Below are 54456 nucleotides of genomic sequence, written 5' to 3'. Positions count from 1 at the left end.
GCGATGCAGGATACGTTCTACCTCGAGCCGCAGGCAAGAGCGGCCGGCGACGGGCATAGCCCGTCGTCCGACGGCGCGGGCCAAGCGGGGCCGGCCCCCTTCGTCCTGCGCACGCATACCTCGCCTGTGCAAATCCGCACCATGATGCAGCAGCAGCCCCCCCTGCGCATTATCGCGCCGGGTCGCGTCTACCGTTCGGACTGGGATGCGACGCACACGCCGATGTTCCACCAGATCGAGGGGCTGGTGATCGACCGCGGCATCACGCTCGGCCACCTCAAATGGACGCTGGAGACGTTCCTGCGCGCCTTCTTCGAGCGCGACGACGTCGTGCTTCGCCTGCGCCCGAGCTACTTTCCGTTCACCGAACCCTCTGCCGAGGTCGACGTCGGCTTCACGATCGAGAAGGGCAAGCGCGTGATCGGCGGCGATCCCAACGGTCCGGGCGGCGGCTGGATGGAGGTGCTGGGCTCGGGCATGGTCCATCCCAAGGTGATCGCGGCGTGCGGGCTCGATCCGGCCGAATGGCAGGGCTTCGCCTTCGGGTGCGGGATCGACCGGCTCGCGATGCTCAAATACGGCATCGACGATCTGCGCCCGGTGTTCGAGGGCGATATCCGCTGGTTGAAGCATTACGGCTTCGCCGCACTCGACGTGCCCACGCTGTCGGGCGGCGTCGGCACCGCCTGAACCAGCCTTTCCCTTTACCGACCCGCCTCGCGGGATCACGGAAGTTACCACGATGAAGTTCACGCTTTCCTGGCTCAAGGACCACCTCGACACCGACGCGTCGCTGTCGACCATCCTGACCACGCTGACCCGCGTCGGGCTCGAGGTCGAGGGGGTCGAGAATCCGGCCGAGCGGCTGTCGGGCTTCCGCGTCGCGCGCGTGCTGACCGCCGAGCGTCACCCGCAGGCGGACAAGCTGCAAGTGCTGTCGGTCGATGCCGGAGAAGGGCCGCTCCAGGTCGTCTGCGGCGCCCCCAACGCGCGTGCCGGCCTCGTCGGCGTATTCGGGCTGCCCGGCGCGACGGTGCCCGCGAACGGCATGGTGCTGCGCGTCGCCGCGATCCGCGGGGTCGAATCGAACGGCATGATGTGCTCGACGCGCGAGCTGGAGCTAGGCGAGGAACACGACGGGATCATCGAACTGCCCGCCGACGCCCCCGTCGGCACCGACTTCGCCACCTACGCGCAGCTCGACGATCCGGTGATCGACGTGTCGGTCACCCCCAATCGCCCCGATTGCATGGGCGTACGCGGGATCGCGCGCGACCTCGCTGCCGCCGGGCTCGGCACCATGAAGCCGCTCGACGTGGCTGCCGTCGCGGGTGAGGGCGCGGGGCCAGCGGTGCGGATCGAGGACGCGGCGGGCTGCCGCGCCTTCTATGCACAATCGGTGACCGGCGTCGCGAACGGTGAATCGCCCGAGTGGCTCCGCCGTCGCCTCTCCGCGATCGGGCAGAAGCCGATCAGCGCGCTGGTCGACGTCACCAATTACGTCATGATCGACCTCGGCCGTCCCTTGCACGTCTACGACCGCGCGAAGCTGTCGGGGGCATTGGTCGCGCGCGCGGCGCGCGACGGCGAGGAGGTGCTCGCGCTCAACGGCCGCACCTATTCCCTGCGCGCCGGCATGACGGTGATCGCCGACGACACCGCGGTCCACGACATCGGCGGCGTGATGGGGGGCGAGCATTCGGGCGTCACCGCCGACACCACCGACGTGCTGATCGAATGCGCCTATTTTGATCCCGACCAGATCGCGCGCACCGGACAGGCGCTGCAACTCAGCAGCGACGCGCGCACCCGGTTCGAGCGCGGGGTCGACCCCGCCTTCCTCAACGACGGGCTCGCGATCGCGACGCGCATGGTGGTCGAGCTCTGCGGCGGTCGCGCCAGCGAAGTCACCCGCGTCGGCGAGCCGCCGCTTCAGCCGCGCCGCTACGCCTATGATCCGGCGCGTGCCGAGACGCTCGGCGGCCTCGCGGTCGCGACCGACCGCCAGCGCGCGATCCTGACGTCGCTCGGCTTCACCGTGGACAACGACTGGCAGGTAACCGTTCCGACGTGGCGTCCGGACATCGACGGCAGCGCCGACCTCGTCGAGGAGGTGATCCGCATCGAAGGCATCGACAACGTGCCCTCGGTCGCCTTGCCCCGCCCCGCGGGCGTCGCGACGCCGACCGCGACACCCGCGCAGAAGCTGGAGCGCCGCGTCCGCCGCGCCGCCGCCGCGCGCGGGTTAGACGAGGCGGTGACGTGGAGCTTCGTCTCGGCACCCGCTGCGGCGGCGTTCGGCGGCGGGGCGTGGACGCTCGCCAACCCGATCAGCGAAGAACTGAAGGTCATGCGCCCGTCGCTGCTGCCCGGCCTTCTCTCGTCCGCCGAGCGCAACCTGAAGCGCGGCGCGGACGGCGTCCGGCTGTTCGAACTCGGTCGCCGTTACCTCGCGGGCGGCAAGGACGGCGCGGCGGACGAGCGCGTGACGCTCGGGCTCGTCCTCGCGGGCAACGCGCGCGGACGCGGCTGGCGCAGCGGCAAGGCGGCAACGTTCGATGCGTTCGATGCCAAGGCCGAGGCACTCGCGCTGCTCGCCGCCGCGGGCGCACCGGTCGACAATCTGCAGGTGCTGGGCGCGGACGGTGTCTGGTCGGGCGAGGCGTGGCATCCCGGCCAGTCGGGCACGCTCAGGCTCGGGCCGAAGACCGTGCTCGCAGCGTTCGGCATGCTTCATCCGCGCACGTTGAAGGCGTTCGACCTGTCCGGCCCAGTCGCCGCGGTCGAGCTGTATCTCGACGCGATCCCCGCCAAGCGTGGCGCGTCCGGCTTCATGCGCGCGGCCTACGCGCCGCCCGCGCTCCAGCAGGTCCGCCGCGACTTCGCATTCGTGGTGCCGGACGTCATCAGCGCCGACGCGCTGACCCGCGCGGTGAAGGGCGCGGACAAGGCCGCAATCGTCTCCGCGCGCGTGTTCGACGTGTTCACCGGTGCGGGCGTCGAGCCCGGCACCAAGTCGGTCGCGCTCGAGATCGTGCTCCAGCCGGGCGAGAAGAGCTTCACCGACGCGGACTTGAAGGCGATCAGCGACAAGGTCGTCGCCGCCGCGGCGAAGCAGGGCGCGACGCTTCGCGGATAAGCAAACGGGCGGGTGCCACCGCGCCCGCCCGTTCAAACTTTTGACCATGGTGGCCGGACGCAGCGACGCCCGGTCAGGTGGCGGTTACACCCGCATCGGCATCAGCACGTAGAGCGCGGGCGACTTGTCGTTCTCGCGGATCAGCGTCGGCGCGGCGGCGTCGGCCAGGTGGACCTCGACCATGTCGCTGTCGATCTGCCCCAGGATGTCGAGCAGGTAACGGCTATTAAACCCGATCTCGAACGGTGCCGAGGTATAGTCGCCCGGCACTTCCTCCGCCGCCGTACCGTTCTCGGGGCTGGTCACCGACAGCGTGATGCGGTCACGGTCGAGCCCCATCTTCACCGCGCGCGTCTTCTCGGTCGCGATCGTCGAAACGCGGTCGACGCCCTCCATGAAGCTCTTGGGATCGAGCTTCAGGATCTTGTCGTTCGCGGTCGGGATGACGCGGCTGTAATCGGGGAAGGTGCCGTCGATCAGCTTCGACGTCAGGATCGCGCTGCCCAGGTCGAAACGGATCTTGGTCGACGACAGCGACACGCCGACCGAGCCGTCGACCTCGTCGAGCAGCTTGCGCAGCTCGGCGATGCATTTGCGCGGCACGATCACGTCGGGCATCCCGTCCGACCCTTCCGGCTTCGCGACCGTCACGCGCGCCAGCCGATGGCCGTCGGTCGCGGCGGCCTTCAGCACGTCGTCCGACAGGTGCAGGAAGATGCCGTTCAGATAATAGCGCGTTTCCTCGGTCGAGATCGCGAAGCGCGTCTTGTCGATGATCTGCTTGAGCGTCTCGGCCGGCAGCTCGAAGCTCGTCGGCAGTTCACCCTCCGCGATCACCGGGAAATCGTCGCGCGGCAGCGTGCCCAAGCTGAAGCGCGCGCGTCCCGCAACGATCGCCATGCGCCCGTCCGCGGCCGACAGCGACACCTGCGCGCCTTCGGGCAGCTTGCGCGCGATGTCGAACAACGTGTGCGCCGACACGGTGATCGCGCCCGGCTGGTCGACCGCCGCCGCCACGCTCTCGTTGATCTGGAGGTCGAGGTCGGTCGCCATCAGCCGCAATGAGCCCTCGACCGCCTCGATCAGCACGTTGGACAGGATCGGGATGGTGTTGCGCCGTTCCACCACTGATTGCACGTGGCTGAGCCCCTTGAGGAGCGTTGCGCGTTCGATCGTCGCCTTCATCGAAATTCCCCCGGCCCGCAGGTCTTTACCAGGGGCGATATGGCCAATGTTTCCTAGCCAAAAGAAAACGGCCGGAGCAAGCGCCCCGGCCGTCTTTCTTGTGCGCTGACCCTGTGAAAAACGTTAAGAATTGGGGGAAAGCGTCGATCCTGCGCGAAACCGCGTCAGAAGCGGATGCCGACGCCGCCGAGCAACTGATGCCGGTCGAGGTCGATGTTGTAGCCGTCGACATCGCCGTAGTGAGAATAACGATATTCGCCCTTCACGTAGGTGGTCGGGTTGATGTTGTATTCCAGCCCGGCGCCGACGCGGAAACCGTCGAGGTTGGTGTGGTCGCGGAACTCGGTCGTGCCCGCGGTATAGCGCGATTCGATCCGCGCGTTGGTGTAGCCGCCCTTGGCGTAGATCATCGCGAGCGGCGAGATGACATAGCCGACGCGTCCGCCGAGATAGATGTCGCGGCCCGCATCGACCGAGAAGCGATCGCCCGCGGTGATGGCGTTGTAGCTGCGCGCGCGCGACGTCGAATCGGTCAGCTCCGCGTCCGCGCCCAGCACCACGCCGCCCGCCTGAACGTCGTACCCGATCGCGCCGCCGTAGAGAAAGCCGTCGCGCCCCTCGGAGCTGCCGTCACTGCCGTCCTGCAGATTGTCATAGCCGGCAAGCGCTTCGACCCGCGGACCCGTGAACGGTGCGGCACCCGTCTGCGCGGCGGCGGGAAGCGCGGCGATGCCGGCGGCGATGACAGTGGTGACGAGAACGAGCGTACGCATGGGCTACTCCATATCAGTCACACCCCGTTCGCCGGGGCGGGATGCGGGAAATAGTCAGCATCGCTGCCGGTTGCATGAACCTCACCTAAACAGCTTTTCGCGTTGCTTTCGCGCCACACCGGGTTGACACCGCGGTCATGGAAACTGGGTTTGATCAGCATGGGCAGGCGGGGCGGCGGCAGGGCCGCGACTTCGTCGCGCGTCACGGTGAGACGGTGTTCAACGCTGCGCGGCGGATGCAGGGCGACCACCCGCACACCCCGCTGACGCGCGCGGGTTTCGCGCAGGCGGACGAAATGGGGCGGGCGTTGCGCGACCTGCTCGGCGTGCGTCCAGCACTGACCTTGTGGGCGTCGCCGACCGGACGCGCGCTTCAGACGCTGGCGATCATCGCCGAGCATCTCGAACTCGACTGGCATCAGGCGCACACCGACGCGCGACTGGTCGAGATCGACATGGGAAGCTGGGGCGGGCGTTATTACGCCGACGTCGTCGCGGAGGTCGGCCCGGTGGTCGACGGCGAGGGACTGCTCCGCTGCGCCCCCGACGGCGAGACCTATCCCGCGATCGCGCGGCGGGTGGGCGGCTGGCTCGCCGATACGAACGATGATCCCGGCGACCGGCTGGTCGTGATGCACGGCATATCGAGCCGGGTCCTGCGCGGCGTCGCGACGGCGGCGCCCGTCGGGGCGTGCGGCGCTCCGGTGCTGCCGGGGCACCCGCAGGGCAGCGTGTCGCTGATCGAGCGCGGGGTCGAGACGCTGGTGCACCGCGGCACCGGCTACGCGCCCGCGTGACTGGCTGGTGAGCGGCACTGTGATCCTCCTCGCGCTCGCATTTCTGTCGGGCGCGCGCGATGCGGTCGGCGTGTGGCAGCGCTGGGGCGCGATCCGCGACGCCGGGCCGCCGCGGCGCTGCTTCGCGCTCGCGCGCCCCGTCACCGTGAGCGGCGGTACCGACATGCGCGGCGGCTTCGCGAGCGTCGCGGCGCGAACCGATGCCGCGCGGCGCCCCGCGGTGTTTGTCCGCTTCTCGGTGCTCCGCCAGCCCGGCACGCCGATCACGCTGACGATCGGCGAGCGGCGCTTCGGCCTGCGCGGCGACGCACGTGGCGCGCGCGCACCCGATGCCGCGACCGACCGCGCGATCGTCGCGGTGATGCGCGGCGGGCGCAGCATGAGCGTGTCGGGCGTCGCGACCGGCGGGCGCCCGTTCGCCGATACCTACGCGCTCGACGGCGCCGCCACCGCGATCGACGCGGCGAGTCTCGCCTGCGCGCGGTGACGCACGATCGGCGATCGGCGGCGCGTCCGCGGTGAACCGATCGGCCCGCGCCGCCACGAAGCAACCCGCAGCCGCGTTGTGCGTTTGATGCGTATGCGAAAACGGGGATGGCATCGCCATCGCCGCCATTGTTGTTACCTTTGTAAGTGCGTGACCCATGAACGAGCCGATGCGGGGAAAGCGCCCCGTCCACCACGATTTCCGTCTGCAGGAGCGCGACGACGCACTGATGGTCGCGAACGACGCGGCGCAGCCCGCGCCGTTCGTCGCGGCGCGCGATGCGCTACGCCAGGCCTGGGCACCCCCGCTCGACACCTTCGTGACCGGCGACCTGCCCGAACTGCTGACACGGCTGAACCTCGTTCGATCGGTAGCGGCCGACACGCACTCCTGACGCTCGCGCTCCTACGCCTCCGCGCGCAGCGGGCGTGACAGCAGCGCGTCGATCGTCGCGGCAACCGGCGCCCCGTCGAGCAGGCGGCACACCGCCTCGGTGATCGGCATGTCGACGCCCGCCTGACGCGCCGCCTCGCGCAGCACCGGGGCGGTGTGCGCGCCCTCCGCGACCGTCAGCCGGTTCTCGAGCAGCGTCGCCGCGGGATGCCCCTGACCGATCCCGCGTCCCAGCGAGAAGTTGCGCGAACTGGTCGACGAGCAGGTCAGCACCAGGTCGCCGAGCCCCGACAATCCCGCGAGCGTCTCCGCCCGCGCCCCGCGCGCGAGCCCGAAGCGCGTCATCTCGGCGAACCCGCGCGCGATCAGCGCAGCACGCGCATTCTGACCCAGACCCGCGCCGTCGACCACGCCGCACGCGATCGCGAGCACGTTCTTCACCGCGCCGCCGATCTCCGCGCCGATCACGTCGCACGACGCATAGGGCCGGAAGGTCGGCTGCGCGATCAGCGCGGCGAGCGTGGCGGCGAGCCCCGCATTCTCCGCCGCCAGCGTGACCGCGGTCGGCAGCCCCGCTGCCACCTCGTGCGCGAAGGTTGGACCAGACAGCACCGCGATCGGCGCGCGCGGCACCGCCTGCCGCGCGACCTCGTGCAGCGGCAGCAGCGTGCCGGCCTCGATCCCCTTCGAACACAGGATCAGTGGCGCGGCGTGATCGCGCAGATTGGCGAGAACCGCGCGCATATGCTGCGCGGGCGTCACCACCAGGATCGCGCGTGCGTCGGCGAGTGTCGCCCAGTCCCGCGTCGCGTGGATCGCAGGTGACAGCGTGATACCGGGCAGGAAGGCGGTGTTCTCGTGCACGCCGTTGATCGCCGCGACCACCTCGGCTTCGCGCGCCCACAGCCGGACCGCGTGGCCCGCATTCGCCGCGACTTGCGCGAGCGCGGTGCCCCACGCCCCGCCGCCGATGACGCCGATCACGCCTTCACCCCCGCACCGCGGACCGCCTCGGCATCGGGGTCGAGTGGCCAGCGCGCGCGCGCAGGCGCGTCGAGCGGATCGGTAAGCCCCGCGGCGAAACGCTCCGCCCCCGCCCAGGCGATCATCGCCGCATTGTCGGTGCACAGCCACAAGGGCGGCGCGACGAAGCGGAGATCGTGCTCGGCGGCGAGCGACTGGAGCGCGGCGCGGATCGCGGTATTGGCGGCAACCCCGCCGGCGACCACCAGCGCGGTGACCGGCCCCGCGCGGTTCAGCGCGCGGCGCGTGCGGTCGATGAGGCAGTCGACCACCGCCGCCTGGAACGACGCAGCGAGATCGGCGGGGGCATGATCGTTCGCCGCGCGCGCGACCGCGGCCTTCAGCCCCGCGAACGAGAAATGCGGCTCGCTCGATCGCAGCAGCGGACGCGGCAGCGGGACCGCGCGCGAATCGCCGTCACGCGCAGCGCGCTCGACCGCCGGGCCGCCGGGAAAGCCGAGCCCCAGGATCTTCGCGGTCTTGTCGAATGCCTCGCCCGCGGCATCGTCGATCGTCGTGGCGAGACGGCGGTAATGCGCGACGCCCTCGACCAGCAGCAACTGGCAATGCCCGCCCGAGACGAGCAGCAGCAGATACGGAAAATCGAGATCGGGATCGGACAATCGCGGGCTGAGCGCATGCCCTTCCAGGTGATTGACCGCGACCAGTGGCTTTCCTGCCGCGTGCGCCAGCGCCTTGCCGGTGACGAGCCCGACCATGACCCCGCCGATCAACCCCGGCCCCGCGGTCGCGGCGACCGCGTCGACCTGCGCCAGCGTCACCCCCGCGTCAGCGAGTGCCGCGGCCACCAGCGGTTCTAGCGCCTCGACATGCGCGCGCGCGGCGATCTCGGGCACCACCCCGCCATAGGGCGCGTGCGCCGCCTCCTGCCCGAGCAGGCGGTGCGCCAGCACCTGCCGGTCGCTGGTGACGAGAGCGGCGGCGGTTTCGTCGCAGGAGGATTCGAGGCCGAGGATAAGCATCGTGCGTGATGTAGGGGATCGCGCCGCGGGGGGAAATGGCCACGCCTTGCCGTGCCCGCGACGCTCGGCGATAGGCGGCGGATGGCTGACGGCTTTCGACAGGGTACGTTTCGACTGGGCACGCGCGGCTCACCGCTCGCCTTGGTGCAGGCGGGGATGGTGCGCAACGCGTTAATGGCGGCGCACGGCTGGGATGATGTCGAGATCGTCGTGATCCGCACGACCGGCGACCGCGTGCAGGATCGCGCGCTGGCCGAGATCGGCGGCAAGGCATTGTGGACCAAGGAGCTCGACCGCGCGCTGCTCGCGGGCGAGGTCGACGCCTGCGTGCATTCGATGAAGGACGTCGAAACGATCCGCCCGCGCGAGATCGCGATCGCGGCGATGCTCGAACGCGCCGACGTGCGTGACCGCTTGATCGGGGCGGCATCGATCGCGGCGTTGCGCGACCATGCGGTGGTGGGGACCAGCAGCCCGCGTCGCGCGGCGCAACTCGGGCGGCTGCGCCCCGATGTCACCACGGTGCTCTTCCGCGGCAACGTCGACACGCGGCTCGGCAAGCTGGCGGTCGGCGAGGTCGACGCGACGCTGCTCGCGGCCGCGGGGCTAGACCGGCTGGGGCGGCACGACACGGGGGTGGCGATCGAATTCGACGAGATGCTGCCCGCGCCCGCGCAGGGGGCGGTCGGGATCGAGACACTGGCCGACGGACCCGCGCGTCATCTGGTGGCAGCGATCGACCACGCCGATACGCACCGCGCGGTGCTGGTGGAACGCGCGTTGCTCGTGACGCTCGCCGCCGACTGCCACTCGCCCGTCGCGGCGCTGGCGCGGATCGAGGCAGGCGAGATCGTCCTTCGCGCGCAGTTGCTGACCGAGCGTGGCGACGAATCAGTCGAGGGTGAGCAGCGCGGCGGCGACGAGGTCGGCACCGCGCTCGCGCGCGATCTGCTCGCGCGCGCGCCCGCGGCGATCAGGCGGTTGTTCGCGGGATGAACGCGTCGAAACGCGCGCTGGTGCTCCGGCCGGAGCCGGGGAACGGCCGCACCGTCGCCGCGCTGCGCGCGCTCGGGGTCGACGCGCTCGGTATCCCGTTGTTCGAGATCCGCCCGCTCACCTGGGCCGTGCCCACCACCGAGCACGTCGACGCGCTGCTGCTGACCAGCGCCAACGCTGTGCAGGCGGCGGGCGAGGGGCTCGCGGCCCTCGCGCACCTTCCGGTCGTGGCGGTGGGCGCGGCGACCGCGCGCGTCGCGCAAGCCGCAGGCCTGCATGTCGCGGTGACCGGTCAAAGCGACGCCGCGGCGGCGGTCGCGGCGGCGTCCGCCTTCCCCCGCCTGCTTCATCTCGCGGGACGCGAGCACGTCGCGCTGCCCGGCGTCGAGCGCGTGATCGTCTACGCGAGCGAACCCGTATCGGTCGCGCCTGACAGCCTCGCCGCTGCCGTCGACGGCGTGGTGCTGCTCCATTCGGTGCGCGCGGCGGGGCAATTCGCAGCGCTCGCACGTGATCTGCCGCGCGCGCGGATCATGCTCGCCGCGATCAGCGCGAACGTCGCGGCGGTGGCGGGCGAGGGATGGCGTCGGGTCGCGATCGCGCGCACGCCAAGCGACGCGTGCCTCGTCGAGCGCGCGGCGGCACTGCTCGCGATTGACCCGGCGGGCACGCCCGAGGATAACGTGCGCCATGAGTGACGACCATCCGTTCGGCGACGGCGCGCGGCGTTCGCGCAGGGGCCCGGCGGTATTGATCGCGGCGCTGGTGCTCGCGATCGGATTGGGCCTGATGATCTTCGCGATGCGCAACGAGCCCGGCTGGCTCAGGCGCGGCGAGACGCAGGCGACCACGCCAGCGCGTGCGCCCGTACAACAGGCGCCGCAGACGACCACCGACGTCCAGGCGCTCTCCGCGCGTGAAACGGCACTCGCCGCGCAGCTCGCCAGTCTTGAAGCGCGCGCGGCGACGCTCGGCAGCAGCGCCGCCGACGCGGAAGGGCGGGCGGGCCGCGCCGAGGCGATCCTGATCGCGTTCGCCGCCCGCCGCGCGATCGATCGTGGACTGGGTCTGGGCTATCTCGAGGAGCAGTTGCGCGCACGCTTTCCCGGTGCCTCGCGGGAGGCAGCCGCGGTGATCCGCGCGTCGCGCAACCCGGTCACGCTCGAGAGCCTGCGTCAGGGGCTTGACACTGCCGCGCCGGTGCTGCTCGCGCGCGAGAGCACATGGTGGGGCGGGCTCGGTGCCGAATTGCGCAATCTGGTCGTGATCCACGAGGCGGGCACGCCGTCGCCGCTCCCCGCCGACCGGCTGACGCGCGTGCGGCGGCTGATCGATGCCGGGCGGGTCGAGGAAGCGCTGGCGGAGGCGAAGCGTCTGCCCGGCGCGGGCGGTGCGGCCGACTGGACCCAGGCCGCGCAGCGCTACGTCGACGCACACCGTGCGCTCGACCAGCTCGAAACGGTCGCAATCGTCGGGCCGGTGACGCAACCCGCCGCCGCGCCCGCTATAGCACCCGGGCAGATCATCCAGGCACCTGCGCAACCACCCTCGCTCGCGCCGCAGCCGGTACCGACCGCCGACGTGGGCAACTACCTCTAGCCGGGTAATCCGCCGAGCCGCTCGATCAACGCCATCGCGGCGTGCGGCGCGCGTACCTTGGCGCCGTTGATCATGAACACGAATGTCTCGCGCGGGCGCACCGGGGCGGGATCGGCGGCGCACAGCAGCACCGTGGGCGTGTCGCCCGCCGCTAGCGCGCGCGCCCGCTCGGCCCAATCATCGAGCACCGCGGGCGCGTAGCCCGTCGGCTCCTCCTCGCGCGCATCCTCCAGCCGGACGTAGGCGAGGTCGCCCGATACGTCGCCGATCGCGGGGTAATCGGCCGAATCGGCGTTGACGATCGCGACCCCCGCGGCGCGGCACAGGTCGACGAACACGGGCGTCAGGAAGCTTTCATGGCGAACATGCACCACATGCCGCAATCGCACCCCCGCATGCTCGTGCGGCAGGAGCGAAAGAAAGGCGGCGAAATCGTCGGCGTCGAAGTGACGGGTCGAGGCGAACTGCCACAGGATCGGGCCGAGCTTGTCGCCCAGTTCGACGATCCCCTGTCCCACGAAGCGCGCGATCGATTCGCCGGCTTCCGCCAATACCTTGCGCGTCACGCAGTAGCGTGATGCCTTCAAGGCGAAGACGAAACCGTCGGGCGAGGCATCGCGCCATGCCGCGAAGGTCGCAGGCTTGAACGACGAATACAAGGTGCCGTTGACTTCGATTGCGGAGACGTGCCGGCTGGCAAATTCCAGCTCGCGCTTGATCGGCCATTTGGGCGGGTAGAACGCGCCGCGCCATGGCTCAAAGGTCCAGCCGCCGATGCCGACTCGAATGGGGTTGGTCATGGCGAGCAGATATAGAGCGTATCCCCGCCGGCGTCGCCCGCAGGGAGGCGGCAAGGCGCATACGCCCTGCCGCCGGGTCGATCAGAGCTGATTCTTGACCTGCTGCTCGACGCGCGCGTCGTCGTTGTCGTCGGCCTTGTCCGCCGCGTCCTCGCCCATTTCACGGACGTTGTCCGCCTTCTGCTCGAGCATGTCCGACACCTGCTCGTTCGAGGTCGCATCCGCCTGAGTCTCGAGCGCGTCGGCGCGGTTCTCGGTCATCGCCTCGATGTTGTCGGCGGCCTTGTCGTCGGCATTGCCGCCACACGCGCCGAGCATCAGCAGGCCGGCCATGCCGGCGGCCTTCAAAACGGTCTTCATTGTTGAACCCCTCTTTGTTCGTTGCGGTTGATCAATGATCCGGCACGGCTGACGGTTCCAAATCACGTGTCGCGCGTTGCACCGGACATGTCCGACCATCCCCCTGCCACCGCGAACGGCTGGCTCGCGATCGCCTCCGATCAACTTTCCGCCGCGATCAATCCGCACGGCGCGGAATTGTCGTCGATCCGTGACGCGGTCGGGCGCGAGCTGATGACCGACGCCGATCCGCGCTGGTGGACGGGGCGCGCGCCGATCCTCTTCCCTGTCGTCGGCAAGCCCGCAGGCGAGGTGATCCGCGTCGACGGGCGGGAATATCCGATGAAGCAGCACGGTTTCGCGCGTCGTCGCGACTTCGACGTCGTCGCGCACGAACCGTCACGCCTCGTCCTTTCGCTGCGCGACGACGAAGAAACGCGTGCATCCTATCCGTTCGCGTTCCAACTCGAAGCGGCGTTCACGATCACGGCGGCGACGCTCGAGATCGCGATCACGCTGCGCAATCCCGCCGACGTCGTCCTGCCCGCCAGCTTCGGGTTCCACCCCGCCTTCGCGTGGCCGCTGCCCTATGGCCAGCCGCGCGAGGATCATCGCACCACCTTCGATGCCGCCGAGCCCGAGCCGCTGCGTGTCCTCGACGGCGACGGACAGATTACCGCGGAACAGCGCGCGTCGCCGCTCGACGGACAGACGCTTCACCTCACCGATGACCTGTTCGCGCGCGATGCGCTGATCTGGGACCGGGTTCGCAGCCAGTCGGTCGGCTACGGCGCGGCGGCGGGACCATCGCTGGAGATCGCCTTCCCCGATACGCCGATGCTCGGCATCTGGACAAAGCCGGGCGCGCCGTTCGTCTGCATCGAGCCGTGGCATGGCATCGCCGATCCGGTCGGCTACGCGGGCGAGTTCCGTGACAAGCCCGGCGTCTTCACGGTCGCACCCGCGGACGAGAACCGCATCACCATGTCGGTGACGGTGCGGCCATGATCACCCGCGGCGGATACGACAACGGCCGGCCGCTCGGGCGAGCGGCCGGCCGTTGCAGCGATCACCGTAGGGCAATCAGCCGTCGTAATCGGCGCCGAGGTTCTGGTTGCGCGGCGGCGCGGCGGCGGTGAGGCGCAGCGCCTCCGCCGATGCGGCCAGGCTGCCGACCTCGTCCGCCTCGTCCTCGTCGTCGATGCGGACGCGCTGCAGGCCCTGCACCGCCGATTCGTTCAGGTCGCGCGGACGCACCGTCTGCTCGGCGATCTCGCGCAGCGCCACGACCGGATTCTTGTCGCGATCGCGATCAAGCGTAAGTTCCGCGCCGCCGGAAATCTGGCGCGCGCGCTGCGCCGCCATCAGCACGAGGTCGAAACGGTTCGGGATCTTGTCGACGCAATCCTCGACGGTCACGCGCGCCATGGGCGGCTTCCTTGCAAAAAAACGGAGACGGGAGGCTGCCGGTGTATGACGCGCACGTCGTGAAGTCAACGAATGCAAGCCCGGGCGGGGGCGCGATTGCTGCGGATGCTGCCCGCGCGGCCGAGCCGATCGTGGTCGACGGCCACCGCCTGACGCTGCTGACCGAGGGCCCCGACCGCCGCCGTGCCCTGCTCACCCTCATCGAGGGCGCGCGCGAATCGCTGCGATTGATCTTCTACATCTACGCCGACGACGCGTCGGGGCGACGGATCAACGAGGCGCTGATTGCCGCCGCCGAGCGCGGGGTCACCGTCGCGCTGATCGTCGACGGGTTCGGCAGCGACGATGCCGACGCGCACTTCTTCGATCCGCTGCGCGCCGCGGGCATTTCGGTGTGCCGGTTCCTGCCGCGCTTCGGGCGTCGTTACCTGTTGCGCAATCACCAGAAGCTCGCGCTCGCCGATGCGAATACCGAAACCGCGCGCATCCTGACCGGCGGGTTCAACGTCGAGGACGATTATTTCGGGACCGAGCACGAACAGGCGTGGCGCGATCTGGGCCTCTTGGTGGAGGGGGAAGCCGCGTCGCGGATGGCGGGCTATTTCGACGCGCTCGAGGCGTGGGTGCGCGAGCCGAAGGGCAAGCTGCGCCACCTCAACCGCGCGCTGTCACGGTGGAGCGAAACGCAAGGCCGGCTTCGCTGGTTGATCGGCGGGCCGACGCGGCGGCTGTCCCCCTGGGCGCGCGCGATCCGCCGCGACATGCGCCGTGCGCAGCGGATCGACCTGATCGCGGCCTATTTCACCCCCAGCCCGACGATCCTGCGCCGCCTCGACCGGGCCGGGCGGATCGGGCAGGCGGTGCGGGTCGTAACCGCGAGCAAATCCGACAATGACGCGACGATCGCGGCGGCGCGCTTCACCTATCGCGGGCTGTTAAAAAAAGGCGTGCGGGTATTCGAATATCAACCGACCAAGCTTCATACCAAGCTCTACGTCGTCGACGATGCGGTCTATATCGGCAGCGCCAACTTCGACATGCGCAGCCTGTTCATCAACCTGGAACTCATGCTCCGGATCGATGACGCCGCCTTTGCGGCGCGCGTGCGCGGCTACGTCGACGGCGAGATCGCGCACTCGCACCAGATAACGCGCGAGGCTTACGCAACGGCGACCGGCTGGTGGCAGCGTACCAAGCAATTCGCCGCTTACCTGATCGTCGGAGTGCTCGATCCCACCGTGTCGCGCGGGCTGAACTTCGGCAGCGAAGAGCTCTGATACCCCCGCGCTGCCGCCCAGTCGTGCGCGAGATCAGTCCTTGTGCGCCCAGTACAGCTGCGCGGGCGGCACGTTCCACCATTCCATGTCATGGTCGATGCGCGTGAAGTGCGCGGCGATGAAGTCGCGGACCTTGGGGCTGAACTGATAGACCAGGAACGCGCCGTCCTTGCGCAGCGCCCGGTGCGTCGCCGCGGCGATCGCGGGGCCGACGCCGTCGGGCAGGGTCGAGAACGGCAGGCCCGACAGGATATAGTCGGCCGACTGGTGACCGTGCTCGGCGATGATCCGCTCGACGTCGGCGGCCGACCCCTCGACCGCGACAAAGCGCGAATCGGTGATCGTATGGTCGAGATAGCGGATGAAATCGGGGTTGGTGTCGATCGCGATCAGCATCGCGTCGGGTGCCATCCGCTCGAGGATCGGGCGGCAGAAGGTGCCGACGCCGGGGCCGTATTCGACGAACAGCTTGCAATTCGCCCAGTCGACAGGCGCGAGCATCTTGCGGATCAGCCGGTCCGACGACGGGATGATCGATCCGACCATGACCGGGTGCTTCAGGAACCCTTGGAAGAACATCTGCAGCGGTCCGGGGACACCGGCGGGCCGGGCGCGACGCATCGCGTTGGTCGAACTGGGCATGAGGAAAAGCACTGCTCCCGTTATGTCCGCGCTGCTTGCTCCACGCAGCCCGGTTGGACGAACGCTTGGTCAAGCGCGTCGGTTGCCATAGCGGGGTTGCGCCGCGGCCCCAAGCGCCTAATCGCGTGGGAATGCCGGACGACACAACAGCGGCTGGGAGCAGGAGAGGGCAGGTCGCGGTGATCTTCGCGGCCTGGCGCACGCGCGTCGACGAAGCGGGCTACACGTCCGCCGCCGCGGCGATGGACGCGCTCGCTGCGACACAGCCCGGCTACCGCGGCATCGACGCTGCACGAGGGAGCGACGGGTTCGGCATCACCGTCAGTTATTGGGCGGATGAGGCGAGCGCGATCGCGTGGCGCATGAACCCCGAACATACCGCAGTGCGCGAGGCCGGGCGCGGGCGCTGGTACGATGGCTACGACCTCCACGTCGCGCACGTATCGCGCAGTTACAGCTGGCGCAGGACGGGGGAGGGACGGGCATGAAACGCGGGTTCGATCGGAGCTTCGCGCTCATGTTCCTCGTCATGCTGACGATCGCGGCGGGAAACACCGCGCTGCAATCGGTCCTGCCCGCGCTTGGGCGGTCGCTGGGCGTCAAGGACAGCGCGGTCGCCGCCGCCTTCTCGGTGTCGGCGCTGCTGTGGGTCGTCGCCGCGCCCTTCTGGGCCCGGCGATCGGACCGTCACGGGCGGCGATTGATGATCCTCTTCGGCATGGGCGGCTTCTGCGTCAGCCTGACATTGTGCGGCGTCTTCCTGGCCGCCGGGATCAACGGCTGGATCGGTGGCACCACCGCGTTCATCCTCTTCATCCTCGGGCGGCTGATCTACGGCACGTTCGGCTCGGCCGCGCCGCCTGCGGTGCAGGCGCTGGTCGCGGGCAACACGACGCGCGAGGAGCGGACGCGTGCGCTGACCCTGCTCGCCTCCGCCTTCGGGCTGGGGACGATCCTCGGGCCGGCGCTCGCGCCTTATCTGATCCTCGGGCACGCCGGTGCGGTCGAGGTCGGGCTCGCGGGCCCCGCGTTCGTCTTCGCAGTGTTCGGGCTGGCCGTCCTCGTGACGGTGCGCCGCGTGCTTCCCGACGACCGCGGCATCGCACCCGGCGTCCACGGCGCCGCCAACGCCTACCCCTCGATCGGCGGGCAGGCGTCGGGCGCGAGCGTCACCGCGGCGACGGCCGAGGGACGCACGGAGGTGCGCTATACCGACCCGCGGATCAGGGCGTGGATGATCGCGGGGCTCGTGATGGGCCATGCGCAGGCGATGACGGGGCAGGCGATCGGATTCCTCGTGATCGATCGGTTGAACGTCGCCCCCGCCGCCGCGCTTGAGCCAACCGGGATCGTCCTGATGATGGGCGCGGGCGCAGCGTTGCTCGCGCAATGGGGGCTGATCCCGACGCTCAATCTGAAACCCCGCGCGCTGGTGCTCGTGGGATTGGTGCTCGCCGCGGCGGGGACCGCGCTGACGGGGCTCGCCACCTCGCTCTACGGCATTGCGACCGCCTACGCGCTGGCTAGCCTAGGCTTCGGTTTTACGCGCCCAGGCTTTACCGCCGGGTCGAGCCTCGCGGTCGGCCCCGCGGCGCAGGGTTCGGTCGCGGGCAAGGTGACGAGCGTCAATGGCGCGAGCTTCGTGCTCGGCCCCTCGATCGGCGTCGGACTGTACGAGGTGCAGCATTCGCTGCCGTATCTGACCGCGGGCGCGGCATGCGTAATCCTGCTGGCCTACGCGTGGCGCGCGCTGCGCACGCCGGACAATGACGCGCAGGTGTGGAGCGACCCCGAGGTGTAAGGGCGCCGCCGCGGAGCGGGGGCGCCCATGCAACGGGTCAGTCGCCGCCCTTCGGCCCGCGCGGGGTCAATTGTCCGGGCGAGATGAAGCCGATCGGCTGGATCGCGTTCGCTTCCTGCTTCAGTTTCGCGGCCATCTGTTCGTACTCGCGCTCGACCTCGGGGGTTACGCTTGCCCGTGAATCCTCCAGCGCGCGTTCGAAATTGGCCTGGCTCACCTCGGCATTGTCGATCCGCTCGCGCAGCGCGATCAGACCGGCGCGGCGCACCACGTCCTCCAGATCGGCACCCGTGAACCGCTCGGTCCGCGCGGCGATGTCGTCCAAATCGACGTCGCCCGCCAGCGGCATCTTCTGCGTCTGGATGCCGAGGATACGGCGACGCCCCTCACGGCTCGGCAACCCGACGTAGATCAGTTCGTCGAATCGGCCCGGACGCAGCAGCGCCGGGTCGACCAGGTTCGGCCGGTTGGTCGCGCCGATGACGACGACCGATTGCAGCTCCTCCAGCCCGTCCATCTCGGCAAGGATCGTGTTGACCACGCGCTCGGTCACCTGCGGCTCGCCCATCCCGCCGCCGCGCGCGGGGACGAGGCTGTCGAGTTCGTCGATGAAGATCACTGTCGGCGCGACCTGACGCGCGCGCTGGAACAGGCGGGTGATCTGCTGCTCGCTCTCGCCGTACCATTTTGACAGCAGGTCGCTCGACTTGGTGGCGATGAAGTTCGCCTCCGCCTCACGTGCGACCGCCTTGGCAAGCAGGGTCTTGCCGGTGCCGGGCGGGCCGTAGAGCAGGAAACCCTTCGCCGGGCGGATGCCGAGCCGGCGGAACGCGTCGGGGTTCTTGAGCGGCAGCTCGACGCCTTCCTTCAACCGCATCTGCGCGTCGTCCAGTCCGCCGACGTCGCTCCACTTGGTCGTCGGCGCCTGCACCATCACCTCGCGCATCGCGCTCGGCTGGACGCGTTTCAGCGCGCCGATGAAGTCCTCGCGCGTCACCGCCAACGTGTCGAGCACCTCGGGCGGGATCGTGCGCTCCTCGAGGTTCAGCTGCGGCATGATGCGACGCACCGCCTCGATCGCCGCCTCGCGCGTCAATGCCGCCAGATCGGCGCCAACGAAGCCGAAGGTCGTGCGCGCGAGCTCGGCGAGATCGACGTGATCGCCCAGCGGCATACCGCGCGTGTGGATGCCCAGGATCTCGCGCCGCCCGCGCTCGTCGGGCACGCCGACCACGATCTCGCGGTCGAAGCGGCCGGGACGACGCAGCGCCTCGTCGATCGCCTCGGGCCGGTTGGTGGCGGCGATGACGACGAGGTTCGCGCGCGCCTCCAGCCCGTCCATCAGCGTGAGCAGCTGCGCGACGACGCGCTTCTCCGCCTCACCCGATACCTGCCCGCGCTTGGGCGCGATCGAATCGATCTCGTCGATGAAGACGATCGAGGGTGCGTTCTTCGCGGCTTCCTCGAACACCTGACGCAGCCGACCCTCCGATTCACCGTAAGCCGAGCCCATGATCTCGGGGCCGTTGATCAGAAAGAATTGCGCGTCCGATTCGTTTGCCACTGCGCGCGCGAGGCGGGTCTTGCCGGTGCCGGGCGGGCCGTAGAGCAGCAATCCTTTGGGCGGATCGACGCCGAGCCGCTGGAACAGTTCGGGATAGCGCAACGGCAGCTCGACCATCTCGCGCAACTGGTCGATCGTCGCGGCCATGCCGCCGATGTCGTCGTAGGTGACGTCGGCGCGCCGCGCCGCCTCGGGCTCCTCATATTCGGGGCGCAGTTCGATCTCGGTATTCTCGTCGACGTGGACAATGCCCTTGGGGCTGGCCGAGACGACGAGCAGGCGGATTTCCTGCAAGGCGTAGGCGGGGGCGTTGACGAACTGCGCCATCCCCGGCGGCATGTTCTGCACGCGTTGATGCCCCGCGGTCGCGACCACGTCGCCCTGCGCGAACGGGCGGCCGATGAAGGTGCGCTTCAGTGCGTTGGACGACCCCTGAAGGCGCAAATTCTGCTGCGCGGGCGCGAACACGACGCGCGTCGCGGGTTTCGATTCGGCCTTGCGGACTTCGACGAAGTCGCCCGAGCCGACGCCCGCATTGGCGCGCTGCAATCCGTCGATGCGGATCAGCGCGAGCCCCTCGTCCTCGTTGTACGGGCCGACCGCGCGCGCGGGCGTGACCTTCTTGCCCGAAATCTCGATCACGTCGCCGTCGGTAATGCCGAGCGCGGCCATCACCGCGCGCGGCAGATGCGCGATGCCGCGGCCGGAATCCTCGGGCCGCGCGTTCGCGACCTGCAATTTGGTAGATTGTTCGGCGTCGGCCATTGATCCCTCACTCGCTCGAAGGCGTCGAGCGCAGGAGATAGGCGGCGGGTTCCCGATTGCGAGCGCAGGATGCGCACCGACTGATCCGGGGCAGACGAAAAAAAGGGCCGATCAGAAGACCGGCCCATATGAAGTTTTTAGGAGAGGATGCCTGAAAGGCCCGATCGTTTTGCTTCGCAGCAGATCATGTTGCAAGTGCGAAAAGGTCGTAGTACGATTGCAGAAACGGCAATCGCTTGCCATCATCCGACGATTGCCTCCGCCGGTCACCCCGCGTCGAAAACGGACCAGCCATGCGCCGTCTGCCACCGCTCACTGCCATCGAAGCGTTCGTCGCCGTCGCGCGACTGGGTTCGATCAAGGCCGCGGCGACCGAGCTTGCCTTGTCCGCCCCTGCGCTCAGCCGGCGCATCCAGACGCTGGAGCGGTTTCTCGGCCGACCGCTGTTCGACCGGCGACACCAGGCGATGACCCCCAATGCCGACGGCGACCGCCTGCTCGCCGCGATCGCGCCCGCGCTCGACAGTCTGTCCGACGCGGTCGAATCGATGACGAGCGGGGGCGAGGTGCTGCGGTTGCGGCTGGGCGTCCTGCCGCTGTTCGCGTCGCAGCGGCTGTTTCCAAAGCTGGCGCAACTGCGCGCCGCGCGGCCCGAGCTGCATCTCGACGTCGATACCGGCAGCAACGCGATCTCACGACTGGGCGAGGGGCTGGACGCGGTGATCGTGCTCGCGCGCGAGGTAGACCCGACGCTCTATGCCGAGCGGCTGGATCGCAACAAGGTGTACGCGATCGGCGCGCGCACGTTGACGGAGGGGCCCGATCCGCTGCTGCGCCCGGACCAGCTCGTCGACCACAGCGTCCTGCTTCACCGCGACATGGGGGACAATTTCACCGCGTGGCGCCAGAGCGCCGGGATCGCCGACGTCGAGCCCAAGGCGGTCGACCATTTCGATTCGGGTGCGCTGATGCTCGAGGCGGCGGCGCAGGGGCTGGGCGTCGCGTTCATGCTCGAGAGCCATTTCAACGACGCGAACGATCCGCGGCTGGTGCGTTTGTTCGAACTCGAGGTGGAGAGCCCGTATTCCTACTGGTTCGTCTGCCGCCCGCGCGCGCTGCAGACGAAGCCGGTGCGCATCTTTCGCGACTGGTTGATCGCGACGCTGCGCACCGACTGACCCCGCCGCGCCCGGTCGGCGCTGCGGGGAACGGTCGGGTGCTTATTCCGCCTTCGCCTTGACGATCTTGCCCGGCTCGCGCGGCGGCTCGCCCTTGGGCAGCGCGTCGATCAGCTCCATACCCTCGGTCACCTCACCCCAGACGGTGTACTGGTTGTCGAGGAAGCGCGCGTCGTCGAAGCAGATGAAGAACTGCGAATTCGCCGAATTCGGGTCCATCGTCCGCGCCATCGAGCAGGTGCCGCGCACGTGCGGCTCCTTGTTGAACTCCTGCTTGAGATTGGGCTTCTTCGACCCGCCGGTGCCGTTGTGGTTACCGCCGTCGCCGCCCTGCGCCATGAAGCCGGGGATGACGCGGTGGAACGGCACGCCGTCGTAGAAGCCTTCGTTGGCGAGTTCGCCGATGCGCCGGACGTGCTCGGGCGCGAGGTCGGGACGCATGCGGATCGTCACGTCGCCGCCGTCCAGCGTCAGCGTCAGGGTATTGAAGGTGTCGGCCACTCGATATTCCTTTCGTGTTCTTGGGCCACAGGTAGTGCCGCCCCCCGCGGTAGGCAAATGGTGCATGGCCATTCGCGACCACCGGCGATAAGGCCCGCGGGTCGGCGAACAGCAGGGAGGCACGCGACATGAGCGAGACCGAGCTTCCCGACCTCGAACGTGACGAGGCGATCGAACAGGGCGATCAGCTCGACGAGGACGACCGGCTGAAGCCCGCCTTCGTCGACGCGGTGCTCGACGCGGTCGAGGCGGACGATTTCGACGAGGCGCGCGCGCTCGTCGCGCCGCTCCACCCCGCCGACATCGCCGATCTGTTCGAGCTGACGCCCGAGGACCGCCGCCGCGACCTCGCCGCCGCGATCGCCGATCAGCTCGACGCCGACGTGTTCGCGGAAATGAACGACTACGTTCGCGAATCGCTGATCGACGCGCTCGACGCGCGGCAGGTCGCCGACATCGCGAGCGAGCTCGACACCGACGACGCGGTCGCGATCATCGAGGACATGGACGTCGAGGACCAGCGCGAGGTCCTGCGCGCGATGGAGCCCGACGACCGCGCCGCGATCGAGGAGGCCTTGTCCTACCCCGAGGAATCGGCCGGACGCCTGATGCAGCGCGACCTGGTCGCGGTGCCCGAACATTGGACGGTCGGCGACACGCTCGACTATCTGCGCGGCCACGACGAACTGCTGACCGATTTCTGGGAGATCTTCGTGGTCGACCCGGCGCATCGCCCGGTCGGCACCTGCGCGCTGTCGTGGATCCTGCGCACGCCGCGCGGGATCGCGATGGCCGACGTGATGCAGCGCGAGCAGACGCTGATCCCGGTCGACATGGATCAGGAAGAGGTCGCGCTCCGGTTCCAGAAATACGCGCTCATCTCGGCGGCGGTGGTCGACGGATCGGGGCGGCTGGTCGGCATGATCACCGTCGACGACATCGTCCACATCATCCAGCAGGAAGCGGGCGAGGACGTGCTGCGCCTGTCGGGCGCGGGTGAGGGCGACATCAACGAGCCGATCCGGCTGACCGTGCGCACGCGGTTGACGTGGCTGGTCGTGAACCTCGGCACCGCGATGATTGCATCCTCGGTGGTGGGGCTGTTCCAGGGCGAGATCGCGCGCTTCGCGCTGCTCGCGGTGCTGATGCCGATCGTGTCAGGGATGGGCGGCAATGCGGGCACGCAGACGCTCGCGGTGGTGGTGCGCGCGATCGCGACCAACCAGCTGACCGACAGCAACACCGCGCGGATGATATTCCGCGAATTGCGGATCGCGATCGCGAACGGCGTGTCGCTCGGCGCGCTGATCGGCGCGGGCACCTACGTGATCTTCGGCAACGGCAATCTGTCGCTGGTGATCTGCCTCGCGATGATCATCAACAACCTGCTCGCCGGTCTGGGCGGGGTGCTGGTGCCGGTGACGCTCGACCGGCTGAACGTCGACCCCGCGGTATCCTCCGCGGTGTTCGTGACCACGTTGACCGATACGGGCGGCTTCCTGTCGTTCCTGGGGCTCGCGACCTTGTGGGGCCTGTCGGGCTGACCCACATCGCGGGGACGATGTCCCTGCCCCCGTTACACCTGACCAAGGTCGCGTTCGGCGCGACGAGCCTCGACATGCTCACCGACCGGCTAAAGGCACGCGCCGCCGCGGGCGAGCTGTTTCTGACCACGCGCTACCTGCCGAAACGGCACGAGGAGGTGGCGGGGCGCGGCTCGCTCTACTGGATCATCAAGCACCAGCTCGTCGCGCGCTCGCCGATCACCGGCTTCGGCGAGGCCGAGGGCGGGCGCGTCGCGATCCATCTCTCGCCCGATTTCCAGCTGATCAACGCCCGCCCGCGCCGCGCGCACCAGGGCTGGCGCTATCTGGAGGCGCACGAAGCACCCGAGGATCTGTCGGGCGAGGCAGGCGACGGCGTCGCCGCGATGCCCCCGGTGCTGGTCGGCCGATTGGTGGAACTCGCGCTGCTTTAAACCGCGGAACGTCACAAAGGTCACACGCCAACGCGGGTGCGCGCGGGCGCACATGCGCGCGGGGTTTATACACGACTGAGCAAGAGCGATGGACGCGTGGCACGTCACGAGGCGTGTAGGACAGCCCCTGATTGGGGTGGCGTAAGAAGTGGAAGGGCAGCGGTCGGCGACCCGCCTCCTAATCCGTTGCCGGGTCGTTATGGCAGGTGGGAAATCCCGTCGACACTTGCTTGGCGGACCATCGGCCTCCTCGTGACTTGGTTACGAGAAGTGCAGAGGTGAAATTGTAACTAGGTACGAATAATACACCTGGTGTCCCCAAACCCTTATCATGGAAGCAGAGACGTAGCGCTTTTGGTTCGGAGGAGATGATGGTGAAGCTCATCTCCATCCCCTGTCATCCCTGACCAGTTCCGCCCCTGTCGAGGTCTTCTCGACATGGATAAATCCGTAGTCTGCGAATGTTGTCTTGTCAGGACTGCGTCGAGGGCCAACTGAATTGGCAAAAGTCGTCAGGTCTAATCGAGTGATGACGCCATCTACGTCACGCTGTCCAGCCGAAGCAGCTGCTGACGCCCCGCCCACGGCTAGTGAGGCAAGTGCTGCAACGACAGCCAACGTAGCTGATTTCATGTTGGCCATCTTGAACCCGTACTAACAACGCGCAGTACAACATAGTCATATCGACGTTCTGCATCCAAGCCGGACGACTAAACGCGTGAACGGCCATTCCTGATCGCAAGCGCGCCTCATGGGAAATCACCCACGCGGCAATTTACCCGCGAGCTGCCCCCATCCGCCCGCCCGTGCGTTGGGCATCCTCACGCCAACGGGAGCATTACCTTGTCCGACGACACCGCCGTTCAGGCCCGCCGCCGCGAGATCGCGAGCGAGCACCTGCTGTTCAAGCTGATCGAATATGTCGAGCAGCGCCACCCGGGCCTGCTCGATTACCTCGAAGGCAGCCTCGACCATCTCGGCGACCCCGCGCGCGACGAAACCAAGGACGACGAGGCGGTGCGCGGCATCGCGCGGCGGATGATCACCGGCGCCCGCGCCGAGGTCGCCGAATAACGCTCAGTCGCCGCGCGACAGTTTGTCCTTCAGCGCCGCGAACGGGTTCGCGGGGCGCGCGTCCTCCTCGCTGATGACGCCCGCCTCGCGCAGCACCTCGGCGGCGCGGGCGCTGCGCGGGAACGGGTCGAGCGCGAGCGCCATCGTCTCCGCGGCGGTTTCGCCCAGGTCGATGCCGCCGCCCTCGATCTCGACCGTGTCGATCTCCCCGCCGGCGAGCTCGTATTCGTCCTCGTCATCCGCCGGCGCGCGCGTGCCGGTCGGGTGAACGAAACGCAGCTCGACGCCCTCGTCGACCTGCGCGGGGATCGGGTCGCCCGTTACCGAACACGCCTGCGTCACCGTTGCGGTCACGCGCCCGCGCACCGCGACGCCCGCGGCTTCCTGTCGCACGGTGAAGCGGCCTTCCAGCCGCTCGATCGCGATCAGCCCGAACCGCTTGGCCAGCGCGGTGCGTTCGTTCTCGCGCGCGCTGATCGATACCTCGCGCGGGTCGGATCCCATCGCGTCCAGTCGTTCGACGCGGCTGAACTCCGGCTGACTTGCGCGGTCGCTCACGGCAGGCGTCCTTCCATCATCGCGTCGATCGGGGTTTCGGACAGCGCGGCGTGGAGCGCGAGCAACCCGCGGCGGACGTGCGCGACCGCCTCCGGCGCGGGCGCCTCACCGCGGTAGAGGTTGCGCACCAGCGCCGCGTCGAGCGTGTCGGTAGCGATCCCCTCGCGATAGGCGCCGAGCCGGCCGCCCAGCATCCCCATCATCCGCCCGACATGCTTGCCGACCACCATGTCGCCGAACCCGATCTGGCGCACCTGCGCGTCCATGTCGTCGACGAAGCGTTCGGTCAGCATCGCGGAAGGGGCCGCACCGGCCTCGGGCTCCTGCTCCAGCCGCAATTGCACCATCGCCAGCACCGCGGCCACCATGTCGAACCGCCCGTCGAGCGTGTCGGGCACCGCGCCGTCCAGATACCAGTGCGGTTGCCGCGCGCGCGCGATCACCGCGTCGTACAGCGGCAGCGCGGCCGTGCGGTCCCGCCCGCCAAACAAGGATTTCAGCCAGCCCAAGGTCTTCGTCGCTTCATCGTGGATGGTGTCGCCACGGGTGCGCTTGTGTCGCGCCCGTCGGGGGCATATTGAGGGCAAAGGCCGCTGCTGTCCACGTCCGGGCACCGGCTGACGGTCACGAACGTCCGCTCGAGCGGCGGCGCGCGCGACCTGACCGAGTCCGCCGGAGAGTCCATGCGTTTCCTTTCTTCCCGCGCCGTCATCATCGGGGCCGTGTCGGCCGGGCTGCTCGCCGCGGGCTGCACGCCGCTGCGCTCGCACCAGGGGTATATCGTCGACGCCGATCTGGTGAACTCGGTGCAACCCGGCGTCGACAATCGCCAGTCGGTGCTGGCGACGCTCGGCCACCCGACCTTTGCCAGCCAGTTCAACCAGGGCGACTGGTATTATGTCGCGCGCGACAGCCGCAATCTCGCGTTCAACCCGCCCAAGGCGGTCGATCAGCTGACAATGCGAATCAGCTTCGACGCGGCGGGCAACGTCACCGCGATCCGCAAGTCGGGCGTCGATCAGGTCGCGTCGATCGACCCGTCGAAGAAGGTCACGCCGACGCTGGGCCGCAGCCGCAGCTTCTTCTCCGAACTGTTCGGCAACATCGGCGCGGTCGGTGCGCCGGGCGCGGGCGGGGGTGCCGGCGGGCGTCCGGGCGGTCGCGACCAGCCGTAACCTTGGCCGGCGAAGCTGTCGTTTCGCTGACCGTCGCATTCCCGCGGCGTTCAGTCATGCGCGCTTATTCCTCCCTTCATGCCCGGTCCGCCGTTCGGCGGTGCGGGCGCCGAAGAGGAGCAAGTATATGCGTCGTCTGATCACCACCGCCCTGCTCGCCGCCGTTGCGCTGCCGGCGATCCCTGCCGCCGCCTCCGCGCAATCGCGCGAGGAACTGCGCCGCGACCGCCAGGACATCCGCCGCGAGCAGCGCGACCTCGACCGTGCCTATCGCTACGGCGACCGCGGCGACATCCGCGACCAGCGCGGCGATCTGCGCGAGGCGCGGCGCGAATATCGCGAGGATCTGCGCGGGCGTTACGGCGACCGCGACTGGCAGGGTGATCGCGGCCGCAACTGGGGCCGCGGCGACTGGTCGGCCTATCGTCAGCAGAACCGCGCACTCTATGCCCGCGGCGACTGGCGCGCGCCGTTCGGCTATCAGGCATTCCGGCCGGGCGTGCGGATCGCCCCCAATTATTATGGCACGCGCTACGTGATCAACGATCCCTGGCGCTACCATCTGCCGCCTGCCCGCGGGTACACGCGCTGGGTGCGCCATTATAACGACGTGATCCTGATCGATCAGCGCCGCGGCGTCGTGGTCGACGTGATCCGCAACTTTTACTGGTAATCGGGCTGGCGCGGTGCCGGCGAGGGTCGGCGCCGCGCCTCGTCCGACCCCGATCGGCCGCGCCGCCGATTACGCCACGGCGCGGCCTGTACCGGCTTGGGAACGGTACCGGTCCCGAAAGGGGATAAAGGGACCAGAACCGCGAACGCCGTTGAGTCGCTTTTGTTCTCCCCCACGCCAGCGATTTTCGACGTGCCGCCCGCTACCCGCGTCGTCGCACCATCTGCGCGCGCGATGATGCTTGCCGATCGCGCCAAAGCGTAAATTTCTCCGGCTTGTGCCTGGATTATGTATTTTGCAGACTTCGCGCGACCAGAATTGGCGCGGGGGCACCGATGGAAAGCGTTGTGGCGGCAGGCCTCGCGGTCTGCGACGTCGTGCTGCACGAAAGCCTGCTGTTCGCCGCGATCATGTTCTTCATCGGCGGGATCGACGACTTGCTGGTCGACCTCGCTTATCTGTTCTGTCGTCGCCCGGCAGGGACGATCGACCGGTTGCCGGCGGCCGATACGCCGCCGCTCGCGATATTCATCGGCGCGTGGGACGAACAGGCGGTGATCGGCGCGATGCTGACTGCGGCGCTCGCGCGGCTCGACTATCCCGATTACCGTATTCTCGTCGGTTGCTACCCCAATGATCCCGCGACGATCGCCGCGGTCGATGCCGTGGCCGCGCGCGACCCGCGCGTGTGCCTCGTGGTGGGGGAGCGGCCGGGTCCGACCACCAAGGCCGATTGCCTCAACACCTTGTGGCGCGCGCTGATCCGCGACGATGCGCGCGCCGGCCGCGACACGCGCGCGGTCGTGCTGCACGATGCGGAGGACGTGCTGCATCCCGCCGAGCTCCGCGTCGTCGCGGCGCATCTGCGCGCGAATGCGCTGGTGCAATTGCCGGTCGTCCCGCTCATCGACCCCGCCGCACCGATGGTCACCGGGCATTACGCCGACGAGTTCGCACTGGCGCACGCGGTTGCGCTGCCGGTGCGCACCGCGCTCGGCGCGGCGATGCCGCTCGCGGGCGTCGGCTGCGCGATCCGGCGCGACGCGCTCGACCGGCTCGCGCACGCGACCGGTGACGCCCCGTTCGAGCCCGCGAGCCTGACCGAGGATTACGAACTGGGCCTGCGCGTCGCCGCGCTCGGCTACGCCAGCTGCTTCGTGCGCGTCCGCGACGCGAAGGGTGCGCTGGTGGCGGTACGCGCCTATTTCCCCGACACGATCCGCGCCGCGGTGGTGCAGAAGGCGCGCTGGATGACCGGGATCGCGCTCGCCGGCTGGGACCGCACCGGCTGGGGCGGTCGCTGGCGCGGGGTCGAATTGTGGATGCGGATGCGCGACCGTCGCGCGCCGCTCGCGGTGCTGACGCTCGCGGCGGGTTATCTCGCGCTCGTCGCCTGGGCGATCTCGACGCTCGGGCATCTGCTGGATGGCAGTGCGCCGCCCGGGGTGACCGACCTGCTCGCCGCGCTCCTGTCGATCAACGCGTCGCTGCTCGCGTGGCGGCTGCTCGTGCGCGCGCGCGCCACCGCGCACGAACACGGCTGGCGCGAGGGGCTGCGATCGGTGCCGCGCGCGGTGCTGGGCAATGTCATCGCGTTGCTCGCCGTGCGGCGCGCGGTGTGGCGATACGTCGGGATGCTTGCGGGGCACGCGCCGCGCTGGGACAAGACGACGCACCGCTTTCCCGTCATCCTGCCCGATCCGGCATGATCGGACGCCACGTCCTCGCGCGCGGGATCACGGGCGAGGGGCGTCCGCTGCGCTTCCTGATGATCGTGGTGGGCGGCTGGACCGGCGCGCGCGTCGCGCTGTTATGGCCCGACCCGGTGGCCGAGCGCGCGATCGCGGCGCGGCGCCTGATCACCGCGTCGTCGCCCCCGATCGGCGTGACTGCGCCCGTCGGCACACCCGCCACTGCTGCGATTCCCCACCTCTCCAGCCCTGAGCGCGCCGCGACCGTCCGTCTGACCGATACAATCGGCCGCGCGCCCGCCGCTAGGCTACAGGTAGCCGCCGCACCCCTGCCAAATCCACTCATCGCCGCCGCCGCGCCCGCGCCGGCGCCCGTCATCGCCGCCGCATCGTCGCCCGCGATCGTCCCGCGTGCCGCACGCGCCGACGCCGCCCAGCCGGTCGCGATCGCGCTGCCGCAGCCCGCGCGCTGGTCGGCGAGCGTCTGGGGACTGATCCGCGGCAGCGGCGCCGCGGGCGGTGTCGCGACACCGCAACTGGGCGGCAGCCAGGTCGGCGCGCGGCTCGCCTACCGTCTCGACCAGAGCGGGCGCGTCGCCGCGGTCGCGCGCGTCGCCGCCGCGCTTCGGACGCGCCAGCAGGAAGCGGCCCTAGGTCTCGAGTGGCAGCCGACGCGTCTTCCGTTGCGGCTGGTGGCGGAGCAGCGTGTCGGGATCGCGGGCATCCGCGGCGGGCCCGCGCTGGGGCTCGTCGGCGGCGTCGGTGCGCTGCCGCTCGGCCACGACCTCCGCGTCGACGGCTACGCGCAGGCAGGCGTCGTCGCGCGCGACCGTGCCGACGGCTACGTCGACGGTGCGCTGGTGATCGCGCGCCCGGTCCGTGTCGCGGAGGCGACTCGCCTTGAGCTGGGCATCGGCGCGTGGGGCGCGGCGCAGCGCGGGGCGTCGCGGCTCGACCTCGGCCCCTCGGCGACGCTGGTGCTGCCGCTCGAGCGGCGCGCGATCCGCATCGGGGTGCAGTGGCGCGAGCGCGTCGCCGGAAACGCCCGCCCGGGGTCGGGCGCAGTGCTGTCGCTCGGTACCGATTTCTGACGCGCCGGGTGCGGCTATCGCGCGCGGCGCGAAACGACTAACCCCGGCAGCCATGGACGTTTATTTGCCGATCGCGAACCTGTCGGTGAACGCACTGGTCATGATCGCGCTCGGCGCGGGCGTCGGGCTGTTGTCGGGTATGTTCGGGGTCGGCGGCGGATTTCTGACCACGCCGCTGCTGATCGTCTACGGCATCCCGCCGACCGTCGCCGCGGCCTCGGCGGCGAGCCAGGTGACCGGCGCGAGCGTGTCGGGCGTGTTCGCGCATTTCCGCCGCGGCGGCGTCGACGTGAAGATGGGCGTGATCCTCGTCGCGGGCGGCATTGGCGGGTCGATGATCGGCGCATTCCTGTTCCGCTTCCTGCAGGCGTCGGGACAGATCGATACCGTGATCGGCATCATCTACGTCGTGTTGCTCGGCTGGATCGGCGCGCTGATGGCGACCGAGGCGATCCGATCGATCCGCGTGCTGCACGGCGCCGCGGCACCGCGCCCGCGCCGCCGTCGCCACCACCCGCTCGTCGCCAGCCTGCCGTGGCGGACGCGCTTCTACGCCTCGGGCCTCTACATCTCGCCGCTGGCGCCGTTCCTCCTGGGACTGGGGATCGGCATGCTGACCGTCCTGCTCGGCGTCGGCGGCGGGTTCATCCTGGTGCCCGCGATGATCTACCTGCTCGGCATGGCGACCAGCGTCGTCGTCGGCACGTCGCTGTTCCAGACGCTGTTCGTCACCATGATCGCGACGATGGTCCACGCGACAACGACCAAGGCGGTCGACATCGTGCTCGCCGCGCTGCTGCTGGTCGGCTCGGTCGTCGGCGCGCAGGTCGGCGCGCGTTTCGCCAATCGCGCGCGCCCCGAATATCTGCGCCTCGCGCTCGCGATCGTCGTGCTGCTGGTCTGCCTGCGCGTCGCGCTCGGGCTCGCGTGGCGCCCCGACGAGATCTACACGGTGGAGCTGTCGTGACGCGCCGGCGCGTCGGCATCGCGTTGCTGCTCGCCACACCGCTGCTGATGGGGCAGGCGAAGCCCGTGCTCGTCCCCGACGTGTCGCAGCGCGACATCGAGATCAAGTACAGTTTCTCCGGCGCGGAACTGCTGCTGTTCGGGGCGATCCTCTTTCCCGGCGGGCGCCTGCCCGAACCCGGGCACCGCACCGACGTCGCGATCGTGTTGAAGGGCCCGGCGCAGTCGATCATCATCCGCGAAAAGGAAAAGGTCGCAGGCATCTGGGTCAATGCGGAGGCGCTGCGCTATCGCTCGGCACCGTCCTTCTACGCGATCGCCTCGTCGCGCCCGATCACGACGCTCGTCGACGCGCGGACGCGCGCGATCTACGAACTGGGGCTCGACAGCCTGCAGCTTTCCCCCGCCTCGAACGCCGCCGCCGCGGTGCAGGACCGCTTCACCCGCGGGCTGGTCGAGCAGCGCCGCCGCACCGGCCTGTTCGTCGAGGCGCCGCGCGCGGTCGAGATCACCGGCGACGTGCTCTACCGCGCGCGACTGACCATCCCCGCGCGCGTGCCGACGGGGCGCTTCACCGCGGAAACGTTCCTGATCCGCGACGGCCGCGTCCTCGCCGCCGCGGTGCGCGACATCGACGTGCGCAAGACCGGGTTCGAGCGGTTCGTCACGCGCGCCGCCGATCGCCACGCCATCCTCTACGGCCTGACCGCGGTCGCATTGTCGGCATTGCTCGGCTGGGGCGCGGGGCGGTTCGCGCGGAGGAAGTAGATCGCGTAGAAATCACTCCGTTTCGGACGCGGTTACACAAAAATTTACACCTGCTGGTTATCGCTCACCCGCATGATCGGCCAATTCGCATGAACGACCAGCCCGCATCCCATGTCTTCGCGGACGCGGTAACCGCGCTCGGCACCGCCCCCGCGGTGGCGCCGATCGGCTACGTGCTCGAGGTCGCTGGTTCGCGCAGCGAAGTCGTGCTCGACGTCGCCGCGCTCACCTTGCTCGGCGGCAGCGCCGACGCGGTGCTCGCCAGCACGGGGCAGGTCGGCGGCCAGTTGAAGGTGCATAACGGCACCGCCTGGCTGATCGCGAGCATCCGCTCGCTTCAACTCGCACCCGGCACGGCGGGGCAGATCGTCGCCGCGATCGATTTCCTCGGCGAAGGCGACGAGGAGCGGCTGACCGGCCGCCTGTTCAACTTCCGCCGCGGTGTGACGCGCTATCCCATGCCGGGGACGGAAATCTTTCCCGTCACCGCCGACGATCTCGTCCAGGTCTACGCCGCGGAGGATCAGACCGTGGTCGAGGTCGGCCACGTCTACCCGACCGATCACGTCCGCGGCGCCCTGTTCGTCGACGCGATGCTCGGCAAGCATTTCGCGCTGCTGGGCTCCACCGGTACCGGCAAGTCGACCGCGGCGGCGCTGATCCTCCACCGCATCTGCGCGCTCGCGCCGCAGGGTCATATCGTGATGATCGACCCGCACGGCGAATATGGCGCGGCGTTCCGCGACAATGGTGCGCTGCACGACGTCAACAACCTGCAGATGCCGTACTGGCTGATGAACTTCGAGGAACATTGCGAGGTGTTCCTGACCTCCTCGGGTGCCGAGCGGCAGGTCGATGCCGACATCCTCGCCAAATGCCTGCTCGCCGCGCGCGCCAAGGGGCGGGTGGGGCAGGAGATTCCCAAGCTCACCGTCGACGCGCCGGTGCCCTATCTGCTCAGCGACCTGTTGCAGCTCATCCAGCAGGAAATGGGCAAGATCGACCGCGCCGGCAGCACCGCGCCCTATCTCCGGCTCAAGACCAAGATCGAGGAGATCAAGGCCGATCCGCGCTTCGGGTTCATGTTCTCAGGGATGCTCGTCGCCGACACGATGGCGGCGTTCATGGCGCGCATCTTCCGCCTGCCCGGCGACGGCAAGCCGATCTCGATCATCGACGTGTCGGGCGTGCCGAGCGAGATCACCTCGGTCGTCGTCGCGGTGCTGAGCCGCATGGTGTTCGACTTCGCGATCTGGTCACGCAACGAACCGCAGCGCCCGATCCTGCTCGTCTGCGAGGAAGCGCACCGTTACGTCCCCTCGGAACGCGACCGCCAGGGCGCGGTGTCGCGCATCCTCAGCCGCATCGCGAAGGAAGGCCGCAAATACGGCGTCTCGCTCGGCCTGATCACGCAGCGCCCGTCGGACCTCGCCGAAGGCGTCCTGTCGCAGTGCGGCACGATCATCGCGATGCGGCTCAACAACGAGCGCGATCAGGCGTTCGTCCGCGCGGCGATGCCCGAGGGCGCGCGCGGCTTCCTCGATTCGATCCCCGCGCTCCGGAACCGCGAGTGCATCATCTGCGGCGAGGGCGTGTCGATCCCCGTCCGCGTCGCGCTCGACACGCTCGAACCCGCGAAGCGCCCGGCATCGGCCGACCCCGTCTTCACCGAATTGTGGCGCGAGGTCGGCGGCGAGGATCAGATCGTCCAGCGCGTCATCCAACGCTGGCGTGCGCAGGGGCGGTAGACAGAATTAGTGATCCAAATGTCTGCTGCTAGTAGAAAGTGGGCATAGCTTCGATAAGCTAGCGCGATGCTGCACAAGCGCGACCTTACTGGTGTCGTTGACGTCGACGGGCAGAGCTACAAGTGGACCCTTCAACGTGAGCCGCAATGGTGCACGGCTGATGGTTGGCGGGGCATGACCGTCGCCGTGCGGCAAATAGATGCACGGCGGGAAGCGGTGCTGGAGTTTCCCATGCCCAAGCGTTCATCGAATGGCTCACCCCAGCTACAGCGCCCGAAGATCACTAATGCTATCGTCGCCAATGGGGTTCGTGCTGCTTTGCTCGCTGGCTGGGAACCGACTTCGCGCGGTAAAGCCATTGTCTACATAGTAGATGCCAATGGATGCTAGAGGGTAGCAGCTATTTCTCGGGAGATGTCGTGTTTTGGTGACAAACGAGCTTCAAACCTTATAACTCATGGCCCATGATCAGCAAAAATCTGTACCGGATTGTACGAGCAGTTTTCCCTCTGATCTTGCCCGCGGCGGCAATAGCGCTGGTGACCCGGCTTACTTTTATGTTCGGCTCGTCTGCTGGATTTGAGGAGTACCAACTCCCACGGGGCAGCGAAGCTGTTGGAGATCCAGGCTTCTGGGTAGTGACGAATATAATCGGATCCGTCGGTCTAATTCTAGCAGCGAGTGGGAAAGTCAGACTAGGTAACGCACTCGCCCTGATCGTTTGCCTGACCGGGTGTTTCCGGTTTGTAGCTGCTCAGTAGGACCGTTAAAATCTGTATACGTGGAAGATAAAATTCGGGGCTTAACTAACCGTGGAAAAAGCCGGCGATGGCGTCGACGGCGAAAAACAGAGCCGCCACGGCATAGATCGAAGCTGAAAGCCAAAACAGCGCCGGGGTCTTTTCTCGCAACGGTGATGATAAGCAGCCAGCGAGCGTGCAGCCAATATAAGGCGGTAGGAGCTTTTCCGCCTGATACTGCAAAGTTCTGAATGCCCGAAGCCGGGCGCGTGCAGACATCACCTGCGCCCACCTGTGCCCGATGCCAGGGCCGGCGTCCCGCCACCTGCACTCCCGCCCATTGCCATCGCGCGCACGGCGGCTAAAGCCGGCGCGCGAAAGGGACCACACCATGAAGCTGTTGACCGGCAACTCCAATCTGCCGCTCGCCACCGCGATCTCGGATTATCTCGAGGTGCCGCTGACCGAGGCGCTGGTCAGGCGATTCGCCGACGAGGAGATCTTCGTCGAGATCATGGAGAATGTCCGCGGCGAGGACGTGTTCCTGCTCCAGTCGACCAGCTACCCGGTCAACGACAATCTGATGGAGCTGCTAATCATGATCGACGCGTGCCACCGCGCGTCGGCGAAGCGGATCACCGCGGTGATCCCGTATTTCGGCTACGCGCGTCAGGATCGGAAGCCCGGACCGCGCACGCCGATCTCGGCGAAGCTCGTCGCGAACCTGATCACTACCGCGGGCGCCGACCGCGTGCTCTCGGTCGACCTCCACGCCGGGCAGATCCAGGGTTTCTTCGACATCCCGACCGACAATCTGTTCGCCGCCCCCGTCATGAGCGCGGACATCCGCACGCGCTTCGGTGACAAGAACCTGATGGTCGTCTCCCCCGACGTCGGCGGCGTGGTGCGCGCGCGCGCGCTGTCGAAGCGGCTCGACAACGCCCCGCTCGCGATCGTCGACAAGCGGCGCGAGCGCGCGGGCGAATCGGAGGTCATGAACATCATCGGCGACGTCGAGGGGCGGTTCTGCGTGCTGATCGACGACATCGTCGATTCGGCGGGCACGCTGTGCAACGCTGCGGCCGCGCTGCGTGAGGCGGGGGCGGAGGACGTCGTCGCCTATGTCACGCACGGCGTGCTGTCGGGCGGCGCGGTAGCGCGGGTCGAGGGTTCGTCGTTGCGCGAGCTGGTCATCACCGATTCGATCGGCAACCACGAATCGATCGGCAAGGCGGAGAAGATCCGCCACCTGACGATCGCACCGCTACTGGCGGAGGCGATCAAGCGGATCGCGGACGAGACTAGCGTTAGTAGTTTGTTTGACTGACGGGTGAAGGCGCGCCTGCGTTCGCGCCGGTGCCGCGAGAGCGGCATCGCCCGGCACGGCCGGCGGACAGGCGCCAGCCTGATCCGGCCGACGACGCGGGCTTTGCCCGCGTGGGGTTTCTTCCGGGCGCGGTAGTCGCTGACGAAGAAGGCCAACTAAGAAAAACGCGGGCAAAGCCCGCGTCTTCGGCCAGGCTCGGCTGCGCCGACCTGCCGGCAGGGCGAGCGGTTCGCTGGCGCGATCAGCGCGACGCGGTCGCGCTTACCGCTCGCCTAAAGCTACAATATGATCGAACACCGCGGGGTGCAACGGCTTGGCGAACGCGCAGCCGTAACGGAACTTGTCGCGCCACGCGACCACTGCCTCGACCGCGGCAAGCCCCGGCAGCGTCAGCCACACGGTCGTCCCCGGCCACAGCGTGAAGCTCGTCTGCGCGCGGAAACCGGTGACCGACAAGTCGACCACCTCGATCTCGAACCGCGTGTTGCCGCGGTCGCGCAGATGCGCCTTCATCTTCACCGCCCGGCGCAGAGCGTGGCGGTTTTCCTCCACTTCGGAAGGCGCGGGAATCGGGACGGCGGGTTCCATGCGCCGATTCATGCGCCCAAAGGGTTAATCTTCGGCAAAGACCGAGGGATGCGGTACCGTCGACTGGCGTACGCCCTTGCGTCCGCGGCGCTTCAGCTCGGCCTTCAGATCCTCGGGCCGCGGCGCGACGATGAAGCCGAAGCTGACGTTGCCCTCGCGCGTCTCGACCACGTGGTGCAACCGGTGCGCCTGGACGATCCGCTTCATGTAGCGGCCCCTGGGCAGGTAACGCGTCGGCACGCGGCGATGCACGATCACGTCGTGGAAGCCGAAATAGATCATGCCGTACGCGGCGACGCCCGCGCCGATCCAAACGAACCCCGGCCACCAGCCGTAATGCAGCGCGCCGTAGATCATCAGGATCGACGGCACGGCAAAGATCACCGCGTAGAGATCGTTCAGCTCCCAGTGGCCGTCGCGCGCGCGGTGGTGGCTCTTGTGCAGGAACCAACCGGGCCCGTGCATCACCCAGCGATGCATCGCATAGGCGAAGCCCTCCATCAGCACGACGGTGACGAGGAACAGGAAAAGCGCGGACCACAAAGCCATTGTGTTCGCGCATATAGCGTTGGCGCGGCCGAATCGCTACGTCGCACCGCACCATGAACGACGAACTGCGCTCCCCCGACCTCCGATCCGCTGCCCTGGAATCCAAGGCCTGGCCGTACGAGGAGGCGCGCAAGCTCCTCAAACGTTATCCGAACGGCAAGCCGGGCGGCGAGGCCGTCCTGTTCGAAACCGGCTACGGTCCCTCGGGTTTGCCGCACATCGGCACTTTCAACGAGGTGCTGCGCACGACGATGGTGCGCCAGGCGTTTCACGCCTTGTCCGATCAGCCGACCCGGCTGGTCGCATTCAGCGACGACATGGACGGCCTGCGCAAGGTGCCCGACAATGTGCCGAATGGCGCGATGCTCGCCGAGCATCTGGGCAAGCCGCTGACGCGCATCCCCGATCCGTTCGGCAAGTTCGACAGTTTCGCCGCGCACAACAACGCGATGCTGCGGCAATTCCTCGACCGCTTCGGGTTCGACTACGAATTCGTCTCCTCGACCGATTGCTACACGCAAGGCCGCTTCGACGAGGCGCTACGCGGCGTGCTGCGGCATTTCGGGGGCGTGATGGACGTCATGCTGCCGACGCTCCGCGCCGAGCGCCGCGCGACCTACTCGCCGATCCTGCCGATCAGCCAGGTGAGCGGCATCGTGCTTCAGGTGCCGGTCGAGGTGGTCGACGCCGAGGCGGGGACGATCGCCTTCACCGATCCCGCCACGAACGAGCGCGTCGAACAGAGTGCGCTCGGCGGCATGTCCAAGCTGCAGTGGAAGGTCGATTGGGCGATGCGCTGGGTCGCGCTCGGCGTCGATTACGAGATGGCGGGCAAGGACCTGATCGATTCGGTGACGCAATCGTCCCGAATCGCGCGCGTCCTCGGCGGACGTCCGCCCGAGGGCTTCAACTACGAGATGTTCCTCGACGAAAATGGCGAGAAGATTTCGAAGTCGAAGGGTAACGGCCTGAGCCTCGAGCAGTGGCTGACCTACGGCCCCGAGGAAAGTCTCGCTTTCTACGCCTACCGCGAGCCCAAGAAGGCGAAGCAGCTCCACATGGGCGTGATCCCGCGCGCGGTGGACGAATATTGGCAGTTCCGCGGCAATTACGCCGGCCAAGCGGTCAAGGAACGGCTCGGCAATCCGGTCCACCACATCCACGACGGCAAGCTGCCCGACGGCGAGCTGCCGGTGACCTTCGGGCTGCTGCTCAACCTCGTCGGCGTGATGGGTGAGGGCGCGACGCCCGATCAGGTCTGGGCCTATCTCGCCAATTACGTCCCCGACGCCTCGGCGGCGCGCTATCCCGAGCTCGACCGGCTGATCGGCCACGCGCTCGCCTATCACCGCGATTTCATCGCCCCGACGCTCAAGCGCCGCGCGCCCGAGGGGGTGGAGATCGAGGCGCTGCGCCGCCTCGACGCCGCGCTCGCCGCACTGCCCGCGGAGGCGAGTGCGGAGGACATCCAGAACGAGGTGTACGAGATCGGCAAGACCGGCGGGTTCGATTCGCTGCGCGACTGGTTCAAGGCGCTCTACGAAACGCTGCTGGGCTCGTCGCAGGGGCCGCGGATGGGCAGCTTCATCAAGCTGTACGGGGTCGGGAACAGCCGAAAACTGATCGCGGACGCCTTGGCCGCAAACGCGGCCACGCCCGCGCCGGTGCAGGCGTAGCCGGCAGCGCCAAGGCCGGCCGGCGGGTCGGTGCCAACCGACCCGTCCGACGACGCGGGCTTTGCCCGCGGCGGCCTCTCCTGTCTGCCTTACCCAGACGAAACCGGGGTCGCCGGTGCGCCAGGTAACGCCCAGCGAACGTGATCGCCGCATCACTCCAGCCCCACCACAAACCCCTCACTCCCGTGAGCGAACACGGTGTCCGCAAGGCAGCCACCCGCCACCTTGCACCCCGCCACCCCAGCCCGCATCTATGCTGCAATGCAGCAACATACGCCCGCATCGACCCTGAGGCCCGCCGCGCCGGTCGGGCTCGTCCATCTCGCGCTCGCGGTCGGCGGGTTCGCGATCGGCACGACCGAATTCGCCGCGATGAGCCTCGAGCCCGATCTCGCGCGCGGGCTCGGCGTCGACGCGCCCGCGGTCGGTCACCTCATCAGCGCCTATGCGCTCGGCGTCGTCGTCGGCGCCCCGACGCTCGCGGTCGCGCTCGCCAAGGTTCCGCGGCGCACTGCGCTGATCATGCTCATGCTCATGTTCGCGGTCGGCAATGCCTTGTCGGCGATCGCGCCGGGCTATGATGCGATGCTCGCATTCCGTTTCCTCGCGGGACTGCCGCACGGCGCCTATTTCGGGATCGCCGCGCTGGTCGCGGCGTCGCTCGTGCCGGAGAATCGCCGCACCACCGCGATCGGGCGCGTGATGCTGGGGCTGACGGTCGCGACGATCGTCGGCGTACCGCTCGCCAAGCTGCTCGGCCAGTGGCTGAGCTGGCGCTACGTGTTCGGCGTGGTCGCCGGGCTCGCCCTCACCACCGCCGCGCTGGTCGCCGCCTTCGCACCGCACTACCGCCCCGATCGAGGTGCAAGCCCGCTGCGCGAACTCGCCGCCTTGCGCAACGGGCAGGTGTGGCTGACGCTTGCGATCGGGGCGATCGGCTTCGGCGGCCTGTTCGCGGTCTACACCTATCTCGCCTCGACGCTCACCGAGGTGACGGGGGCGTCGAATGCCGCGGTGCCGCTGGTGCTCGCGGTGTTCGGCATCGGCATGACCGCGGGCAATCTGTTCGTGCCGCGCTTCGCCGATCGCGCGCTGATGCCGACCGCGGGGGTGCTGCTGCTGTGGTCGGCGGGTGTCCTCGCGCTCTACCCGTGGGCGAGCGGCAGCTTGGCCGCGATCACCGCCTGCGTTTTCGCGATCGGCTGCGGCGGCGCGCTCGCAACCGTGCTCCAGACGCGGTTGATGGACGTGGCGGGCGACGCGCAGGGGCTTGCGGCCGCGCTCAACCATTCCGCATTCAACGTCGCCAACGCGATCGGACCGTGGGCGGGTGGCCTCGCGATTGCGGGCGGATATGGCTGGGCTTCGACCGGCTACGTCGGCAGCGCGCTCGCGCTCGGCGGGTTCGCGATCTGGGGGCTGACGCTCGCGGTCGAGCGGCACCGGCGGGGAGATGCCGCGCTCGCCTGACGGGTGCGAAGGGCGCGTCCGTGCCCGGGGCCGCGGCATCGCGCCTGTTTCGCCGTGTCCTACGCCCCGCACGCGTGGCATGGTCGCACGCATGACCATTGCCGCACGTCCCGATCCCGTTCTTCCTCGCGCGCACATGCGTAGGGGTGTGACCTTAGTGACCTTCCAGCCGGCGGCGCGCGGCGCATGAGGCGGTTCTTCTCGCCCGCGCAAACCACGCACGCGCCTGCGCAGGAACTCCACAACGGTGCCTTCACCGATTACGCCGAGAAGCCGTCGCGCGCGCAGGCGATCCTCGCCGCGATCGGCGGCGCCGAGCAGCCGGAGGATTACGGCACGGCGCCGATCGAGGCGGTCCACGACGCCGATTACCTCGCCTTCCTGCGCGACGCGGCGCGGATGTGGGAGGAAGCCGGGCGCCCCGGACAGGCGATCCCCTACGCCTTTCCGATCGTCGGCCGCCGCCCGCTCGCGCTGTCGCGCATCGACGCGCTGCTCGGCCGCCACGCGTTCGACGCAACCACCCCGCTGACGCATCAGACCTGGGCCGCGGGCTATGCCAGCGCGCAGTCCGCACTCGCTGCGACGCACGCGGTGCTGGGGGGCGAGCGCGCCGCCTTCGCGCTGTGCCGCCCGCCCGGCCATCATGCGGGGCGCGATTATTGCGGCGGCTATTGCCACATCAACGTGGCGGCGGTCGCGGCGCAGGCGGCGCGCGACGCCGGCTGCGCGCGCGTCGCGATCCTCGACATCGACTATCACCACGGCAACGGCACGCAGGACATCTTCTGGCAACGCGGCGACGTCTTCTATGCCTCGCTCCATGCCGACCCTGCGACCGATTACCCGTTCTTCTGGGGCCACGCCGACGAGGTGGGCGAGGGCGACGGGCGGGGCGCAACGCTCAACCTGCCGCTGCCGCAGGGGACGCGGATCGACGCGTTCCGCACCGCGCAGGACCGGGCGCTCGCGGCGATCGCGCGGTTCGGGGCCGATTTGCTCGTCGTCAGCTTCGGCGCGGATACGTGGGAGGGCGACCCGATCAGCCGCTTCAAGTTAACCACCGAGGATTATCCCGTCCTCGCGCGCGACATTGCCGCGCTGGGGGTACCGACCGCGATCGTGATGGAGGGTGGCTACGCGATCGACGCGCTCGGCCACAACGTGGCGGCGTTCCTGTCAGGGTTCGACTGAACGTCAGGGTACGAGGTCTAACGCGTCGGCCGCTTTTCGAACCCGTCGGGCACCTCGGCCGGTGCGTCCTCACTCACGGCGACGTCGTCGACACGCGCCGCGGACGGTCCGCGGTGCGCCCGCTCGATCATTGCCTCGACCTTCTCAGGCGCCCCGGCCACCACCGCCTCGACCGATCCGTCGGCGCGATTGCGCACCCAGCCGTCGAGCCCGAGGCTGCGGGCCTGTTCGACCGTCCAGTCGCGAAAGAACACGCCCTGCACCCGGCCGGTCACCACCAGCCGGCGGCGGATCACTCCACCTGATCCCCACTCGCGGGCTCGGGGTAATCCTCGGGCTTGGCCTTGCCCTGATTCTTTACCGCCTGTTCGTCGGCGACGTCGCGGACCTTGTCGTCGCGCTCGAAATCGCCGCCGGGCTTGTTGGGTTGATCAGGCATCGCATCGTCTCCTCGGGTGATCAACGAGCCGCGCGGCGGGAAGGTTCAGCCCAAAAACCCTCAGCCCTCCCGGCGGCGCTCGATCAACCACGGCCGCGGGCGCCCGGTCGGCTGCGGCTTCCCGTCCAGCCGCACCGCACGGTTGACGCGCACCGGGCGCAGCATCAGCGTGCCGCGCATCTGGCCCCCGACCGGTTCGGCGAGGATGCGGCGCACGGTCGCCTGTCCCGACACGACGCGGCCGAACGCGGCATAACCCGGATTGCTCGGGCTCCAGTCCATCGACGGCAGCGCGCCTACGGTAATGAAGAAATTGCCGTTCGCCGATCCCGGCGGTCCCATCCGCGCCATCGAGATCGTCATGTCGAGGTGCTTGATCCCGGTCTTCTTTGTCGATTCGTGCGGGATCGTGTCGAGGAACCGGCGCGCGTCGGTACGGATGCCGCCCTGGATAAAGCCGTAGCGCGGATCGCGCTTGTTCTTGGCGGTGCGATAGAAGGAAATGCCGTCGAACCGTCCGTCGTCGACGTAGCGCAGGAAATTGGCGGTGGTCGCGGGTGCCTTCTTCGCCGCCAGCGCGATCACCATCGGGCCGTCGGCGGTCTCCAGCCGCACCCGAACCCAGCCCGGCGTCGTGCGGTCGGCGCGCTGCGCCGTGGCGGGTGCGACGAGCAGGGGGACGACGAGGGCGGCGGCGAGATAGCGGATCATCCGCGGCGAGGTAGAACCCGCCCCGTTCACCCGCAACCCGCTACTCGGTCCGCTTGAGCAGCGCGGCCAAATCATCTTCCCAGAACTTCGCCCAGGTGTGCGTGCCGTGGCCGCGGGTCTCCGGTGTCTCGGCGATCAGCCGGAACGTGGCGTCCTTCATCCGCTTCACAGCCCCGTCCGGATAGGTGAACCCGCGCGGATTGATGAAATCGTCGGCGGAGTTGATCCACACCGTCGGCGCGGTGATCGACTCCAGCCGCGGCCACGGATCGTAATTGCGCGACGAATCGAGCTGATAGATCAGGTCGTTGGCGTCGATCCCCTTGACCGACGCCGCCACCCGTTCGCGAGCATAGGCCGCGGCGGCATCGCGCGTCGGATAATTGGTCTGAATCCACAAGGGCGCACCGCCCGCGACGAACAGCAGCGACGCCGCGCCGCGGATGCCCTGCGCCGGCGCGGTGGTGTACTTGCCCGCCATCCACGCGGGATCGCTGGTGATCGCGTCGATCGCGAGCTGTCGCCACATCCGGTTCAACCCCGCGATCGGCACCACCTCGCACCCCAGCGGCATCAGCGCGCGCGCGAACGTCGGGTAGGTCTCGCCCCAGACGAAGGCGTGCATGCACCCCATCGACGTGCCCATGATCAGCCGCATCCGCTTGATGCCCAGCCCTTCGGTGAGCAACCGGTGCTGCGCTGCGACCATGTCGTCGTAATCGTATTTCGGGAACGCCATGCGCAGCCCGTCGGAGGGCTTGGACGACCCGCCGTGCCCGATATTGTCGGGCAGGATCACGAAGAAGCGCGTGATGTCGAGCGGTTGGCCGGGGCCGTAGAGCCGGTCGGCGAACTGGGGTTGGAGGAACTGCTTGCCCGTGCCGCCGGTGCCGTGGAGCACCATCACCGCATTGTCGATCTCACCGCCTGCGTTGCGGTGCGGGTTGCCTAGCGTGGTGTAGTGGAGCTTCAGCGCCGCCATCCGCTCGCCCGAACGGAACGCAAAATCGCGCGCGACGAAATCCGCCTCGCGCGTCGGCCATCTGGTCGCGGTCGTCGGCGTCGTCGCCGCGCGGGTGGCGATCGGCGCGGCGGGGGTCGTCTGCGGCGGCGGGGTCAGCGCCTGCGCGGCGGCGAGCAGGAGGGCGAGCAGCATCGTGCCATGCTACACGCCGCGCGCCGGTGCGCCAGTGGGTGTCTTACCGCTCGCGCGTCGCGTTGAAGCGCACCTTGGGATAGCGATCGGCGACGTAGCCGATCTCCCACGCGCTTTTCGCCAGGAACACCGGATTGCCGTCGCGGTCCTTCGCCATCGCGCCGCGGTTCACCTCGGCGAACGCCTTAAGGTCGGCGGCGTCGCCCGTCACCCACCGCGCGGTGTCGAACGGCGCGGGCTCGAGTCCTGCGGCAACCTTGTACTCCGCCTCCAGCCGGCTGATCAGCACCTCGAGCTGCAATTGCCCCACGACGCCGACGATCCAGTTCGACCCGATCTCGGGATAGAAGACCTGCGTCACGCCTTCCTCGGCCATGTCGTCCAGCGCCTTGCGCAACTGCTTGGTCTTGGTCGGGTCCTTGAGCGCGACGCGGCGCAGGATCTCGGGCGCGAAATTGGGCAGGCCGGTGAAGCGGATGTCGGCGCGTTCGGACAAGGTATCGCCGACGCGCAGCGTGCCGTGGTTGGGGATGCCGATGATGTCGCCCGGAAATGCCTCGTCCGCCACTTCGCGGTTCTGCGCAAAGAAAAGGATGGGAGAGTGGACCGCGATCGGCTTGCCGTGGCCGGTCGGCGTCAGCTTCATCCCGCGCTTGAACGTGCCTGAGCACAATCGCATGAACGCGATCCGGTCGCGGTGGTTCGGGTCCATGTTCGCCTGCACCTTGAACACGAACCCGGTGACCTCGTCCGCGTCGGGCGCGATCGGTGCGGGCTCGGCGGGTTGCGGGCGCGGAGGCGGCGCGTGGCGCGCGAGCGCGTCGATCAATTCGGCGACGCCGAAGTCCTTCAGCGCCGATCCGAAATAGACCGGGGTCAGATCGCCGTTGCGGTAAGCCTCGGCGTCGAATTCGGCATAGCCCGCCTGCGCCAGCTCGACTTCCTCGGCGAACCGCTCGGACAAGGTCACGTCCTGGTCGACGCGGCCCTGGAAGTTGCGGCTGTCGCCCTCGGGCCGGCTGACTCCGCCCGTCTCCAGGTCGAGCACGCCCTCGAACTCGCCGCCCATGCCGATCGGCCAGCTCATCGGCGCGACGTCAAGCGCGAGGATGTCGGCGATCTCGTCGAGCAGCTCGAACACCGGGCGGCCTTCGCGATCGACCTTGTTGACGAAGGTGATGATCGGCACGCTGCGCAGCCGGCACACCTCGAACAATTTGCGCGTCTGCGCCTCGATCCCGCGCGCCGCGTCGATGACCATGACCGCGGAATCGACCGCGGTCAGCGTGCGGTAGGTGTCTTCCGAGAAATCCTCGTGGCCCGGCGTGTCGAGCAGGTTGAAGGTGATGCCGCCCCGCTCGAACGTCATCACGGACGAGGTAACCGAGATGCCGCGCTGCTGCTCGATCTTCATCCAGTCGGAGCGCGCGCGCCGGTTCGCGCCGCGCGCCTTGACCTCACCCGCCAGGTGGATCGCGCCGCCCGCGACGAGCAGTTTCTCGGTCAGCGTCGTCTTGCCGGCGTCGGGGTGGGAGATGATCGCGAAGGTACGGCGGGGCGAAGTCATGGTGATCCTGGATGAACGGCACCGGCACGGTCGGCGCAGCAGGCGGACGGATGCGGGCGTGATTGCCGCGCGCTTAGCAGCAAGTCCGGAGCGAGAACAGTCGCGGGCACCGGTCTGCCGGATCGATGACGCGGATTGCCCCCTCCGTCAGGTGCGCAGCAGCGCCAGCGCGAGCGCGATCATGCCGAACACCGCGACGAACAGCAAAATAAGCACGATCTGGATCGCGCGGTGCACTCTGGGATCATTGGCCACGCCACCGATATGGCCCGAAGGCCGGCGTTCACAAGCGCGCAGGAAGTCGGGTCCCGAGACCACGCACGTCGTCCACCGCCTGTTGTGTCAACGTGTTGCCGATCACCGCAATCGGCGGCACCCGCACGGTAGCGGTTGTGCCCGCCCATGTTGCGATGCGATGGGGGGGCAAATTTGGAGATTGCGCGCGTGGCCTTGCTGGCCCTGATCTTTCTGCCGTTCGCGGCGGCGGTGCTGCTGGGGGTGACACGGCACGCCTCTCGCAGCGCGCACGTTGGCATTGCGGCGGGGGCGAGCGGCGCGGGGCTGGCGATCCTGTTGGCGCAGGCCCCCGCCGCCCTCGCGGGCATGGTGCCGACGATCCAGATCGGCTGGATACCGGCGCTGGGGCTCGATCTCAGCCTGTGGCTCGATCCGCTCGCGCTGCTGTTCGCGGGACTGATCCTCGCGATCGGCCTGCTCGTCGTCGTCTACGCGCACGGTTATCTGGGGAAGGAAGAGCCGAGCGCGCGCTTTTTCTCGTTTCTGATGCTGTTCCAAGGCGCGATGCTGGGCATTGCGCTGTCGCGCAATGTGCTGCTGATGCTCGTCTTCTGGGAGCTGACGAGCCTGTCGTCGTTCCTGCTGATCGGTTTCTGGCGCGACCGCGCCGATGCGCGGCAGGGCGCGCGCATGGCGTTGACGGTCACGGGTGGCGGGGGCCTCGCGCTGATCGCGGGGCTGGTGCTGCTCGGCAAGGTAGCGGGGTCGTACGACCTGTCGACCATCCTCGCGCGCGGCGCGCTGGTGCAGGCGTCGCCGCTCTACCCCGTTATCCTGCTGCTGGTGCTGGGCGGCGCATTCACCAAATCGGCGCAATTCCCGTTCCACTTCTGGCTGCCGTACGCGATGGCGGCGCCGACGCCGGTCAGCGCCTATCTCCATTCCGCGACGATGGTGAAGGCGGGCGTGTTCCTGCTCGCACGATTGTGGCCGGTGCTCGCGGGCACCGAATGGTGGTTCGGCATCGTCACCTCGGTCGGGCTCGCGACGATGCTGTTCGGTGCGGGCGTCGCGCTATACCGCTACGATCTGAAGGCGATCCTCGCCTATTCGACGATCAGCCAATTGGGTCTGATGGTGATGCTGCTCGGGTTCGGCACCGCGGCGGCGGTGACGGCGGCGGTGTTCCACATCCTCAACCATGCCGCGTTCAAGGCCGCATTGTTCATGCACGCGGGGGTGATCGATCATGAGACGGGCACGCGCGATATCCGCCGGCTTGGCGGGCTCGCTGCGGTGATGCCGCTCACCGCGACCCTCGGTGTGCTGGCGGCAGCGGCGATGGCGGGGCTTCCCCCGACGGGCGGCTTCATCTCGAAAGAGATGATGCTGGAGGAAACCACCCACGCGCTGCTCGGCGGGCAGCATCTGCTCGTGCCGGTGCTGGCGACGATCGCGGCGCTGCTGTCGGCGGCCTATTCGCTTCGCTACGCCGTGTGGCTCCATGCCGGGAAACGGCGGACGGGCGAGGTCGCGCACCCGCACGATCCGGGGGCGGCGATGCTCGGGCCGCCCGCGCTCTTAGCGGCTCTAGCGCTCGCGCTCGGGCTCGCGCCGATGACGCTCGCTGCCCCTTTGGTCGCGGCAGCCACCGCGGCGGTGACGGGCACGCGCGAGCCGGCACTTCACCTCGCGCTGTGGCACGGCATCAATCCGGCGCTGCTGATGAGCGTGGGTGCGGTGGCGGCGGCGATCGTGCTGCTGTTTCGCTATTCCGCCACTGCGCGCATCGTCGCGTATCTGCCCGCGCCCGACGCGAAGAACCTGTTCGATCGCGGCATGGAGATGAGCGTCGCCGCGCTGCGGCACGCGTCCGACTGGCTTCACCGCGCCTCGCTGCAGCGTTACCTGTTCGTCCTGTTCGCGGTCGCCCTGCTGCTCGGGCTCGATGCCGCGGTCCGCTTCGCGCTGCCCGCCGGCACTGCGCCGACGACCGTCGCCTCGCCGATCGCCGTCATCGCCTGGGCGGGCCTGATCGCGGCGACCGTCGCGGTGGTCGCGGTCGATCGACGGCGCTTCCTCGCGCTGCTCTTCCTCGGCGTCATCGGTCTGGTGATGGCGCTCGCCTTCGTCCATCTGTCCGCGCCGGACCTCGCGTTGACGCAGATCGCGGTGGAGGTCGTGACGATCGTGCTGATGCTGCTTGCGCTTCACCTGCTGCCGCACCACCCGCCGCGGCTGTCGGGTGCTGGACGACGCGTGCGCGACGCCGCGCTGGGTCTCGCTGGCGGCGGGGGCATGGGCTGGCTCGCCTGGGCGATCATGACGCGGCCGATGCGCGACGGCATCTCGCGCTTCCACTGGGAAAACAGCCATGCCGGCGGCGGCGGCGACAATGTCGTCAACGTCACGCTGGTCGACTTTCGTGCGTTCGATACGCTGGGGGAGATCATCGTGCTCGGCATCGCCGGGCTCGCGATCTTCGCGTTGCTGGAGCCGGCCGCGCGCGGCATTGCCGGGCGCCGACTGCGCGAATGGCGTTCGAGCGAATTGTTCTCGTCCGAACGGCACCCGATGATGTTCGTGATGGCGGCGCGGCTGCTGCTGCCGCTCGTCCTGCTCGTCGGCTTCTACCTGTTCCTGCGCGGGCACAATCAGCCGGGTGGCGGCTTCGTCGCGGCGCTGGTGTTCTCGATCGCGATCCTGCTGCAATATCTAGCATCCGGTTTCGACTGGACCGACGAGCGGCGACGCATCGGCGAGCATCAGTTGATCGGGCTCGGCGTCCTGATCGCCGCGGCGACGGGGCTCGGCTCGCTGCTGTTCGGCGCGCCGTTCCTGTCGAGCAGCTTCGGCCATTTCCACCTGCCCGTGATCGGCGATGTCGAACTCGCCACCGCGATGCTCTTTGACCTGGGCGTCGCCTTCGTCGTCGTCGGCGCGGTGACGATGGCGCTCGCGCAGTTGACCCACGTCGCGCAACGCGCCGCGCGGCAGCCGCCCGAGGAGCGCGCGTGAGCCTCGAATTCCTCGTCGCCTCCGCGATCGCGGTGCTGGTCGCGGGCGGCATCTATCTCGTGCTGCGCGCACGGACGTTCCAGGTCGTGCTCGGGCTGACGCTGATCTCCTACGCGATCAACCTGTTCCTGTTCGCGATCGGGCGGCTCGTCGTCGATGCGCCGCCGCTCTATGCAAAGGTGGTCACGCACCACGCCGATCCGCTGCCGCAGGCACTGGTGCTGACCGCGATCGTCATCACCTTCGGCATGACCGCGCTGACCGTGATCCTGTCGCTGCGCAGCTTTCTCGAGGCCGGCACGGATCACGTCGACGGCAAGCCCGACGCCAGCCCGGATGCCGATGCGGGAGCGCGCGCGTGACCGCGATCGACCATCTGCTGATCGCGCCCATCGTCGTGCCCGCGGTCACCGCGCCCGTCACCATGCTGGTGATGCGCCGCCGTCGCCACTTCAGCCTCTGCCTCTCGCTCGCCGGCTGCGTCGCGATGCTCGCCGCCGCGTTCGCGCTGTTCGCGCTCGCGCAGGACGACCGCATCCGTGCCTACGCGATCGGCGGCTGGGTGGCGCCGTACGGGATCGTGCTGGTGCTCGACCGGCTGGCGGCGATCATGCTGGTGCTGACCGCGGTGTTGGCGCTCGTTGTCCTCGTCCACGCAATCCTGACGGGGGCCGATCGCAAGGGCTGGCATTTCCATCCCCTATTCCACTTCCAGCTTCTCGGGCTGAACGGCGCGTTCCTGACCGGCGACCTGTTCAACCTGTTCGTCTTCTTCGAGGTGTTGCTGATCGCGTCCTATGGCCTGATGCTCCACGGCCAGGGCGCGCTGCGGCTGAAGGCGGGCGTCGCCTATGTCGTCGTCAACATCGTTGGCTCGGCGCTGTTCCTCGTCGCGTTGGGGTTGCTCTACGGGCTGACCGCGACGCTCAATATGGCCGATCTCGCGGTCCGCGTCGCAGCACTCGGACCGGCGGATCAGGGGCTGCTGCGCGTCGCAGGGTTGCTGCTGACGACGGTGTTCGCGCTCAAGGCGGCGGTGGTGCCGCTCCACCTCTGGCTGCCGCGCACCTACGGCGCGACGATGCCCGCCGTGGCGGCATTGTTCGCCATCATGACGAAGGTAGGCGTTTACGCGATGATCCGCACCGTGCCGCTGATCTTCGGTGCGCATGCGGGCGCGGCGGCGTGGGTGCCCGCGCCCTATCTGTTGGCGTCGGCGATCCTGGGGGCGGCTGTCGGCTTCGTCGGCGTGCTGACCGCGCGCGGCCTTCGTGAACAGGCCGCGTTCGCGGTACTCGCCTCGACGGGCACGTTGCTGATCGCGGTGTCGGGCTGGCGCGAGGCGATGCTCGCCGCCGGGCTCTACTATCTCGTGCAGGCGGTGCTCGCGGGAGCGCTGTTGTTCCTCGTCGCCGACACGGTGATGCGTCGGCGCGGCCAATACGGCGACGCGTTGGCTTCGAGCCCGCGCTTCGCCGATCAGGACGGTGCGGGGCTGCTCTACCTGTCCGCCGCGATCGCCGCCGTCGGACTGCCCCCGCTCGCCGCGTTCGTCGGCAAGCTGCTGATCCTCGACGCGAGCTTCGGTGTGCCCGGCTGGTCCGCGATCTGGACAACGATCCTCGCCACCACCTTCGTCGGCGTGATCGGCTTCTTGCGCAGCGGATCGACCCTGTTCTGGAAGTCGGCGTCGGATGCGGATCCGATCGCTTGTCCGCCACGCGCGCGGACAGATTTCTTCGCACCAGCCTTGCTCCTCGCGCTGCTCGCCGCGCTGACGGCCGGGGCGGGCTGGATGACCGCGCAGACCCATGCCGCCGCCGCGCAGGTGATGGCGCCGTCGCGCTACGTCACCGCCGTACTGGGAGGCTCGCGATGAGGTACCTGTTGCCGCACCCCGCATTGTCCGCGATGCTGTTGATCGTCTGGGTGCTGATGGCGAACACCGTCTCGGCAGGCGTCGTCGTGATGGGCGCGCTGTTCGCGGTGGTGCTGCCGAAATTTACGCAACCGTTCTGGCCCGACCGGCCGCGGATGCGCTTCGGTCGCACCTTGCTTAGCTATCTCGCGATCGTGTTGTTCGACATCGTCGTCGCCAATTTCCAGGTCGCCTGGTTGATCCTGTTCCGCCGTAACCGTGATCTGCGCGCGCACTGGCTGGTGGTGCCGATCGATCTGACCACGCCCGAGGCGATCACCATGCTGGCGGGGACGATCAGCCTGACGCCGGGCACCGTGTCGTCGGACGTGTCGGCGGACGGCCGCCACCTGCTGGTCCACGCGCTCGACGTCGCCGATCCCGCGCGTGAGATCGCGCGGATCAAGACGCGCTACGAGGCGCGGTTGCAGCGGGTTTTCGCGTGATCGCGGTCGCGCTCCACATCGCCGCTGGTGCGGTCGCGCTCGCGCTCGCCATGAATGTCTGGCGGCTGCTGCGAGGCCCGGCGCTGGGCGACCGGATCGTCGCGCTCGACACGATGGTCATCAACGCGATCGCGATGATCGTGCTGATCGGCATGATCGGCGGTACCGACATTTACTTCGAGGCCGCGCTGCTGCTCGCGATGGTCGGCTTCGTCAGCACCATCGCGTTCTGCAAGTTCGTGTTGCGCGGGGATATCGTCGAATGAACGTCGTCGCCGAGGTAATCGTCACGGCGCTGCTCCTGCTCGGTGCAGGCTTCGTGCTGATCGGCAGCTGGGGGCTGGTGCGCCTGCCGACGACGATGGAACGCCTGCATGGCCCGACCAAGGCGACGACGCTGGGGCTGGGCGCGCTGCTGCTCGCCTCAGTCACCTGTTTCTACGCGCGGTTCGGCATGGGTACCGCGCACGAATTGCTGATTTCGCTGTTCCTGTTCATCACCGCGCCGATCTCCGCCAACATGATCGCGAAGGTCCACCTCCACCGCGTCCGCATCGGTGCGATCGCCGAGCCCGACAGCATCGCGGGCGCGCCGCCGCGGCCAAGCGACGATGCCGATTGGGCGACGTTCGAGGCCCCGCGTCGCCACACGCCGTCCTCGACCGCCAACACCTGACGCGACGCGGGAGCTTTACCCCGCGGCGCGGGCGGGAGCGGCGGGCAACCTGCATATTCGCACGACCGACGAGCGATGCACTCCGCGCCATGATTGACGTTCGGCTATCGGTGCGCGAGGCGGCGGCATGACCGCTCGCGCCCCCGCTGCCGCAACCACGCGCGTCATGCTCGCGCTGTCCGCGCTGCACATGCTCGCCTTCATCGATCGCACCGTCCTGGCCGGCGTGTTGCCGCTGGTGCGCGAGAACGTGGCGATGGACGACGCCGAGGCGGGGTGGCTGATCGGCACCGCCTTCGCGATCCCCTATGCCGCGACCGCGCTCGCTGTCGCCGCGCTCATGCGCGGGCGCCGCGCATCAGTGCGCTGGCTCGTGGTCGGCGTCTTGCTGTGGACCACGGCGGCGATCGGGTCGGCCGCGGCGCCGTCGGTAGGCATGCTCAGCCTCGCTCGCGCGCTGCTGGGTGTGGGGCAGGGCCTGTTCGTCCCGCTCGCGGTCGCGTGGCTGATCGACCACGCGGGGGATCGGCGCGCGGCGGCGCTCGCAACCTTCGCGAGCGGCGCGACGATCGGGCGCAGCGTTGCATTGCTGCTGGTCGGCGGCCTGTTGTGGCTGCTGGCGATCACGCTGTCGCAAACGAACATCGCGCACTGGCGCTGGCTGCTCGCGCTGACCGCGATCCCCAACCTGCTGATCCTGCCGGCACTCCGCCCCGCACCCGGCCACGCCGCGCCGGTGCCGCCCGAGATATCGGAAGCCGGGGCGTCGGTTCGGGCCCTGGGCGCGCTCTTTGCGGTGGCGATCGCGCCGCTGATCCTCGCGCAGGCCGCGGGCGGATGGATGCCGACGTTGTTCGTGCGACAGGCGGCGATCACCCCCGCACACGCCGCCGCGCTGCTGGGCGGGGTGACGCTTGCGACGGGATGGGTCGGGCAGGCATGGTGCGGCTGGCTGCTCGCCAGGCGACCGACGCTGGTGCCGCACCTCGTGACGCTGGTGCTGCTCGCGCTGGCGGCGACGCTGCTGCCGCTCGCGATCCTCTCGCAGGTCCGCACGCTCGCCGCGATGGTGGCGTGCGTTGCGCTCGTCAACGTGCTGCTCGGTGTTTCCGCCTTCGCAGGGCTGTTCGCGGTGCAGGCGATGATCCCGCCAGCCGCCCGCGCGAGCGTGAACGGCGTCTATTTCGCGCTCGTCACGCTCGTCGCGGTCGGGACCGGTCCGTTGTTCGCGGGGATCCTCGCGCAGGGGGGCTGGCCGATCGCGGTGGCGTTGCTCGGCACCGGGGGCGTGGCGACGCTGGCCTGCGCCGCGGCGGCGTTGGCGGGCCGGGCGCGACCGCACCCCGCTCAGGCGGCGGCGGCATAGTCCCAGGCGCCCGGCGCCATCGCCGCGACGCGGTCGAGATACCGTCGCGGTGTGGTGCCAAGGAAGCGGTTGGCGTCGCGCAGGAAATGCGAGCTGTCGAAATATCCGAAGCCCAGCACGCTGTCGAACCGCATGCCTGACGCGCGGAACGCCTCCAGCGCGGCGAGGAATCGCGCGCGCACCATCAGCAGCTTGGGTGCGAAGCCGAAGTGCTTCAGCGTCGTGCGGCGCAGCAGGTGCGGGGTGATCCCCAGCGTCGCGGCGGCGGCAGCAACATCGCCGACGTCGAGGCGGGCAACCAGCGCCGAAAACGCGGCAATGATCGCTGCGCCCGCCGGATCGTGCTGGCGCAACGCGTGCGCCACCAGCCCGTGCGCCAGTCGCGCGCTGGCCGTCGCATCGCCCGGCTCGACGTCGCCGCTCATCATGCCCAGCGTCGCCGCCGGCACGACCCGGTCGGTCACCGTGTCGGCGCGCGCCCGCGTCATCCGCGACCAGACCGCTGCATCCAGTTCGACCTCGATCGGCGCCGGGCCCTCCACCCACAAGGTCGCCGCGCGGCTGGTGGGCCCCAGGATGCTGACGCGGGCGAGGCGCGCGTCATAGCGGCAGCGCGTTTCTACGGCGACCTGCGTACCCGTCGGCAGCACGATCAGGCGCGCAGGACCGGGCAACCGCGGGATGGCATAGCGCGCCGCCTCCTTGGTGCCCGATGAAGTAACCGCCCCCGTCTTGTTCGATCGTATCGCCGCAACTGCCATGACCATCCCCGCCCCCGGCGAGTGGCCGACCTCGTCCCGCCCCCGCCGCGGCCCGCAGATGCGGTGGTTCTTACAATGCCGAAATGCCTGCGCGGATCATCGGTGAGACAGGTGATTGATCGGCGGCATTAATCCGCGTCAATCGTCGCGACCGTATCGATCGTACCGTCGAGGAAGCGCATCTCGCGCACCGGCGCGGGTTCCTCGCGCGCGCTGTGCCACGCGCTTCGGTAGCTGCCCGGACGGGTGCCGAAATGCTCGACGAACAGCCGGCTCGCATGCGCCTCGCTGCGGAACCCCCAGTGGAGCGCCAGGTCGCCGAAGCTGCGCTGTTCGTGCCCGTCCATCAGCGACAGGCGCAGGGCGTGCAGCCGGCGTGCGCGGATATAGCCGTTGATCCCGCCGAGCGGCTTGAACAACCGGTACAGCGTCGCGCGCGACACGTCCGAGCGTTTGACGATCAGGTCGGCACCCAGATCGGGGTCGCCGATGTCCGCCTCGATCATCGCGCGGATCGCGGTCAGCCGGGTCTGGTCGCGCGCGCTGGCCGCGGTATCGGTGGCATTGGGCGCCGGCTGCAGGGCCCCACGCACCAGCGCGAAGATCGCGTCGACGGCGTGACCGGTGGCGACGAGATCGAGCGTCGCGAGGTGCGGCAGCAGCACCCGGACGACGTCGATCAACAGCGCGGTCGTCTCCGGCTTGGTCATCCGGCCCTTCGACGGGTGCTGACCAAGGTCGCCGAACACCGTTCGCGGCACTCGCAACAGATACAAATGCGCGTTGCGGAAGCGATTGCGGGCGGGTTTGTGCGCGTCGTAGACGATGCCGCAGCCCGGCGGCACGACGACGAATCCCGCGCCGTGATCGACCTCGACCTCGCCCGCGATCACTAGAGTGACCGTGAAATGATCGAAGCGGTCGCGCGCGACGTGCGCGGCGGTGCGGTGATGGCCGACATCGTTCAGATGGCGCTCGAAGATGGTCAGCCGATCGAGCGACCATGCCGACACACGCGCGTGAAACGCCGGTCCGATCTGCTCCGCATCGGTGCCGCCCGCGTACATCTCACGATAAGCGGGGAAACGGGCGGCGGGCGACAATGTGTCGCTGTCGAACTGAAGAAACCCGCCCGCATGCTGGCGATCACCCGGTTGCGGCGTCTCGCTCATCTCCGCCCGCGCGGAGCGAGCCTGGGTAAAGCATCAGATTTTGGGAGGATTTG

The 54456-nt window shown here is 68.9% G+C and carries 57 protein-coding genes and 1 tRNA gene (2 of these 58 cut by a window edge); 35 read left to right on the top strand and 23 right to left on the bottom strand.

The annotated features are described in order from the left end of the window. Together pheS and pheT are read left to right on the top strand one after the other, a co-directional pair. Positions 1 to 690 carry the 3' portion of a phenylalanine--tRNA ligase subunit alpha gene (gene pheS / locus KZ810_RS11700; protein ID WP_219769288.1) on the top strand. It extends 456 nt beyond the left edge of the window, so the window shows 690 of its 1146 coding nt (coding positions 457-1146); its start codon lies beyond the left edge, outside the window; its stop codon occupies positions 688 to 690. A gap of 52 nt (positions 691 to 742) precedes the next feature. Further along, complete coding sequence (pheT, locus tag KZ810_RS11695; protein WP_219769287.1) at positions 743 to 3139, top strand: phenylalanine--tRNA ligase subunit beta; 2397 nt, start codon at positions 743 to 745, stop codon at positions 3137 to 3139. 84 nt (positions 3140 to 3223) lie between these two features. Here pheT and dnaN read toward each other — a convergent pair whose 3' ends face one another. Together dnaN and KZ810_RS11685 are read right to left on the bottom strand one after the other, a co-directional pair. Then, entirely contained in the window at positions 3224 to 4324 is a 1101-nt protein-coding gene (gene dnaN, locus KZ810_RS11690; RefSeq protein ID WP_219769286.1) for a DNA polymerase III subunit beta, read from the bottom strand. A 164-nt stretch (positions 4325 to 4488) separates the two neighbouring features. Beyond that, positions 4489 to 5097 (bottom strand): outer membrane protein, encoded by a 609-nt coding sequence (locus KZ810_RS11685; RefSeq protein WP_219769285.1) that lies wholly within the window; start codon positions 5095 to 5097, stop codon positions 4489 to 4491. Positions 5098 to 5234: 137 nt separating this feature from the next. Between KZ810_RS11685 and KZ810_RS11680 the strand changes: the two genes are divergently transcribed. The 3 genes from KZ810_RS11680 (at position 5235) to KZ810_RS11670 (ending at position 6775) form a co-directional block, all read left to right on the top strand. Continuing rightward, on the top strand, positions 5235 to 5894 hold the full coding sequence (locus KZ810_RS11680) for a histidine phosphatase family protein (protein WP_219769284.1): 660 nt from the start codon (positions 5235 to 5237) through the stop codon (positions 5892 to 5894). A gap of 7 nt (positions 5895 to 5901) precedes the next feature. Beyond that, positions 5902 to 6381 (top strand): invasion associated locus B family protein, encoded by a 480-nt coding sequence (locus tag KZ810_RS11675; RefSeq protein WP_308461540.1) that lies wholly within the window; start codon positions 5902 to 5904, stop codon positions 6379 to 6381. Positions 6382 to 6538: 157 nt separating this feature from the next. After that, a complete protein-coding gene (locus KZ810_RS11670; RefSeq protein ID WP_219769283.1) occupies positions 6539 to 6775 on the top strand; it encodes a hypothetical protein in 237 nt (78 codons plus the stop codon). A gap of 11 nt (positions 6776 to 6786) precedes the next feature. Here KZ810_RS11670 and KZ810_RS11665 read toward each other — a convergent pair whose 3' ends face one another. Both KZ810_RS11665 and tsaD read right to left on the bottom strand, forming a co-directional pair. Next, entirely contained in the window at positions 6787 to 7758 is a 972-nt protein-coding gene (locus KZ810_RS11665) for an NAD(P)H-dependent glycerol-3-phosphate dehydrogenase (RefSeq protein ID WP_219769282.1), read from the bottom strand. Continuing rightward, complete coding sequence (gene tsaD, locus KZ810_RS11660) at positions 7755 to 8780, bottom strand: tRNA (adenosine(37)-N6)-threonylcarbamoyltransferase complex transferase subunit TsaD (protein WP_219769281.1); 1026 nt, start codon at positions 8778 to 8780, stop codon at positions 7755 to 7757. Before tsaD ends, KZ810_RS11665 begins: the two co-directional genes overlap by 4 nt. A gap of 81 nt (positions 8781 to 8861) precedes the next feature. Here tsaD and hemC point away from each other — a divergent pair, with 81 nt between their 5' ends. From hemC to KZ810_RS11645, 3 genes are read left to right on the top strand one after another with little or no spacing between them, the layout of a single operon-like run. Beyond that, on the top strand, positions 8862 to 9776 hold the full coding sequence (gene hemC / locus KZ810_RS11655; RefSeq protein ID WP_219769280.1) for a hydroxymethylbilane synthase: 915 nt from the start codon (positions 8862 to 8864) through the stop codon (positions 9774 to 9776). Continuing rightward, positions 9773 to 10474 (top strand): uroporphyrinogen-III synthase, encoded by a 702-nt coding sequence (locus tag KZ810_RS11650; RefSeq protein WP_219769279.1) that lies wholly within the window; start codon positions 9773 to 9775, stop codon positions 10472 to 10474. Before hemC ends, KZ810_RS11650 begins: the two co-directional genes overlap by 4 nt. Next, positions 10467 to 11375 (top strand): hypothetical protein, encoded by a 909-nt coding sequence (locus KZ810_RS11645; RefSeq protein ID WP_219769278.1) that lies wholly within the window; start codon positions 10467 to 10469, stop codon positions 11373 to 11375. The genes KZ810_RS11650 and KZ810_RS11645 overlap by 8 nt, the downstream gene beginning before the upstream one ends. Here KZ810_RS11645 and KZ810_RS11640 read toward each other — a convergent pair. Further along, complete coding sequence (locus KZ810_RS11640; RefSeq protein WP_219769277.1) at positions 11372 to 12175, bottom strand: DUF72 domain-containing protein; 804 nt, start codon at positions 12173 to 12175, stop codon at positions 11372 to 11374. The two genes, KZ810_RS11645 and KZ810_RS11640, sit on opposite strands and share 4 nt — an antisense overlap. Positions 12176 to 12256: 81 nt before the next feature. Further along, positions 12257 to 12535, bottom strand: coding sequence for a hypothetical protein (locus KZ810_RS11635; protein WP_219769276.1), 279 nt, complete (start codon positions 12533 to 12535; stop codon positions 12257 to 12259). A gap of 87 nt (positions 12536 to 12622) precedes the next feature. Here KZ810_RS11635 and KZ810_RS11630 point away from each other — a divergent pair, with 87 nt between their 5' ends. Beyond that, the gene (locus tag KZ810_RS11630; RefSeq protein WP_219769275.1) at positions 12623 to 13522 is read left to right on the top strand and encodes an aldose 1-epimerase family protein; all 900 of its coding nucleotides are present in this window, start codon (positions 12623 to 12625) and stop codon (positions 13520 to 13522) included. Between the two features lie 75 nt (positions 13523 to 13597). Here the strand turns inward: KZ810_RS11630 and rpoZ are convergent, their stop codons facing one another. Then, positions 13598 to 13942: a DNA-directed RNA polymerase subunit omega gene (gene rpoZ, locus KZ810_RS11625; protein WP_019515238.1), complete on the bottom strand. Its 345-nt coding sequence runs from the start codon at positions 13940 to 13942 to the stop codon at positions 13598 to 13600. 95 nt (positions 13943 to 14037) lie between these two features. Here rpoZ and KZ810_RS11620 point away from each other — a divergent pair, with 95 nt between their 5' ends. Continuing rightward, positions 14038 to 15219, top strand: a complete 1182-nt coding sequence (locus tag KZ810_RS11620; RefSeq protein ID WP_219769471.1) for a phospholipase D-like domain-containing protein — start codon at positions 14038 to 14040, stop codon at positions 15217 to 15219. Positions 15220 to 15252: 33 nt separating this feature from the next. Here KZ810_RS11620 and KZ810_RS11615 read toward each other — a convergent pair whose 3' ends face one another. Beyond that, positions 15253 to 15861, bottom strand: a complete 609-nt coding sequence (locus tag KZ810_RS11615; RefSeq protein ID WP_219769274.1) for a class I SAM-dependent methyltransferase — start codon at positions 15859 to 15861, stop codon at positions 15253 to 15255. Between the two features lie 131 nt (positions 15862 to 15992). Here KZ810_RS11615 and KZ810_RS11610 point away from each other — a divergent pair, with 131 nt between their 5' ends. Next, the gene (locus tag KZ810_RS11610; protein ID WP_219769273.1) at positions 15993 to 16349 is read left to right on the top strand and encodes an antibiotic biosynthesis monooxygenase family protein; all 357 of its coding nucleotides are present in this window, start codon (positions 15993 to 15995) and stop codon (positions 16347 to 16349) included. Continuing rightward, complete coding sequence (locus KZ810_RS11605) at positions 16346 to 17662, top strand: MFS transporter (RefSeq protein ID WP_219769272.1); 1317 nt, start codon at positions 16346 to 16348, stop codon at positions 17660 to 17662. The genes KZ810_RS11610 and KZ810_RS11605 overlap by 4 nt, the downstream gene beginning before the upstream one ends. 37 nt (positions 17663 to 17699) lie before the next feature. On the opposite strand, the gene KZ810_RS11600 is transcribed toward KZ810_RS11605, so the two are convergent. After that, a complete protein-coding gene (locus KZ810_RS11600; protein WP_219769271.1) occupies positions 17700 to 19991 on the bottom strand; it encodes a CDC48 family AAA ATPase in 2292 nt (763 codons plus the stop codon). 293 nt (positions 19992 to 20284) lie between these two features. On the opposite strand from KZ810_RS11600, the gene KZ810_RS11595 reads away from it, so the two are divergent. Next, the gene (locus tag KZ810_RS11595; RefSeq protein WP_219769270.1) at positions 20285 to 21169 is read left to right on the top strand and encodes a LysR substrate-binding domain-containing protein; all 885 of its coding nucleotides are present in this window, start codon (positions 20285 to 20287) and stop codon (positions 21167 to 21169) included. Between the two features lie 42 nt (positions 21170 to 21211). Here the strand turns inward: KZ810_RS11595 and KZ810_RS11590 are convergent, their stop codons facing one another. Next, on the bottom strand, positions 21212 to 21670 hold the full coding sequence (locus KZ810_RS11590; protein ID WP_219769269.1) for a peptidylprolyl isomerase: 459 nt from the start codon (positions 21668 to 21670) through the stop codon (positions 21212 to 21214). A gap of 128 nt (positions 21671 to 21798) precedes the next feature. Here KZ810_RS11590 and mgtE point away from each other — a divergent pair, with 128 nt between their 5' ends. The 3 genes from mgtE (at position 21799) to KZ810_RS11575 (ending at position 24722) form a co-directional block, all read left to right on the top strand. Beyond that, positions 21799 to 23214 (top strand): magnesium transporter, encoded by a 1416-nt coding sequence (gene mgtE / locus KZ810_RS11585; RefSeq protein WP_219769268.1) that lies wholly within the window; start codon positions 21799 to 21801, stop codon positions 23212 to 23214. Between the two features lie 17 nt (positions 23215 to 23231). Next, positions 23232 to 23648, top strand: coding sequence for a DUF1489 family protein (locus KZ810_RS11580; protein WP_219769267.1), 417 nt, complete (start codon positions 23232 to 23234; stop codon positions 23646 to 23648). An 843-nt stretch (positions 23649 to 24491) separates the two neighbouring features. Next, positions 24492 to 24722, top strand: coding sequence for a hypothetical protein (locus KZ810_RS11575; RefSeq protein ID WP_219769266.1), 231 nt, complete (start codon positions 24492 to 24494; stop codon positions 24720 to 24722). A 3-nt stretch (positions 24723 to 24725) separates the two neighbouring features. Here KZ810_RS11575 and KZ810_RS11570 read toward each other — a convergent pair whose 3' ends face one another. Continuing rightward, the gene (locus KZ810_RS11570; RefSeq protein ID WP_219769470.1) at positions 24726 to 25226 is read right to left on the bottom strand and encodes a YceD family protein; all 501 of its coding nucleotides are present in this window, start codon (positions 25224 to 25226) and stop codon (positions 24726 to 24728) included. A 50-nt stretch (positions 25227 to 25276) separates the two neighbouring features. After that, positions 25277 to 25789 carry a ubiquinol-cytochrome C chaperone family protein gene (locus KZ810_RS11565; RefSeq protein WP_219769265.1) on the bottom strand — a complete coding sequence of 171 codons (513 nt, stop codon included), beginning with the start codon at positions 25787 to 25789 and terminating at the stop codon, positions 25277 to 25279. 174 nt (positions 25790 to 25963) lie between these two features. Between KZ810_RS11565 and KZ810_RS11560 the strand changes: the two genes are divergently transcribed. From KZ810_RS11560 to KZ810_RS11525, 8 genes are all read left to right on the top strand, one after another. Continuing rightward, positions 25964 to 26455: an outer membrane protein assembly factor BamE gene (locus tag KZ810_RS11560; protein WP_219769264.1), complete on the top strand. Its 492-nt coding sequence runs from the start codon at positions 25964 to 25966 to the stop codon at positions 26453 to 26455. 127 nt (positions 26456 to 26582) lie between these two features. Continuing rightward, complete coding sequence (locus KZ810_RS11555) at positions 26583 to 27128, top strand: RcnB family protein (protein WP_219769263.1); 546 nt, start codon at positions 26583 to 26585, stop codon at positions 27126 to 27128. Between the two features lie 335 nt (positions 27129 to 27463). Then, positions 27464 to 28837, top strand: coding sequence for a glycosyl transferase family protein (locus tag KZ810_RS11550; protein WP_219769262.1), 1374 nt, complete (start codon positions 27464 to 27466; stop codon positions 28835 to 28837). After that, complete coding sequence (locus tag KZ810_RS11545) at positions 28834 to 29910, top strand: hypothetical protein (RefSeq protein WP_219769261.1); 1077 nt, start codon at positions 28834 to 28836, stop codon at positions 29908 to 29910. Before KZ810_RS11550 ends, KZ810_RS11545 begins: the two co-directional genes overlap by 4 nt. A 52-nt stretch (positions 29911 to 29962) precedes the next feature. Further along, positions 29963 to 30877 (top strand): sulfite exporter TauE/SafE family protein, encoded by a 915-nt coding sequence (locus tag KZ810_RS11540; RefSeq protein WP_219769260.1) that lies wholly within the window; start codon positions 29963 to 29965, stop codon positions 30875 to 30877. Between the two features lie 47 nt (positions 30878 to 30924). Continuing rightward, positions 30925 to 31644, top strand: a complete 720-nt coding sequence (locus tag KZ810_RS11535; protein ID WP_219769469.1) for a TIGR02186 family protein — start codon at positions 30925 to 30927, stop codon at positions 31642 to 31644. Positions 31645 to 31733: 89 nt separating this feature from the next. After that, complete coding sequence (locus KZ810_RS11530) at positions 31734 to 33392, top strand: ATP-binding protein (protein WP_219769259.1); 1659 nt, start codon at positions 31734 to 31736, stop codon at positions 33390 to 33392. Between the two features lie 66 nt (positions 33393 to 33458). Then, positions 33459 to 33782, top strand: a complete 324-nt coding sequence (locus KZ810_RS11525) for a hypothetical protein (protein WP_219769258.1) — start codon at positions 33459 to 33461, stop codon at positions 33780 to 33782. A gap of 416 nt (positions 33783 to 34198) precedes the next feature. On the opposite strand, the gene KZ810_RS11520 is transcribed toward KZ810_RS11525, so the two are convergent. After that, positions 34199 to 34411, bottom strand: a complete 213-nt coding sequence (locus KZ810_RS11520) for a hypothetical protein (protein WP_219769257.1) — start codon at positions 34409 to 34411, stop codon at positions 34199 to 34201. 112 nt (positions 34412 to 34523) lie between these two features. Here KZ810_RS11520 and KZ810_RS11515 point away from each other — a divergent pair, with 112 nt between their 5' ends. Continuing rightward, entirely contained in the window at positions 34524 to 35459 is a 936-nt protein-coding gene (locus KZ810_RS11515) for a ribose-phosphate pyrophosphokinase (RefSeq protein ID WP_219769256.1), read from the top strand. A 261-nt stretch (positions 35460 to 35720) separates the two neighbouring features. Here the strand turns inward: KZ810_RS11515 and KZ810_RS11510 are convergent, their stop codons facing one another. Beyond that, entirely contained in the window at positions 35721 to 36047 is a 327-nt protein-coding gene (locus KZ810_RS11510; protein ID WP_258044796.1) for a PilZ domain-containing protein, read from the bottom strand. A 24-nt stretch (positions 36048 to 36071) separates the two neighbouring features. After that, positions 36072 to 36596, bottom strand: coding sequence for a sterol desaturase family protein (locus KZ810_RS11505; protein WP_219769255.1), 525 nt, complete (start codon positions 36594 to 36596; stop codon positions 36072 to 36074). A gap of 53 nt (positions 36597 to 36649) precedes the next feature. Here KZ810_RS11505 and KZ810_RS11500 point away from each other — a divergent pair, with 53 nt between their 5' ends. The 3 genes from KZ810_RS11500 (at position 36650) to KZ810_RS11490 (ending at position 40936) form a co-directional block, all read left to right on the top strand. Continuing rightward, complete coding sequence (locus KZ810_RS11500; protein WP_373369159.1) at positions 36650 to 38272, top strand: lysine--tRNA ligase; 1623 nt, start codon at positions 36650 to 36652, stop codon at positions 38270 to 38272. 261 nt (positions 38273 to 38533) lie between these two features. Continuing rightward, positions 38534 to 39742: an MFS transporter gene (locus KZ810_RS11495; RefSeq protein ID WP_219769254.1), complete on the top strand. Its 1209-nt coding sequence runs from the start codon at positions 38534 to 38536 to the stop codon at positions 39740 to 39742. A gap of 186 nt (positions 39743 to 39928) precedes the next feature. Next, positions 39929 to 40936, top strand: a complete 1008-nt coding sequence (locus KZ810_RS11490) for a histone deacetylase family protein (protein WP_219769253.1) — start codon at positions 39929 to 39931, stop codon at positions 40934 to 40936. Between the two features lie 17 nt (positions 40937 to 40953). Here the strand turns inward: KZ810_RS11490 and KZ810_RS11485 are convergent, their stop codons facing one another. Genes KZ810_RS11485 through KZ810_RS11465 form a run of 5 tightly spaced genes read right to left on the bottom strand, consistent with a single transcriptional unit; the run spans position 40954 to position 44809 of the window. Next, positions 40954 to 41232: an acylphosphatase gene (locus tag KZ810_RS11485; protein ID WP_219769252.1), complete on the bottom strand. Its 279-nt coding sequence runs from the start codon at positions 41230 to 41232 to the stop codon at positions 40954 to 40956. Next, positions 41229 to 41375: a hypothetical protein gene (locus tag KZ810_RS11480; RefSeq protein WP_174194551.1), complete on the bottom strand. Its 147-nt coding sequence runs from the start codon at positions 41373 to 41375 to the stop codon at positions 41229 to 41231. Before KZ810_RS11480 ends, KZ810_RS11485 begins: the two co-directional genes overlap by 4 nt. Positions 41376 to 41435: 60 nt before the next feature. Continuing rightward, a complete protein-coding gene (locus tag KZ810_RS11475; protein WP_219769251.1) occupies positions 41436 to 42086 on the bottom strand; it encodes a peptidylprolyl isomerase in 651 nt (216 codons plus the stop codon). 40 nt (positions 42087 to 42126) lie between these two features. Continuing rightward, the gene (locus tag KZ810_RS11470) at positions 42127 to 43242 is read right to left on the bottom strand and encodes an alpha/beta fold hydrolase (protein WP_219769250.1); all 1116 of its coding nucleotides are present in this window, start codon (positions 43240 to 43242) and stop codon (positions 42127 to 42129) included. Between the two features lie 43 nt (positions 43243 to 43285). Further along, a complete protein-coding gene (locus tag KZ810_RS11465) occupies positions 43286 to 44809 on the bottom strand; it encodes a peptide chain release factor 3 (protein ID WP_219769249.1) in 1524 nt (507 codons plus the stop codon). Between the two features lie 444 nt (positions 44810 to 45253). Here KZ810_RS11465 and KZ810_RS11460 point away from each other — a divergent pair, with 444 nt between their 5' ends. The 7 genes from KZ810_RS11460 to KZ810_RS11430 all read left to right on the top strand — a co-directional run bounded on the left by KZ810_RS11460 (position 45254) and on the right by KZ810_RS11430 (position 52470). Then, positions 45254 to 48064, top strand: coding sequence for a monovalent cation/H+ antiporter subunit A (locus KZ810_RS11460; protein WP_308461539.1), 2811 nt, complete (start codon positions 45254 to 45256; stop codon positions 48062 to 48064). Continuing rightward, positions 48061 to 48426, top strand: a complete 366-nt coding sequence (locus KZ810_RS11455) for a Na+/H+ antiporter subunit C (RefSeq protein ID WP_219769247.1) — start codon at positions 48061 to 48063, stop codon at positions 48424 to 48426. The genes KZ810_RS11460 and KZ810_RS11455 overlap by 4 nt, the downstream gene beginning before the upstream one ends. Further along, positions 48423 to 49943, top strand: coding sequence for a monovalent cation/H+ antiporter subunit D (locus KZ810_RS11450; protein ID WP_219769246.1), 1521 nt, complete (start codon positions 48423 to 48425; stop codon positions 49941 to 49943). Before KZ810_RS11455 ends, KZ810_RS11450 begins: the two co-directional genes overlap by 4 nt. After that, positions 49940 to 50428 (top strand): Na+/H+ antiporter subunit E, encoded by a 489-nt coding sequence (locus tag KZ810_RS11445; RefSeq protein WP_219769245.1) that lies wholly within the window; start codon positions 49940 to 49942, stop codon positions 50426 to 50428. The genes KZ810_RS11450 and KZ810_RS11445 overlap by 4 nt, the downstream gene beginning before the upstream one ends. Beyond that, positions 50425 to 50694, top strand: coding sequence for a K+/H+ antiporter subunit F (locus KZ810_RS11440; RefSeq protein ID WP_219769244.1), 270 nt, complete (start codon positions 50425 to 50427; stop codon positions 50692 to 50694). The genes KZ810_RS11445 and KZ810_RS11440 overlap by 4 nt, the downstream gene beginning before the upstream one ends. Further along, positions 50691 to 51104 carry a Na+/H+ antiporter subunit G gene (locus KZ810_RS11435; protein WP_219769243.1) on the top strand — a complete coding sequence of 138 codons (414 nt, stop codon included), beginning with the start codon at positions 50691 to 50693 and terminating at the stop codon, positions 51102 to 51104. Before KZ810_RS11440 ends, KZ810_RS11435 begins: the two co-directional genes overlap by 4 nt. A 127-nt stretch (positions 51105 to 51231) precedes the next feature. Further along, the gene (locus tag KZ810_RS11430; RefSeq protein ID WP_219769242.1) at positions 51232 to 52470 is read left to right on the top strand and encodes an MFS transporter; all 1239 of its coding nucleotides are present in this window, start codon (positions 51232 to 51234) and stop codon (positions 52468 to 52470) included. On the opposite strand, the gene KZ810_RS11425 is transcribed toward KZ810_RS11430, so the two are convergent. From KZ810_RS11425 to KZ810_RS11415, 3 genes are all read right to left on the bottom strand, one after another. Beyond that, positions 52452 to 53231 carry a helix-turn-helix domain-containing protein gene (locus KZ810_RS11425; protein ID WP_219769241.1) on the bottom strand — a complete coding sequence of 260 codons (780 nt, stop codon included), beginning with the start codon at positions 53229 to 53231 and terminating at the stop codon, positions 52452 to 52454. The two genes, KZ810_RS11430 and KZ810_RS11425, sit on opposite strands and share 19 nt — an antisense overlap. A gap of 128 nt (positions 53232 to 53359) precedes the next feature. Next, positions 53360 to 54403, bottom strand: coding sequence for an AraC-like ligand-binding domain-containing protein (locus KZ810_RS11420; RefSeq protein WP_219769240.1), 1044 nt, complete (start codon positions 54401 to 54403; stop codon positions 53360 to 53362). A gap of 51 nt (positions 54404 to 54454) precedes the next feature. Continuing rightward, a tRNA-Gln gene (locus KZ810_RS11415) sits at positions 54455 to 54456 on the bottom strand (it continues 72 nt past the right edge of the window).

It is taken from the genome of Sphingomonas citricola (assembly GCF_019429535.1).
Taxonomy (GTDB): Bacteria; Pseudomonadota; Alphaproteobacteria; order Sphingomonadales; family Sphingomonadaceae; genus Sphingomonas; species Sphingomonas citricola.
Note: the sequence above shows the minus strand (reverse complement) of the source record. Positions and strands in the feature narration are given on the sequence as shown.

What these genes read in the sequence shown, in the direction of transcription:
- pheT (WP_219769287.1), top strand. Translation starts at nt 743, where the DNA reads ATGAAGTTCACGCTTTCCTGGCTCAAGGACCACCTCGACACCGACGCG.
- dnaN (WP_219769286.1), bottom strand. Translation starts at nt 4,324, where the DNA reads ATGAAGGCGACGATCGAACGCGCAACGCTCCTCAAGGGGCTCAGCCAC.
- KZ810_RS11685 (WP_219769285.1), bottom strand. Translation starts at nt 5,097, where the DNA reads ATGCGTACGCTCGTTCTCGTCACCACTGTCATCGCCGCCGGCATCGCC.
- KZ810_RS11680 (WP_219769284.1), top strand. Translation starts at nt 5,235, where the DNA reads ATGGAAACTGGGTTTGATCAGCATGGGCAGGCGGGGCGGCGGCAGGGC.
- KZ810_RS11670 (WP_219769283.1), top strand. Translation starts at nt 6,539, where the DNA reads ATGAACGAGCCGATGCGGGGAAAGCGCCCCGTCCACCACGATTTCCGT.
- tsaD (WP_219769281.1), bottom strand. Translation starts at nt 8,780, where the DNA reads ATGCTTATCCTCGGCCTCGAATCCTCCTGCGACGAAACCGCCGCCGCT.
- hemC (WP_219769280.1), top strand. Translation starts at nt 8,862, where the DNA reads ATGGCTGACGGCTTTCGACAGGGTACGTTTCGACTGGGCACGCGCGGC.
- KZ810_RS11650 (WP_219769279.1), top strand. Translation starts at nt 9,773, where the DNA reads ATGAACGCGTCGAAACGCGCGCTGGTGCTCCGGCCGGAGCCGGGGAAC.
- KZ810_RS11645 (WP_219769278.1), top strand. Translation starts at nt 10,467, where the DNA reads ATGAGTGACGACCATCCGTTCGGCGACGGCGCGCGGCGTTCGCGCAGG.
- KZ810_RS11640 (WP_219769277.1), bottom strand. Translation starts at nt 12,175, where the DNA reads ATGACCAACCCCATTCGAGTCGGCATCGGCGGCTGGACCTTTGAGCCA.
- KZ810_RS11635 (WP_219769276.1), bottom strand. Translation starts at nt 12,535, where the DNA reads ATGAAGACCGTTTTGAAGGCCGCCGGCATGGCCGGCCTGCTGATGCTC.
- KZ810_RS11630 (WP_219769275.1), top strand. Translation starts at nt 12,623, where the DNA reads ATGTCCGACCATCCCCCTGCCACCGCGAACGGCTGGCTCGCGATCGCC.
- rpoZ (WP_019515238.1), bottom strand. Translation starts at nt 13,942, where the DNA reads ATGGCGCGCGTGACCGTCGAGGATTGCGTCGACAAGATCCCGAACCGT.
- KZ810_RS11615 (WP_219769274.1), bottom strand. Translation starts at nt 15,861, where the DNA reads ATGCCCAGTTCGACCAACGCGATGCGTCGCGCCCGGCCCGCCGGTGTC.
- KZ810_RS11610 (WP_219769273.1), top strand. Translation starts at nt 15,993, where the DNA reads ATGCCGGACGACACAACAGCGGCTGGGAGCAGGAGAGGGCAGGTCGCG.
- KZ810_RS11605 (WP_219769272.1), top strand. Translation starts at nt 16,346, where the DNA reads ATGAAACGCGGGTTCGATCGGAGCTTCGCGCTCATGTTCCTCGTCATG.
- KZ810_RS11600 (WP_219769271.1), bottom strand. Translation starts at nt 19,991, where the DNA reads ATGGCCGACGCCGAACAATCTACCAAATTGCAGGTCGCGAACGCGCGG.
- KZ810_RS11595 (WP_219769270.1), top strand. Translation starts at nt 20,285, where the DNA reads ATGCGCCGTCTGCCACCGCTCACTGCCATCGAAGCGTTCGTCGCCGTC.
- mgtE (WP_219769268.1), top strand. Translation starts at nt 21,799, where the DNA reads ATGAGCGAGACCGAGCTTCCCGACCTCGAACGTGACGAGGCGATCGAA.
- KZ810_RS11580 (WP_219769267.1), top strand. Translation starts at nt 23,232, where the DNA reads ATGTCCCTGCCCCCGTTACACCTGACCAAGGTCGCGTTCGGCGCGACG.
- KZ810_RS11570 (WP_219769470.1), bottom strand. Translation starts at nt 25,226, where the DNA reads ATGGGATCCGACCCGCGCGAGGTATCGATCAGCGCGCGCGAGAACGAA.
- KZ810_RS11560 (WP_219769264.1), top strand. Translation starts at nt 25,964, where the DNA reads ATGCGTTTCCTTTCTTCCCGCGCCGTCATCATCGGGGCCGTGTCGGCC.
- KZ810_RS11555 (WP_219769263.1), top strand. Translation starts at nt 26,583, where the DNA reads ATGCGTCGTCTGATCACCACCGCCCTGCTCGCCGCCGTTGCGCTGCCG.
- KZ810_RS11550 (WP_219769262.1), top strand. Translation starts at nt 27,464, where the DNA reads ATGGAAAGCGTTGTGGCGGCAGGCCTCGCGGTCTGCGACGTCGTGCTG.
- KZ810_RS11545 (WP_219769261.1), top strand. Translation starts at nt 28,834, where the DNA reads ATGATCGGACGCCACGTCCTCGCGCGCGGGATCACGGGCGAGGGGCGT.
- KZ810_RS11540 (WP_219769260.1), top strand. Translation starts at nt 29,963, where the DNA reads ATGGACGTTTATTTGCCGATCGCGAACCTGTCGGTGAACGCACTGGTC.
- KZ810_RS11535 (WP_219769469.1), top strand. Translation starts at nt 30,925, where the DNA reads ATGGGGCAGGCGAAGCCCGTGCTCGTCCCCGACGTGTCGCAGCGCGAC.
- KZ810_RS11530 (WP_219769259.1), top strand. Translation starts at nt 31,734, where the DNA reads ATGAACGACCAGCCCGCATCCCATGTCTTCGCGGACGCGGTAACCGCG.
- KZ810_RS11525 (WP_219769258.1), top strand. Translation starts at nt 33,459, where the DNA reads ATGCTGCACAAGCGCGACCTTACTGGTGTCGTTGACGTCGACGGGCAG.
- KZ810_RS11520 (WP_219769257.1), bottom strand. Translation starts at nt 34,411, where the DNA reads ATGTCTGCACGCGCCCGGCTTCGGGCATTCAGAACTTTGCAGTATCAG.
- KZ810_RS11515 (WP_219769256.1), top strand. Translation starts at nt 34,524, where the DNA reads ATGAAGCTGTTGACCGGCAACTCCAATCTGCCGCTCGCCACCGCGATC.
- KZ810_RS11510 (WP_258044796.1), bottom strand. Translation starts at nt 36,047, where the DNA reads ATGGAACCCGCCGTCCCGATTCCCGCGCCTTCCGAAGTGGAGGAAAAC.
- KZ810_RS11505 (WP_219769255.1), bottom strand. Translation starts at nt 36,596, where the DNA reads ATGGCTTTGTGGTCCGCGCTTTTCCTGTTCCTCGTCACCGTCGTGCTG.
- KZ810_RS11500 (WP_373369159.1), top strand. Translation starts at nt 36,650, where the DNA reads ATGAACGACGAACTGCGCTCCCCCGACCTCCGATCCGCTGCCCTGGAA.
- KZ810_RS11495 (WP_219769254.1), top strand. Translation starts at nt 38,534, where the DNA reads ATGCAGCAACATACGCCCGCATCGACCCTGAGGCCCGCCGCGCCGGTC.
- KZ810_RS11490 (WP_219769253.1), top strand. Translation starts at nt 39,929, where the DNA reads ATGAGGCGGTTCTTCTCGCCCGCGCAAACCACGCACGCGCCTGCGCAG.
- KZ810_RS11480 (WP_174194551.1), bottom strand. Translation starts at nt 41,375, where the DNA reads ATGCCTGATCAACCCAACAAGCCCGGCGGCGATTTCGAGCGCGACGAC.
- KZ810_RS11475 (WP_219769251.1), bottom strand. Translation starts at nt 42,086, where the DNA reads ATGATCCGCTATCTCGCCGCCGCCCTCGTCGTCCCCCTGCTCGTCGCA.
- KZ810_RS11470 (WP_219769250.1), bottom strand. Translation starts at nt 43,242, where the DNA reads ATGCTGCTCGCCCTCCTGCTCGCCGCCGCGCAGGCGCTGACCCCGCCG.
- KZ810_RS11465 (WP_219769249.1), bottom strand. Translation starts at nt 44,809, where the DNA reads ATGACTTCGCCCCGCCGTACCTTCGCGATCATCTCCCACCCCGACGCC.
- KZ810_RS11445 (WP_219769245.1), top strand. Translation starts at nt 49,940, where the DNA reads ATGAGGTACCTGTTGCCGCACCCCGCATTGTCCGCGATGCTGTTGATC.
- KZ810_RS11435 (WP_219769243.1), top strand. Translation starts at nt 50,691, where the DNA reads ATGAACGTCGTCGCCGAGGTAATCGTCACGGCGCTGCTCCTGCTCGGT.
- KZ810_RS11430 (WP_219769242.1), top strand. Translation starts at nt 51,232, where the DNA reads ATGACCGCTCGCGCCCCCGCTGCCGCAACCACGCGCGTCATGCTCGCG.
- KZ810_RS11425 (WP_219769241.1), bottom strand. Translation starts at nt 53,231, where the DNA reads ATGGCAGTTGCGGCGATACGATCGAACAAGACGGGGGCGGTTACTTCA.
- KZ810_RS11420 (WP_219769240.1), bottom strand. Translation starts at nt 54,403, where the DNA reads ATGAGCGAGACGCCGCAACCGGGTGATCGCCAGCATGCGGGCGGGTTT.